The sequence below is a fragment of the Dactylosporangium sp. NPDC051485 genome (assembly GCF_040682015.1).
In the GTDB taxonomy this organism is placed as follows: Bacteria; Actinomycetota; Actinomycetes; order Mycobacteriales; family Micromonosporaceae; genus Dactylosporangium.
In genome coordinates this window covers 1-56,885 of record NZ_JBFAZW010000003.1, presented here as the reverse complement: position 1 = coordinate 56,885, position 56,885 = coordinate 1, and the positions used below count along the sequence as shown (strand labels likewise).

Sequence of the window (56,885 nt, the reverse complement as noted above, 5' to 3'; positions counted from 1 at the left end):
GTGGTGCCGGGTCCCGGAGCAGCGGGCATGGGTACTCCTCGGGTCGAAACGGAACTTCGGTTCAGGACTGTATCGGAACCGGAAGTCCGGTTCAAGTTCGAAGTCTGATACAATCTCGGAGTGATCGAGATCGTTTCCCCCGACGCTCGGCCCCTTCGAGCTGACGCGCGGCGTAACCGGGAGCGAATCCTCGAGGCGGCCAACGGCGTGTTCGCCGAGGCGGGCAGCGGCATTCAGATGGATCTCGTCGCGCGGCGCGCCGGTGTCGGCGTCGGCACGGTGTACCGGCACTTTCCCGACAAGGAGCGCCTGCTCGTCGAGCTGGCGAGCTACCGGTTCCGGGCGTGCGTGCAGGAGGCCGAGCGGGCCCTGATGATCGACGATCCGTGGGCGGCCGTGGAGAGCTTCGTCCGGCAGATCGCCGACCACCGGCTGCTCGACGCCGGGCTGCGCGATGTGCTGGCCATGCTGCAGCCGGGTCGCTGCCACTGCCCGGCCGAACGGGACGAGCTGGTGGCCCGCCTCGACGAGCTCCTCGCTCGGGCGCACCGCGCCGGTGCCGTGCGGCACGACGTGCGGGGTGCTGATCTTCTCGCGCTGATCAGCGGTGCGGGCACGGCGATCGGGCAGGGCATCTACACCCGGCTCGTCGCCGACGTCCTGCTCGCCGGTCTGCGCCCCACGCCGGCCGAGGACGCCGCGTTTCCCGGCGTGGGGGCGGACGCCGCCGGGGACCCGGTTGGCGATTCCCCGGACCGGCCGGTCGCGGTGGCCGGTCACCGTTAGCCACCCGCGGATCCCTACGATCGTGCCGGGGGTTGGCCGCGCCGTCGTACGCCGGTCGCGTGCCGGCGCACGACGGCGCTCGCGCTACCGAACCCGGAATGTCGCCATCATCGCCATGTCCTCGTGCTCGAGGTTGTGGCAGTGCAGGAGGAACCGGCCGGGGTAGTCGGTGAACCGCACCAGCACCGAGACCTTCTCGGCACCGTTGACGAACACCGTGTCCTTCAACCCGGCGTCGTACGGCCCCGGCGGCCCGCCGCCCCGCGACAGCACCCGGAAGCTCGACAGGTGGACGTGGACCGGGTGGTGGTAGTCGGACGTGAACGTCCAGATCTCGGCGGTGCCGAGGGTGGTGTCGAAGACCGGTGCGGTGGGGTCGAAGTACTGCCCGTTGATCGTCCAGCCGTACATGGTGCCGCGGTGGAAGTCGAAGGCGCGGTGGACCGTGACCGACGACGGGTCCACCGGCTCGACGACGGCGAGTGTGTCCGGCACCGCGCTGTCGTCGCGGGCCGAGGCCGTCACGCGGAAGGCCATGACCGACGCGGTCGGCCCGCTGCCCGCGAGGTTGACCAGCTCCACGAGCTGGCCCGGCTTGACGCCGGAGAAGTCCACGACCACGTCGAAGCGTTCGGCCGGCGCGACCGTCAGGCTGTCGTGCCGGACCGGCGTGGCCAGGAGGCCACCGTCGCTGCCGATCTGCACGATCGGCAGCGGGCCGTTCGGCGCACGCAGGGCGAGATCGTAGACCCGGGCGTTGGAGGCGTTGAGGATGCGCAGCCGGTACCGCACGGCGGTGACCTCGTGCACCGGCCACGGCACGCCGTTGACGAGGGTGACGTCGCCCAGCACGCCCTGCGTGTATGGCTCCTGCACGCCCGGCGTGTGGATCAGGTCGGGATCCAGCGCCGGATAGGACAGCGAGCCGTCCGCCGCGAACGCCCGGTCGACGATCATCAGGGGGAGCTCGCGGTCTGCGCCGGGCAGCGGCAGCCGCTCCTCCTCGTCGTCGCGCACGAGGTGGAAGCCGGCGAGGCCCCTCCAGACGCTGGGACCGGTGAAGTCCATCCGGTGGTCGTGGTACCAGAGCGTCGCCGCGGGCTGCTCCATCGGGTAGGTGTAGTCCCGGGTCAGCGTGGTGACGACCGCGCCGGGGTCGTGCGCGCCGTGGTGCGCCGATCCCGACGGCGATCCCAACGGCGCAGGGACGGACGGCGCCGGGACCGGCGGGGCGCCGGACCCGGGCAGCACCAGATCCGTCGGGTAGCCGTCGCTCTCCGCCGGGGTGTGACCGCCGTGCAGGTGCACCACCGTCGGTACCGGAAGCTCGTTGCGGTGCCGGACCACCGTCGGCCGGCCGCGACGCGAGACGATCGTGGGCCCGGGGAACCGGCCGTCGTATCCCCAGATCTGGGTCCGCAGGCCGGGGACGATCTCCTGGGTCGCGACCTTCTGCGTGATCTCGTAGCGGTCCCGCGGCCCGTCGACGGTGGGCGTCAGCACGGGCGGTACCACGAGCGGCAGCCGGTAGCGGGCCGGCAGCGGGATCTCGCTCTTGAGCTGCTGCAGCCCGCTGACGAGCGGGTTCTCCTGGAAGGGGCCGTCGGGGCCGGTAGCGCCGCGCTGCTGCCAGGCGCGTACGCCCAGGCCCGCGCCGCCGGCCAGGACCAGCCCGCCGAGCCCACCGAGCACGGCCCGGCGGGTGACCGAGCGGTTCACCACGGCGCTACGCCGGTGCGCCGGTCAGTGTCACCTGGAACGACTTCGTTTTGTTGCCTTTCAGGTCGTACAACTCCGAGGTGCCGGTCGCGGTCACCTTGTCCTTCTTGAAATCCGCGGTTTGTTGTCCGCGAATGGTCCCGATGATGTTCTCCTTGGTGCTGTCGGCCAGCGGAATCGTGACCTGGAACGTCACCTTGTTGTCCCGGGAGATCTGCCAGAATCCCGTCCCGGGTAGGGTGTTGCTGCCTTCCTGGAGCACCGTGCCGTCGTTGTGGAACGTGATTTTCGCGGTGCCGCTCGACGGCAGCGTGGTCTGCACCTGCATCTGCCAGGCGCCGACCGGAGACGGCGGGTCGTCACTCGAACACGCGCTCGGCAGCACCGCGACGGCGCTGGCCAGCGCCACCGTAACCAGGGCGTTGCGGTACCGGGTCCGCCGGCGATCCGGCATAATTAAGTGCATCGATGGCCTTTCTCGATGTCGGGGAACTCAGGCGCGGGTCGCCAGCCATCGTGATCGTCGCCCCTGGACCGTCACTAGAGCGCCGATAGAGCCGCGGTGGAGGATGGCTCGAGAAACGTGTGGCGGGCCGAATAGGCCGGTCGTCCTTATTGACGCTCGTATTGGGAATGTGTTTGGCTGCCGGCGGCGCCGACCGCACCGACATGTTCGCGGGGCGCCCTTTCTGCTGTGCAGCAATCGCCTGACGGACGGTGTCTCTAGCGTGACCGAAAACATCACCGCCCAATCCCGGGCGGCCGACGCGAACGGGGAGGTGTCTGCGGCGCGGGCAACAACCGCGACGCGCCCCGACGACGATCTCGACCGATACCTCGACCTGCCGGTCACCTCCGGCTTGCGGGTGGGGCGGTGGTGCGCGGTGGCGGTCGTGGGTGTACTGCTCGCCATGGCCGGACACGCGCTGGTCACCAACCCCGCCTGGGACTGGCCGACGGTCGGCGCCTACCTGTTCTCGCAGACGATCGTCAGCGCCGTGTGGCTCACCCTGCAGCTCACCGCGATCTCGCTGGTGCTCGGCTTCGCGCTGGGCACCGTGCTGGCGCTCATGCGGATGTCCGGCACGGTCCTGCTGTCCGGTCCCGCCTGGGCGTACGTCTGGTTCTTCCGCTCCGTGCCGCTCATCCTTCAGCTGCTGTTCTGGTACAACCTCGCCCTGCTCTACAAGGAGCTGTCGATCGGCGTGCCGTTCGGCCCGTCGTTCGTGCGGTTCGGCACGATGGACCTCATCGGCCCCACCGCGGCCGCGGTGCTGGGACTGTCGCTGCACCAGGCGGCGTACGCCGGGGAGATCGTTCGCGGCGGCCTGCTGTCGGTCGACCGGTTCCAGCTGGAGGCGGCGGAGGCGCTGGGCCTGCCGCGGTGGACCCAACTGCGCCGGATCGTGTTCCCGCAGGCGATGCGGGCCATCATCCCGAACGCCGGCAACGAGCTCATCGGCCTGGTCAAGGGGACCTCGGTGGTGTACATCATGGCGCTGCCGGAGCTGTTCTACCAGGTGCAGGTGATCTACAACCGCAACGGGCGGGTGGTGGCGCTGCTCCTGGTGGCCGGGGTGTGGTACCTGATCATCACCACCGTCCTGTCGATCCTGCAGCACTTCGTCGAGCGGCACTACGGGCGCGGCGTGGCCCGCCGGACGCCGGCCGGCCCCCTGGAGGTGCTGCGGAGCCTGGTCCCCGTCGGGGTGTCCGCCCGCGGCCGCCGGAACTGGTCCGACCGCGGGGACGGAGAGGCCGCCCGATGAGCGGCCTCATGATCCGCGCCCGTGACATCCACAAGCGGTTCGGCGCGCTCCAGGTGCTGCGCGGGGTGGACCTGGAGGTGGCGGCCGGCACCGTGACCGTCATCATCGGGCCGTCCGGTTCGGGCAAGTCCACACTGCTGCGGGTGTTGAACCACCTGGAGCGGCCGGACCGCGGGCTCGTCCATGTCGACGGTGAGCTCGTCGGATATCGGCGCCTCGGCAACCGGCTGCGCGAGCTGCGCCACCGCGAGGTGCGCAGGCAGCGCACCAACATCGGGTTCGTTTTCCAGAACTTCCACCTGTTCCCCCACCTGACCGTGCTGCAGAACGTGATGATCGCGCCGCTGACGGCCCAGCGCCGGCCCGAGCCCGAGGCCCGCCGGACCGCGTTGGAGCTGCTGGGCCAGGTGGGGTTGAGGGACAAGCTGCAGGCGTACCCCCGACAGCTGTCCGGCGGGCAGCAGCAACGCGTCGCCATCGCCCGCGCGCTGGCGCTGCGGCCGAAGGTGGTGCTGTTCGACGAGCCCACGTCCGCCCTCGATCCCGAGCTCGTGGGCGAGGTGCTGGAGACGATCCGGAACCTGGCCGGATCCGGTACGACGATGGTCCTCGTCAGCCACGAGATGGCGTTCGCCCGCGAGGTGGCCGACACCGTCGTCTTCCTCGACGAAGGGCGCGTGGTCGAGCAGGGGCCGCCCGAGGCCGTACTCACGCGGCCTGAGCACCCGCGCACGCGCGCCTTCCTCAGCAAGGTCCTCTGACGCCGCGACCGCGCGTCGGTCGACGGCATCAACAACATCACCGAAGGGGAGCTATGTCTCTACCGTTACGTCACGCGCGTGCGCTCCTGGTGGCCGGATGCCTGACGCTCGCGCTCAGCACCACCGCCTGCGCGGACCCGAAGGACCCGACCCCGACCCCGGCCGCAAGTGGCGCCTCGGTGGCCGCCGGCAACCACACCGACCGCGTCCGGGCCCAGAAGGTCGACTCCGTGGCCGCCCGGGTGCCCGCGCCGGTGCGGGACCGCGGCGAGCTTCGGGTGGTGACCATCAGCAACGGGGTGCCGCCGCTCGCGTTCATGGCCGACGACAACAAGACGGTTTCCGGTGCCGAGATCGACATCGCCCAGCTCGTCGCCGACGTCCTGGGACTGCGGATCGCCGTCGAGCAGTCGTCGTGGGAGAACCTGTTCCTCGCCGTGAAGTCGGGCAAGTACGACGCGGCCTTCTCCAACATCACCGTGACCGCACAGCGCGGTCAGCTCTACGACTTCGCGACGTACCGCACGGACAGCCTCGCCTGGGAGGTCGCCGCCGACAGTAAGGTGACCGCCATCCAGAAGCCGGCGGACATCGCCGGCCTCACCGTCGGTGTGGGATCCGGGTCGACCCAGGAGAAGATCCTGCTCGACTGGGTATCGCAGGTGAAGACCGCGGGGCTGCCCGAGGCGAAGATCCAGTATTACCAGAGCCAGGCGGACTACTGGCTGGCGCTCAAGTCCGGCCGGATCCAGGCGTTCTTCGGCCCGCACTCGCTGTCGGCCTACCACGTCCTCGTGGCGAAGGAGACCAAGCTCGTCGGGGTGTACGAGGGAACGTCACGCGGCCACATCGGCGCGATGACGACCAAGGGCAGCGGACTGGCCGACGCGATCGCGGCAGCGCTGAACGAGCTGATCGCCAACGGCAAGTACGCCGAAGTGCTCAAGCGGTGGGGTCTGGAGCACGAGGCGGTGTCGAAGTCCGAGGCGAACCTCTTCCCGAGCGCCTCACCTTCCAGCTGAACACACTGAAGCGGTCGCGCTCACCGGCTGGGGTTTCGGGGACGCGGCCGCGTACCTCACTGCGACGACCGCCGCGCCCGCCGTGACGCTACGGTCCCTGTCCGCGAGGACAGGGACCGTTTGTCACGTCAGCGGGGACGCCGTTCGCCCGCGGTCACGGCGAAGGGCAGGCGATTCTCCGGCGGCGCCAGCGGACACGTGGCGAAGGCGGTGAACGCCGCGGGCGGGTTGGTCGCCCGGTTGAAGTCCACCACCACGTCCGTCGACCCGACGGGAGCCGGGATGACGAGCGCGCGCGAGCCGGCGTTCGTGCTGACACCGCTCGTCGCATCGGTGAACAGCACGACCAGGTTGGGGCCGCCGGCGAAGGCCAGCAGCTCGACCGGGTGGGAGGCCACGACGCAGCGGACGGTGCCGAGCGCGGTGGCCGGGTGCGCCAGACCGGCGACGACCGCCAGGACGGTGGTGTCCCGCGGGGCGTCGAACGGCACGAAGGTCCCGTCGAGCTGCCACGCTGGATCGAAGTCGTAGGTGGGCACGCCGGTGAACCCGAGGCGTGTCGGCGACTGCGGATCACGCACCCGCACCGCCCAGCCGATGTTGTGCCGCATCAACTCGATCCTCCGGTCCGCGACGGTCCACGGTCTCGAGGCGTCCACGATCCGGCTCTCCCCGACGACCGGCTCCCCGTCGCGGGTCAACCCGTCGGCAGCCGTGGCCGAGAGCGTGACCGCGCCGGCGGTGGCCGACCAGGTGCCGGGGGTTTCCGGGAAGCGTCGCGGTGTGTCGTCGAGCCAGTGCAGCGCCACCGGACTGAGCCAGCCGTAGGGCTCCTGGAGGCTGCGGTCACGCTCGGCACGCCACTGCTGCCACCGCACGAACGCCGTGTCGACCTGGGGCGCGCGCTCGTCAGGCGCGCAGGAGACGGGCACCGGGCCATCCTGATCAATGGGACTCACGTGGGTCGTACCTTTCCCGTGTTGCCATGGGGCGCCGAAGGGTCGTCTCACTGTTCCAGGCTCCGCCATATTCCGGCTCGAATCCGGGTCGACGTGCTCGCGCTCCCCGTGACGCGTGACGGCCGCGCCCGGTGGTCCGGGCGCGGCCGTCGTCTGCTGGTGCTCTTCGGTGAGCGCTACTTGCGCACGTAGAGACGGATGTCGTCGACCGAGGCGTCGCCCTCGCCGACATTCGTGTACGGCTGGCCGATCACGAAGTAGTCGGGGTATTCAGAGCCGGCCGGCCACATGTTGTTCCACGTGCGGCTGCCGTAGGGGCCGCGGACCGTCGCGGAGCTGTTGAAGCGGCCGTCGTACTCGTCGCCGGGCACGTTGTAGTGGAAGATCGGCACGTTCTGGGAGATCGTGCCGTTGTCGTTGCGGTCCGTGTCGATGAAGTTGCGGTGGTAGCGGTACGTCGTCTGGCCGACGTGCTTGAAGTTGCCACTGGCCTCGATCGCGTAGCCGGTCTCGTCGCGCTCGATCGCGAACTGGTAGTCCTGGAACGGCATCAGCTCGGGGATCATCTCGGCGGCCGAGATCTGGTTGCCGGCGACCGGCAGTTCGTCGCAGTCGGAGACGAACGTCTGCCGCTGGCTCTGGGGGCCGTTGAAGAACAGCATGTTGACGGTCGTGCGGTTGCTCTCGTTCCACGGGTAGTACTCGCCCGTGGCGGAGTTGCAGACCCTCTGGCGGGTGCTGTCGCGGCTCGGTGCCGGGCTGAACTGGTCGATCAGCACCTTGCGATGCCGGTGGTAGCTGCCGAGGTTGCGCGGCATCGGCTTGAAATCGACGATCGACAACATGTGGAACGAGTTGTAGGAGTGCTGGCTGCCGTTGACGGCCGTGTCCGTCTCGCACGGATCGGACGGCACGATCGGGTCATTCGTCGACAGCGGCCACGGGAAGAACGTCTTGCAGACGTCGGTCTTGTAGCCGTTGAACTTGCCGTCGTAGGACAGCGAGCCGTTGCGCTCGCCGCCGTAGTTGAGCGTCTTGAGCTTGAACTCGATCCGGTAGTAGCGCGGCAGCGGCTCGGTGGAACGGATGAGCGCGCCGCCGGTGTGCTTGGGCGTGGAGATCGCCCCGACTCTGCCCGCACCGGCAACCGTTGCGTTGGTGATCGACGGGCGGTCCGCGACATTGTTGAAGCTGTCGTCGACGCGGCCGCCGCTGTCACGCGCCGACAGTGACGACGTCAGCCAGCCGTTGTGCCCGAACTGGGTCTCCTTGCGCATGGTCTTGAACGTGCCCATCGCGGCGTCGAAGTTCGGCCCCCAGCGCAGCCGGTACTCGTCGCCGTTGTCGTCGTTGAGGTCGTCGATGGGGTCGCTGTAGTCGTCGACGAACCACTCACCGCCCTCAGGGATCGGCTTGCCGAAGTTCTCGACGTACTTGAGCTGCCAGCCCGGGCGCCCGGTGGCATCGCCGGCCCCCGGGTCCTTGCCTGCGCCGACCGCGGGCGCCGCGCCGACCAGCGAACCGAGCAGCGCCGCGACGGCGAGCGTCGTGGTCGCACGCCTGATGCGTTGTGCCTTGAGGGATCTCATGAGCGGTGGACTTCCTCTCTGCCCGAGTGCCTCGGGCACCCTCTAGCACCGTTCACTATGATGAACGGCGATCAAGAATGTGTATATCTACTAGACCGGCGGACCTCACGGATGTCAAGGCTTGCGTGCGAAAGCCCAGCCCCTGGGCGGCTCACGTTGGGTCTGGCCAGGACGAACGATCGAATCGATGGCATGCCGCCGTGGACTGGCGAGTGCCGGATTCGTCGACCCGTTCGAGTAGCTCGATCGACCGGTCGAGCCACCCGGGCCGCGCGCGTCCGGCCGGGTGCGTGCGTGGCCACGGGCGCCACGTGGCGTCGAAGAGGCCGGTGCGCGGCGTTCTGAAACCTCGCTGTAACGCTCTTGACATCGATCAAGCAGCGTTGCAGAGTTGATCGCATCCTTCGCATATTCCGAATTGGATTCGAGTAACTCGAATGAAGAGTGGTAGGAAGTCCCACAGTGTCGCGAAGGCGTTCGAGCTGATCAACGTCATCGCCGAGCAAGGGCCGGAGGGTGTCGGTTTGCAAGAGCTGGCTGCCCGGGCTGAAGTCGTGGCGAGCACGGCGCACCGCTACCTGACGTCGCTGATCGAGCTTGGCATCGTGGAGCGCGACGCCACCGGCACCGGCAGGTACCGTCTCGGGATCGGCCTTGTCACCTTGGCCGGCCGATACCTCGAAGAGGATGTGCTGCGCAAGGCCGCACATCCCTACCTCGTCAAGCTCGCCGAAATCAGCGGGGAGACCGCTCACCTCGGAGTGCCGCTGGGCGGGCGGCTGGTGTACGTCGACAAAGTCGAAAGCGCCAAGTCGGTCCGTCTGGTGTCGCACATCGGCAGCCAAGCCCCGATGCACTGCACCTCTATGGGCAAGGCCCTGCTCTCCCTCGCGAGCCCCGACGAGCAGCGAAAGTTCGTCGCGGGGCCGCTCGAGCGCCACACGCCGAAGACGCTGGTCGGCGCCGACCTGCTCGCCGAGCTGGAGCTCGTCCGGTCGCAGGGCTTCGCCCTGGACGACGAGGCGAACGAGGAAGGCGTGCGCTGCATCGGCGTTCCACTCGTGAACAAAGCCGGGACCGCGGTCGGCGCCATCAGTATTTCCGCGCCGGCCAACCGGTTCAGCGTCGAGGACTGCCGCCGGCTTGCTCCCTCAGCTATTGCGTACGCGGCCGAGATCAGCGCTCGGATCGGCTACGCGGGTAGTCCCTTCACCGTCTCAGCGGGATAGCAGCAACGTGGCCGGACCGAACACGAAAAGGAACGAATCGATGTCAGAGAGCCCTTCCTGGATCGACGTCAGCAACCCTGGCACCGGCGAACTGCTCGGCCAGGTGCCTGACCTGTCCGAGGAACAGGTCATTGCGGTCGTTGCGAATGCCGGGACCGGACAGCGCGCGGTCGCCGCGATGCCCGCCCACGCCCGAGCGGAACTCCTGCTCGACGTCGCGAGCCGGATCGAAGCCGCCCGGGATGACCTCGCCCGCCTGCTCGCGGCCGAGAACGGCAAACCGCTGGCGCAGACGCAGGGAGAGGTCGATGCGGCCATCCGCATCTTCCGCGGCTGTGCCGCCGAAGCGACCAGGATCTTCGGCCGGCAGATCCCGCTGGACGCCGTACCGGGTCTTGAGGCTCACCTCGCGGTCACCGTCCGCGAGCCGCTCGGCGTCGTCGCCGCGATCGTCCCCTTCAACTACCCCGTCGAGCTGTACGCGCACAAGGCCGCGGCAGCCATCGCGGCCGGCAACGCCGTGGTCGTCCAGCCGCCGGCGCGCTGCCCGCTGTCCCTCGTACGGATCGACGAGATGTTCGCGGCGGCCGGCGCACCGCGCTATGCGCACCAGCTCGTCACCGGCGGTGTGCGCGTCTCGCAGCTGCTGGCCGAGCTTCCCGGGATCGCTGCCGTGAGCCTGACCGGCAGCACAACGGCGGGACGGGAGATCGCCCGCCGCGGCGCCGCCACCTTCAAGAAGGTACTGCTGGAGCTCGGCGGCAACGACGCGCTGATCGTCTGCGACGACGCCGATGTGGACAAGGCTGCCGAGGCGGTGGTACTCGGCCGCCTCGCCCGCGGCAACGGCCAGATCTGCTGCGCGGTCAAGCGGGTGTACGTCCACGAGGCAGTCCACGACCGCTTCGTGGACTCGCTCCTCGCCCAGACCGCCAAGCTCTCGGTCGGCGACCAGCTCCTGCCCTCGACGGACGTCGGGCCGTTGATCGCGCAGAGCGCGGCGGTCGCTGTCGAGGCCGCGGTCGGCCGACTGGTTGCGGACGGCGCCACGCTCGCCGCGGGCGGGTCGCGTGACGGCGCCTTCTTCACCCCCACGGTCCTCGTCGACGTCCCCGCGCAGAGCCCGGCGCTCGCGGAGGAGATCTTCGGCCCTGTGGCGCCGGTCGCCCGCTTCTCCGACGTCGCCGACGCGGTCCGGATGGCCAACGAGTCCCCGTACGGACTGCAGGCGGCGGTCTTCACCAGCGACATCACCCGCGCCTTCCAGGTCGCCAAGCGGCTCGACGTCGGCGGCGTCGTCATCAACGGCTCCACCGCGCTGCGCGCGGAGAACCTGCCCTTCGGCGGTACCAAGGAGACCGGTGGCTACCGCGAAGGGATCCACGAGACCGTCACCGACCTGACCCGGCAGAAGACGATGGTCGTGATGGGGGCGTTCACGTGACGCTCGAGGTGCGTGCCGTCCGCAAGGCGTACGGCAGCGTCGAAGTGCTCCACGGGGTGGATCTCGCCGGTAGCGGCGGCGACGTGGTCGCCGTCGTCGGGGCCAACGGCGCCGGCAAGTCCACCCTCATCAAGATCCTTTCCGGGGCCGAGTCGCTGGATTCCGGCGAGCTGTGGCTGGACGGCCAGCGGCTGGCCCTCCGTAGCCCGCACGACGCCCAGGCCGCCGGTATCCGGACGGTCTACCAGGAGCTCACGCTGATCTCCGGGCTCTCGGTGACCGAGAACCTGCTGCTGGGCCGGATGCCCCGCAGGGCCGGCCTGATCGACTGGACCGAGGCACACCGCCGGGCAAGAGGGCTGCTCGACGAGGCCGGGTTCAGCGGTATCGACCCGGCCACCCTGGCAGGTGACCTGACGGTCGCCCGCCAGCAGATGGTCGAGATCGCCAAGGCGTTGGCGTCGGAGCCGCGCGTGCTCGTCCTCGACGAACCGTCGGCGGTGCTTGCCGGCAGCGACCTCGACGCGCTCTTCGCCCTCATCCGCCGGCTGCAGGAGCGCAACGTCCTGATCATCTACGTCTCGCACCGGCTCGCCGAGGTGACCGAGCTGGCGACATCGATCGTCGTGATCCGCGACGGCACGGTCGTCAAGACGACGGAACCGGCCCGCACAAGCGAAGACGAACTCATCACGCTCATGGCGGGCCGCAAGCTCGAGCGCATCTACCCGGACGCGCGACCGGAGCCGGGCGGGGAACTGCTGGCGGTGCGGGGGCTGAGCCGGCCCGGCGAGTTCGAGGACGTGAGCTTCACGCTCCGCGCCGGCGAGATCGTCGGCATGTTCGGGCTGGTCGGCGCCGGCCGTAGCGAGCTCGCCCGGTGCCTGTTCGGCGACACCCGCGTCGCTTCGGGGACAGTGTGCCTCGACGGCGCGCCGGTCCGCTTCGACCGGCCCGCGGCCGCGATCTCGGCCGGGCTGGCGCTCGTGACCGAGGACCGCAAGCGCACCGGGATGGTCGCGTCGATGAGCGTGCGGGACAACATCGCGCTGGCCACCCTGCAAGCGCGAAAGCGTGGCCCGCTGATCGACAGGCGCCGCCAGAAGGCGACCGTCAACGACATGATCGCCAAGTTCGACATCCGCCCCGGTGACTGCGCCGCGCTGCCGATCGCCACGCTCAGCGGCGGGAACCAGCAGAAGAGCATCCTCGCCAAGTGGCTGCTGGCCGGGCCACGCGTGCTCATCCTCGATGAGCCGACCCGTGGCGTCGACATGGCAACCCGGGTGGACATCTACCGGACCATCGACACGCTGGCCCGGTCCGGGCATGCCGTACTGCTCATCTCCTCGGATCTGGCCGAGGTGATCGGTGCGACGGACCGAGTCCTCGTCATGCGCAACGGGCGGATATCCGGCGAGATCCGATCTGACGTAGCGACCGAGGACCAGGTCCTCGGCTATTCGATTCGAGAGGCAGCATGACGTCGAGGCGCTTGACCAAGCCCGCCGAGGCGACGGCCACATCGTCGTCCCGGGGCCTGCGTTTCATTGGTGGTCGTCCCATCACCCCAATGGGCGTATTGGTCTTCCTGCTGGTGGTCCTGGTCGCCGTCATGGCGCTGTCGACCGACGGCTTCCTGTCCGAGCGCAACCTCACCAACCTGCTCAAGCAGATGGTGACCACCGGGCTTCTGGCCTTCGGCATGCTCGTCGTCATCCTCACCGGCGGGATCGACCTCTCGGTCGGATCGGTGGTGGCGTTCACCGGCATTGTGAGCGCCGGACTCATCGCCGACCTGCCGATTCCCGTCGCCATGGCGGTCGCGATCGCCGCCGGCATAGGTTTCGGCCTCATCAACGGCATGCTCATCGCCGGCTTCAACCTCGCACCGTTCGTGGTGACACTCGCGGCGCTGACGACGATCCGAGGCCTCGCGTTCGTCTACTCCGAAGTACCGATCGCCCCCAGTGACCCGGGATTCTTCAGCTTGGGCACGGCGATGCTGGGTCCGATCCCGCTGACCACAGTGATCATGTTCGCGGTCTTCATCGCGGGCGGCATCTTCTTGAGCCAGACGCCGGCCGGCCGCGCGATCTATGCGATCGGCGGGAACGCCGAGACTGTCCGGCTCGCCGGGATCAGCGTACGCAAGCACGTCGTCCTCGCATACGGGATCAGCGGTGCCTGCGCCGGGCTGGCCGGAGTGATCCTCGCCAGCCGGGTCGGGATCGCCCAGCCGAGCGTCGGCGTTGCCTTCGAACTCGACGCCATCGCCGCCTGCGTGATCGGCGGTGCCAGCCTGGCCGGTGGACGCGGCTCGGTGAAAGCGGCGTTCGGCGGAGTCGTCGTGCTCGCACTCATCAACAACCTGCTCAACCTGCACGGGGTGCAGAGCTACTGGCAGCAGGTCCTCAAGGGATTGATCATCGTGGCGGTCATCCTCGTCCAGCGGCGCTCCCAGCGTCGCCGGGCCTGAGTCCGCATCACGGCCAACACATTTAGGAGAAGGAATGCGACTCGGCAACATCGGCGCCCTGTTGTTAGTGGGAACCCTGGGCCTCGGGCTCGCGGCGTGTAGTTCGGACAACGACGGCAGCAGCGGCGACGGCAAGAGCAAGAGCCGCACTGTCGGCGTCGCCAACTTCACCCTCGGCGGCCCGTACTTCAACGGCATGGACCGGGCGATCAAGGCGCAGGCGGAGGGGAAGGGCGTCAAGGTCATCAGCACCGACGCCAACGGCGACGCCGCGAAGCTCGCCGCCAACGTCGAGGACCTGATCAGCCGGAAAGTCGATGCGGTGATCATCTCCGGTGGCCCGCTCGAGTCGGCGCCCGCTGCCCTCAACTCACTGAAGGCGGCCAAGATCCCGGTGATCCTCGTCGACCGCAAGTTCCAGACCGGCGAGTACACCAGCTGGATCGGCCCGGACAACCAGCGGATCGGGGTGCAGGACGGCGAGTTCCTCGCCCAGCAGCTGCCCCAGGGCGGCAAGGTCGCCATCATCAAGGGCGGCCCGGCCGACAACAGCATCGGTCTGGCCCGTACCAACGGCCTGAAGTCCGCGCTCGGCAAGGATTCGAAGTTCACGCTCGTCGAGGCGCCCGACTTCGGCAACTGGGGCTCCGACGGCGGGCTGTCCGTGACGGAGAGCCTGCTCGCCTCGCACAAGGATCTGAAGGCCGTGTTCTGCGAGAACGACGCGATGTGCCTCGGCGCCCAGCGCGCCATCGCCAACGCGAACCTGAGCAGCCAGATCATCATCGCCGGTGTCGACGGCCAGCTCGAGGCGCTGCAGGAGATCGCCAAGGGCGGGAACTACGTCGTCACCGGGCTGAACAGCGCCGACCAGATCGGCCGCCTCGGGCTCGACCGGGCGATCGAGGTGCTCGACGGCAAGAGCGTGGAGAAGGACACGGTTGTCGACTCTCCGCAGATCACCAAGAAGAACGCGCAGGAGTTCATCGACAAGAGCAAGTCCTGAGCCGGGCACGGTGACCGGCGCAGCAGTCACTGCGCCGGTCACCGTGCGGCGTCTGCACGCGACGAGTCGGCAGCAGGCGCCTGAAATCCGAGGTTGCACAACCACTGGCAGCGTAGCCAGCAAGTAAGGAGATGCAGTGTATAGAAGACGGAGACTGAGGGCGCGCCTCGCCGGCCTGGTCATCGGAGCCGTAGCCATTTCGGCAGTGGGCGTCCCGGCAAACGCAGGCGCGGCGGTGAGTTACGCTACGGCCTCGGGCGCGCAGGGCAAGAACGAGTCGCAGGGGAACCGGGCACGCCTCCTCGTAACCGGCGTACGGGCCCTCGACACCAAGTCGTTCGAGATCACCTTCAACAACGACCTCACCGAGCAGATCCGTCAGTTCGTCACCGGAAACCCGAGCTACCTCACGGAGTACATCCGGGTCTCGGGCGGGACGGCGGGGCAACCGGACGGGGCGCTCGACGGCGGCCCGCTCAACAGGATCAGCGGCACCCGTCTCTTCGTGGTCGACGGGGACACGAGCTCGCTGCGCGTGCTGCTGGGCGCGGGTGCGAGCCTGGGCGATTCGCGCTACCAGCTCTGGTTCGACGGCAAGGGTCGCGACCTGGCCGACGATCTGCTCATCGCGGGCGCCAACGGCTCGACCCTGCGCGGGACCACGACCACCCCGCGGGACCTGCGCGGCACGACCCGGCCGGCGGAGAAGGCCTCGATCGCCTCGGCGACGGCCACCGACTCACGTTCGGTCCGCATCGCCTTCACGAACCCGGTCTACGCCGGCATGCCCGCTTCGCGGTACACCGGCACCGGCATCACGGTCACCCGTCCGGACGGCACCACGGTCCGTCCGGCGTACGTCCAGAAGGTGGGCGGCACCAACACCGCCTGGGACCTGACGTTCTCCGAGGATCTCGGCGCGGGATCGCACGCGGTCACGATCAACGGAGCGCAGCACGCGTTGACCACGTCGATCGGCAACCTGGCGAACACGGACGTCGTGTCCGCGTCATTCGAAGGCGCAACCAAGCAGCGTAGCGCGCCGCGGGTCACCGACATCACGGTCAGCGACGAGCGGGAGACGATCGTCGTCTCCTTCGACCGCAAGATCGCCGCGGTCAACGGCGGGAACGAGAACGTACCGCTGGCCGAGACGCCAGGCGGCACCGGCGGCACGACACTCACCCGTAGCCAGCTGCTCGCCGCGGTCGATCTGTCGGGCGTGCTCGAAGGTGCCGGGGACGGCGCCGCGACGCTCGCGCAGAACCTGGAGAAGGTGGCGGCATACGCCCCGGACCTGCACACGCTCGTCATCAAGGTCGAGAAGGGCACCCGGCTGAAGGCGGGCACGCACGGCTCGGTCACCGTCCAGGCGGGTGCCGTCACCGATCTGGCCGGCGTCGGCAACGCCCGCGCGACGGTCGACTTCAAGGTGCCGAACTCCAAGCCGCAGAAGACCTCGTATGACCCGAACGCCGCTGAGTACCTCCGCGTCGACCGGGACGCGAGCGTGACCTTCCGGCACAACGCGTTCGAGTTCACCAACGCGCCGAGTGACCTCTCGGTCCGGCGGGAAAACGTCGAGAACCGGCTGGTGAACGAGAAGATCGACGCGATCCGGGTCGAGAACAAGTACATCGAGGCGACGTTCGTCCCAGGCTACGGCGGCCGCCTGCTGTCGTTGATCTACAAGCCGACGGGGAACGATCTGCTGTACACCAACCCGACCGGCACGCCGTACGGCTTCAACAACAACCCGGTCGGGCGCCCCGGCACCAGCCCCTTCTACCACAACTGGCTCATGGTCTGGGGCGGCATCTTCCCGACGCTGACCGAGGCGGAGCACGGCAAGTACTGGTTCCTGCCGTGGGACTACTCGATCAGCGAGACCGCCGACGCGGTCTCGATCACGATGACCAACAAGGACACCGCCCACTACGCCGACCGGCCGTCGCGTTACGTGTACGGCCCGACCAAGCTCGAGACGGCGGTGACCTACACGGTCGGCAAGACGACGCCGAGCGTGGACATGTCGGTCGCGATCCACAACCCCGGCACCCAGACCGTCTCGTACGAGTACTGGACCTGCACCACGCTCGCGCCGGGTGCCGCTTCCAACCAGGGCTCGCCGACGATGGAGATCGTCTCGCCGGTCAGTGTCATTCAACGCGATTCCGCGTACACCTGGATGGCGAATGTGGAGAAGCCGGCCAACCCGGCGACGCCGAACGACCGCTACCTGGTCCTCGACAAGCTCAACAAGATGGTCAACTGGCGTGGTGACGGCATCGCGTACGGCCAGGGCCTGGCGCAGAACCCGCAGGGCAACTGGTGGGGCGTCATCAACCAGGAGAACGGCGAGGGTGTCGTGCGGGTCGGCGACAACAAGGTGACGCCGGGCATGAAGTTCTGGGAGTGGGGCTTCAACTCCTCGTTCGACACGAACATCTACCGCAACGGCAGCTCGGCGCGTCCGTACATCGAGCTCTGGGCGGGCACCTCGGACCGGTTCTTCCAGGCGGCGAAGATCGCCCCGGGCGCCACCACCTCGTGGACGGAGACCTTCCTGCCGACGATGGACCTGGCCGGCGTCACCAACGCGACCAAGGCTGGTGCCGCCGAGGTGGCCTTCCAGCGTGCCGAGGGCAAACTGACGGTCCGCGGTGACGTTTTCGCCACGCACATCGGCGAGAACCTGCGGGTGGAACTCGTAGACAAGGCGACGGGCCGAACCCTCGCCGGCAAGTCGTTCACCGCGACCGCAGACCAGTCCGCCGACCTCTCCGCGGAGGTGGCCGACGGTGCGACGGTCCAGCTCGTGCTGACCGACCGGGCCGGCAACGTGCTGCTGCAGGCCGAGAAGTCGGCGGTAGGCGCGTAACGTCGCAGTCAGGCAGATGCAGTGTTGGGGCGGCGTCCACGGGGCGCCGCCCCAACACCGTGCCGGGCCGCAGTCACAACCCGGTGAATACGCAGAGCACGATCCGAACCCGAGGTTGCACAACCCAAGAAATGGAGCAGGCAATGCGCGCCGCCAACGATACCGGGTCGGCCCGGGCGCGCGCGGTCGACATAGTTTCCCGCTGCGCGGGACCGGTCGACCACCCGCCGGCAGGAGCTGGCCGCCTCAGGCCGTGGACAGCAGGGCACCCGCGGCCTTGACCTGGTCGACGGCCCGGCGCAGCGCGGCCACGATCTGTTCCTCGCTGTCCGCGCCGAGCCGGGCCACCGGCACGGACAGGCTGATCGCGTCGGTCGCCGGTGACTGCAACGGCACGGCCATCGCGAAGCAGACGATGCCTTCGGTGTTCTCCTCGCGATCCACGGCGTAGCCGCGCGCCCGGACGGTGCTGAGCTCGGCGCGCAGCGCGTCCCGGGTGGTGATGGTGTGCGCGGTCAGAGCCTGCAGCGGCCAGGCCTGGAGTTCGTTGAGGGCGTCGTCGGGGCGGTCGGCGAGCAGTACCTTGCCCAGCGCGGTGGCGTGGGCCGGCAGCTTCCGGCCGATCGCGCTATAGAGCCGCAAGGGGTGTACCGACTCGCGTTTGGCCAGATAGACGACGTGCGCGCCGTCGAGGCGGCCGAGGTGGACCGTTTCCCCGAACTGCTGCGACAGGTCGTCGAGCACCCCGCCCAACAGGCCCACGGTGTCGTCCGTGATGAGGTAGGCGGCGCCGACCTGAAGCGCGCGGACGCCCAGCCCGAATCGGGTTCCGGTGTCGTCGCTTTCCACCCAGCCGCGTTTGGCCATCGTCCGAAGAATGCCGTGCAGACTGCTCTTCGGGATGTCCAGGGCGCGGGACAGGTCGACCAAAGAACGCCGGTGGGGCGAGGCGGCCAGCGCCTCAAGTACGTCCAACGTCCGGCTGGCGGACTTCACCGGTTGGAACGGTTCGGGTGACGGCATGACGGTTACCTTAGATGATTGATGCCTTGAAGATTCACTGGTCATAGGCGCCGTCGGTCCCGTTGTGCCAGATCACGGCGGTCAGGGCGAGGAGTCGCTGCGCGACGCGGACGAGACCCCGGCGAGGGTGCATCCCCGGGGTTGACACCGTGACCAACACCGATATAGTCATGTATGTGACTGATGTTCAGTATCATGAACAGGTGAGTGTTGCGTCCGCCATCGGCACGAGCCGCCTCCTCCCGGTCGTCGTACTCGACGACGCCCGCGATGCGGATCCACTCGCCGCCGCCCTCGTCCAGGGCGGCCTGCACAGCGTCGAGGTGACCTTCCGAACCGACGCCGCGGTCGACGCCATCCGCGTCATGTCCGGGCACCCGGAGGTGCTCGTCGGCGCGGGCACCGTGCTGACCCCGGCCCAGGTCGACCAGGCCGTCGAGGCCGGCGCGCGGTTCATCGTCAGCCCCGGTTTCGGGCCCGCCGTCGTACGGCACTGCCAGCAGCTCGGTGTCCCGGTATTCCCCGGAGCGGCCACCGCCACCGAGATCCAGATGGCGCTCGATGCGGGCCTGGACACGGTCAAGTTCTTCCCGGCCGAGCAGCTCGGCGGCATCGGCATGATCAAGTCGCTCGCCGCACCGTTCCGCTCGCTGCGGTTCATCCCGACCGGCGGAGTCAACACCCACAACCTCGCCGACTACCTCTCCCATCCCGCGGTCCTGGCGGTCGGCGGCACCTGGATGGTCGCCCCCGACCTGATCGCCGCCCGACGCTGGGACGAGGTCACAGCCCGTACCGCGGCGGCCGTTGCCGCCGCCCGTCCCACAGGGGAGGCGTGACCGATGGTCCAGATCCGTCCTGCCAGCGAGTGCCGATACGACCTGGTGTCGCTCGGCGAAATCATGCTGCGCCTCGACCCGGGCGAGCGCCGAGTTCGCACGGCTCGAAGCTTCCAGGTTTGGGAAGGCGGCGGCGAGTACAACGTGGCCCGCGGCCTGCGCCGCTGTTTCGGCCTGCGCACCGCCGTCGTCACGGCCTTGGCCGACAACGAGGTGGGCCGACTGATCGAGGACCTGGTCCTGCAGGGCGGCGTTGACACGTCACTGGTGCAATGGGTGCCCTACGACGGGACCGGGCGCGCCGTCCGCAACGGGCTCAACTTCACCGAGCGGGGGTTCGGCGTACGCGGCGCCGTCGGCACCTCCGACCGCGGCCACACTGCCGCCAGCCAACTGCGCCCCGACGACGTCGACTGGGACCACCTCTTCGGCACGCTCGGGGTGCGCTGGCTGCACACCGGAGGCATCTACGCCGCGCTGTCCGAGACCACCCCGGACACCATGGAGGCGGCCATGGCAGCCGCGTCTCGGCACGGCACCGTCATCTCGTACGACCTCAACTACCGCCCCAGCCTCTGGAAGGCGCTCGGCGGGCAGCGCCGCGCGCAGGAGGTCAACCGCCGATTGGCCCGCTACGTCGACGTGATGATCGGCAACGAAGAGGACTTCACCGCCTCGCTGGGCTTCGAGGTGCCCGGCACCGACGCCTCGCTGTCCCACCTGGAGGTCGACAACTTCAAGCGGATGATCGAGGCGGTCACGAACGAGTACGACAACTTCGCGGTCGTGGCCACCACCCTGCGTACCGTCCACACGGCCACGGTCAACGACTGGGGCGCGATCGCCTGGTCCGCCGATACCGGCTTCGCCGAAGCGACCCACCGGCCCGGACTGGAAATCCTCGACCGCGTCGGCGGCGGCGACAGCTTCGCCTCAGGACTGATCTACGGACTGCTGGAAACGGATGGCCTCGCCACCGCGGTGGAATACGGAGCCGCGCACGGCGCCCTCGCGATGACCACGCCCGGTGACACCTCAATGGCCAGCCTGAAGGAAGTCGAGGCCCTCGTGCGCGGCGCCGGCGCCCGCGTCCAACGGTGACGACCTCGTCACCCGAGCGGGCGTGCTGTTCGTTGTAGACGCATACCCGGGCAGGCGGGTGTCCGGCCACCCGGTTGATCAGGCGACCGATCCACGCCGGGCGGTACGGTGGGGTATGACCAGCGAATCCCTGGCGGCTCGACAGCGTCGACGCGAGCAACTGCGCGACTTTCTGCGTACCCGCCGGGCACGGCTCACCCCCGGTGACGTCGGCATGGCGGCGGTAGGCCGGCGCCGGACGCCGGGCCTGCGGCGTGAGGAGGTCGCCGTCCTGGCCGGGGTCGGCGTGTCCTGGTACACCTGGCTCGAACAGGGCCGCGACATCAACGTCTCGGCCGAGGTGCTCGACGCGATCGGCCGGACGCTGCGGCTGACCGAGCCGGAGCGTGCGCACCTATATGTGCTGGCCGGGCTCAACCCGCCCCGGGCCGGCGGGGCGCACGGTGCCAGCGTTACCCCGGAGCTGCGACACCTGCTCGACGCGTGGACGCCACGCCCCGGGGTGCTGCGGGACCGGTACTGGAATCTGCTCGCGGTCAACGAGGCGGCGCGGACGGTGTTCGGTTACGCCGACACCGACCACAACTGCCTGATCACGTTCTTCACCAATGCCCGATACCGTGGCATGCACGTCCATTGGGCGTCGGTTGCGCCGTCTGTCGTCGCCGCCTTCCGCGCCGACGCGGCACATTTTCCCGACGATCCGGAGTACGGCCGGGTGGTCGACGATCTCCGCGCGGCCAGCCCCGAGTTCAGCGAGCTGTGGGCCCGGCACGAGGTGGGCGTCCCGGTCCAGGTGGTGAAGGCGGTGCACCACCCCGAGGCCGGCGATCTGTTCTTCGACACGACGACCCTGGCAGTGGTCGACCGCCCGGACTGGTATCTGGAACTGTCCAACCCACGGCCCGCCACCGGAACCGGCGAACGGCTCGAACGACTGGCCCGCGTCCGGCTCGCCGCCTCGGCCTGATCGTCCGGCGAACCTGGTGGTGCCACTACCCGGATACCCGAGCCCTGTTCGTGTCAGGCGCCCAGCGACACGCTGGATCCCATGACCCACAGATTTTCCCGATTCGATGACAAGATCGCGCTCATCACCGGCGGTACGAGCGGCATGGGACTGGCCACCGCACGGAGGTTGCTGGCCGAAGGCGCACAGGTGGTCATCACAGGGCGGGACAAGACCCGGCTGGACGCCGCGGTCGCAGATCTGGACAGCGGCGACCGCGTCGTGGCCGTACGCGGAGACGTGGCGAACCTCACCGACCTCGATGCGCTGACCGCCGCGATCCGGGACCGGTACGGACGGCTGGATGTGCTTTTCGCCAACGCGGGCGTCGCCTCGTTCCAGCCGAACGGTGACATCACCGAGGCCGAGTTCGACCGCCTCGTGGACATCAACTTCAAGGGAGTCTTCTTCACCATCCAGAAGTCCCTCCCGCTACTCTCCGAACACGCGGCGATCGTGATCAACGCGTCCTGGACGGTGCACCGCGGCCTGCCCTGGGGCTCCCTCTACGCGGCGACCAAGGCGGCGGTGCACAACCTGGCGCACACCCTCGCGGCTGAACTGGGACCCAGGGGAGTACGGGTCAACTCCGTCAGCCCCGGCTATATCGCGACCCCGATGTTCCACGACGCCATCCCGGTCGAGGCGCAGCCCGGCGTCATCGCTCAGGTGGTCGCCGGTCGGTTCGGGACCTCCGAGGATGTCGCCGACGCGGTCGCCTTCCTCGCCTCCAGTGAAGCGTCCTACGTCAACGGACAGGATCTGATCATCGACGGCGGCCTGGTCTCCGCCATCCCGGGACCGACCGGGTAGCCACGGCTGCGGACGTGTGGGTGCGCCGATGTTGAGCCTGCCGGCCCGCGTCGGTGAGACCGACGCGGGCTGTGGGGCCTGTCTCCCGAGGCCGGGTACTCCGGAGCGAAGCCAGCGTGCCGAGCAGGATGAGGGCTGCCGCGATGAGCGCGCCCGTGCCGTAGGCCCATGCAGGGGTCGAGTTGTCCAGGACGACTCCGATCAGGGCGGAGGCGGCCGCCGCGCCCGCATTCACGGCGGTGTTGACCCAGGTGTGTGCCTCCATGCGCGTCTCGTCGCCGGTCAGGGCGTCGGCGACGAGGTAGCCGGACACCATCGCGGGGGCGAGCGCGAGCCCGGCGACGATGAGGCCGAGTGCGAGCAGGGCGACGGAGGGCAGTGCGGCGAGGGCGGCGCTGGCCGTGGTCATCGCGGCCGCCAGGCCGAGCAGGCGCGTGCGTGCCGATGAGCGCCAGGTGCGCGCGCCGTAGGCGAGGCCGCCGATGCCGCTGCCGAGCGCGAGAGCGCCGAGCAGGAGTCCGGCGAGCGTGTCGTCGGGGGCCACCTGTGCGGGGACGATGACGCCGATACTTCCCACCACGATGCCGGTCGAAGCCGTCAGGATGAGGGCGGGCACGAAACCCCGAACACCGAGCAACCGTGGTCGGGCCGCGCGCTGCGACGTGGGCGACGCACCCGGCGGCGGGCTGGTCGCCTTCGCGGTCATGAGGAAGCAGCCGACAAGCGCGAGCACGGCAGAGGTCACGAGGCCCGCCTGCGGGGCGGTAAGCGCCATGATGAGCCCGGCGACGACCGGCCCGAGGGTGTAGACAACCTCCTCGCTGACGGCATCCAGACTGTAGGCGCGAGCGACCTGGCCGGGGTCGGCGACCAGGAGCCTCCACCGCATCCGCATCGCCGCGCCCACGGGCGGAGCCGACAACCCTGCCGCCGCCGCGCAGGCGACCAGGACGAACTCCGTTGCTCCCAACGTGGCGCTCACGACAAGGGCGGCAACTCCAGTCACGTAGCCGAGCGCCAAGAGGCGAAGGCCGAACCGCTGCCCCCTGCGGTCCACGAGCCGGGCGCGCAACGGTGCGGCGATGACATTGGCGAGGCCCAGCGCTCCGCTCGCGAGCCCCGCCACCGCATACGAACCGGTGACGTGGGCGACCAGGACGACACAACTGAGTGTGACCGTGGCAAAGGACATGCGCCCCAGCGCCGAGGGGAGGAACACACGCCATGCGCCCGATGCGGCCAGGACAGCGAGGTAGGAGCGACCCATCACGGCTCCCTGACGCGGAACACCGCGAGCGAGGCCGCCAAGCGCACGCTGCCGTCGCCCGGCGGGCGCGCTCCGTCGTGCAGCAGTTTCCCCAACTCCCGTGCGAGTTCTACGGCGCGCTCGGCGGTGCCGGCGTCGACCCAACCTTCGAAGTCGGTGAAGACGGGCACCGATCCCGGGGCCGCATCGAGCGCACGCCGCGCCAGTTCCTGCCCCATGCCCTGCGCGAGCAGGCGGAAGTCCGTGTCCGTTCGCAAACGCTCACCGGATGCCGGGTTGTGACGGTACAACTTCGCCACCCCGCCCCGGATTCGCTCCTCTCCGGCCAACTCGACCAGACCGGCCTCGCGGAGCTTGCGCAGGTGAAAACTGACGTTCGCCGCGTTCTCGCCGAGGCGCCGGGCGATCTGCGATGCACTGAGCTGTTCGCCCGACAGCAGCGACAAGATCCGGAGCCGCAACGGATGGGCCACCGCGCGCAGGCCGAGCCCTTCACCATCAAACATATGTTTAAGGGTAGTCGATCGCGAGTTATGTACTTCGGGATACATAACCTGCTAGGTTGATGCGCATGGCCAGGCCGCGCATGTTCGATGAGACCGCTGTGCTCGATGCTGCCGCCGCACAGTTCCGGGTGCATGGCTTCGCCGACACCTCGACCGAGCGGTTGTGCGAGGCGGCCGGGGTTCGGCGCAGCAGCCTGTACAACACCTTCACCTCCAAGGACGAGCTGTTCGTGCGTGCCTTGGGGCGGTATACGGACTCGATCCGCGAACGCCAGACCGCGGTCCTCGCCGACTGCGACGTGGCCGGCGGTGACCGCATCCGCGCGCTCCTCGACCTGGTGATCGCCGAGGAGCGGGACGCTCGGAGCGAAGGCCGCGCAGCCGGTTGCATGGTCGTGCTCACCTTCATGAACCCCGACCTGCGCGAACGAGACGAACGGATCGCCCGCATTCTCGAGCACGACCTGCGCGAACGTCTCGCGCTTCTCGCGGGCGCCATCCGGGCCGGGCGCCTGGACGGCAGCATCGCGCCAGATGCCGACCCCGAACGCGGAGCGCTGGTCGTCACCACCGTCATCTCCGGCCTGCGGGTGACCGCGCAGGCCGGTATCGATACCGACACGCTCCGCCAGATCGCACTCGACGGCCTGCGCTCGCTGCTGACCTGATCGAACTCGCCGCAACGGCGGGTTCCGCATGCGCTCATTTTGGATAACAAAGTACAGAAAGGTTGGTCTGTTGACCACCACCACGTCCATCCCGGCGAGAGCGGTCCCGCTCGCGGTGTACGTCCTGGCCGCCGGCGTCTTCGCGATGGTGACCAGCGAGTTCGCCGTCTCCGGTCTCATGCCTCAGCTCGCCGAGGGACTCGGCGTGGGCATCGAACGGATCGGGTACCTCGTGACGATCTTCGCCCTCGCGATGGCCATTGGCGGCCCGATCCTGACGGCGGCCCTGCTTCGCGTCCCGCCGACGAGGGCGCTCATGCTCGTCTTCGCCGTGTTCCTGGCCGGCAACGTCCTCGCCGCGCTGGCCACGAGCTACCCGACCATGGCGATCGCCCGGATCGTCAGCGGGACTGCCTCGCAGGCCTTCTTCGGTATCTCCGTGTCGATGAGTGTCCGTCTGGTCGATGAACGGACGAGGGGCCGTGCGGTCGCGGTGGTGATGAACGGGCTGATGCTCGGCACGCTGCTCGGCCTGCCCCTGGCGACCTTCATCGGCGGCCGGCTCGGATGGCCATCGGCGTTCTGGGCGATCGCCCTGATCACGCTGGTCGCCGCCGCCCTGACGCTCGCAGTCGTGCGCAGCCCTGACACACCAGCCGACCCCGGTACCCCGGCCGAGGCGGTGACCGGCTCGGAGCTCGCGGTGCTGCGCCGCCCGCAGTTCCTGTTCGCGCTCCTGTCCAGCACCCTCATCATCGGAGCGACGTTCTCGGCGTTCAGCTTCTTCACCCCGATCCTCACGCACGTCAGCGGGTTCGCCGAAGGCACCGTGCCCCTGCTGCTGCTCGCCTATGGCGCCGCGACCCTGGTCGGCAACGTCATCGTGGGGCGACTCGCGGATCGGCACACCATTTCCACACTGCTGGTCGGAACCGGTCTCAACATGCTCTTCCTGACCGGGTTCGCGCTCTTCACTGACGATCCACCGCTGGCGTTGGCGTTCATGGTGGGTATCGGCCTGGTGGGGGTGACGATGAATCCCGCGATGGCCGTCCGTGTGCAGCGCGCCGGGAGCACCACACCGCTGGTGAACACCATGCACGGCTCGTTCATCACCCTCGGGGTCACGATCGGCTCGGCCGCCGGGTCCGCGCTGATCCCTGAGTTCGGACTCCGCGCCCCGATCGTCCTCGGGATCGGACTGGCGATCCTGGCCCTCCTCGCAATTCTGCCCGCACTCGAAAACCCCCACCTACGCAACGGCGACCGCACCGAACACTCCGAATCCCAACGGAACCAAGCGCGTTGACATCGCTCACCAGCAACCCCGGCCGGCGCACAACACGCTGAAAGGCAGAACACTCATGCTTCATCCACTGTCTCCGACATTCACGTTGCCTCGCGCATCCCGGACGCACCGTGGCGGGCCTGACCGCACTGCAGGCCGTCGCGGCTGCATCAAGGTGGTCCTCGAGCCTTGATCTCCGCAGGACCGAAGGGCTGACCGGGGCGCGGTCACGCGACCAGGCGTAGCCAGGCGGCCGCGAGGGCGGCGTGACCGGGTGGCGTCGGGTGCACGCCGTCGGCGACGGCCTCCACCGCGAGGCGACCCGGACCGTGACTGCGCCCGCGCGATCCACCTGCTCAACCTCGGGTCCGGGATGACTGCCACTGCGGTCGTATCCTGCGACGATGCGTCCCAGGTTGATAAACGAGGTGCGGTTGGAAGGACTTCAGCACGTCCTCCCGGCAGCAGGCTTGGGCTGGGTAGTCACCGAGCCGGCCACCGAGACCGTCAGCCTGCTCGACCACGATCTGCAACTGGTGCGGCGAGTCTCGCTACCACTCGCCGTCCCTCGCCTGAACGTCAGCGCGACAAGCCGGTTCGTCGCGATCGCCGACAGCCACGAACTCGTCGTGCTCGATAGCGCCGGGGACATCTGCTGGCGACGCCCTTGGCGCCGGTTCGGAGCCGATCCGGCCGACACTGATGTCCCGTTTCACCTCGATACCGACGGCATCCTTTGGATCCGCGTGGCCACCACCCGGGAACTCGTGGCTCTTGACGCCGCAACCGGCGTGGAGATCCATCGCGTGACGGTGGTCGGTCCGGACGCCGCCTGGTTCCTGCACCGACCAGCCGACGCCTCCACGGGTCTGGGGCTTCTTCATCCGGACCCCTCGCGCAGCGCCCTGATCAGTCTGAACAACGGTCGCATAGCGCTACGACCACTGCGCGGCCCTGATCTCGCAGACTTCAGCCCAGAGGGATCGCGCTACCTCACCATGAGTATCGACGGTTTCCTCTCCGTGCGGGAGCTCGCCACCGAGACCGTGCTGGCGGAGCGACACCTCGACGACCTCCCGGACTTGCCATCCCGGATTCGTTTCGCCGACTGGTGCTTCGAGTATCCGGCGCTGTTCCTGACCGACGAAGTCCTCTTGGTCACGCTCAGCCCTCGGGACTACTCGGACGACGACGAGCACCTTCTGCTCTCAGCACGAAGTCTTCGGTACCGCTCCCGAACTCACTACCCGACCCTGCGATGGCCCGGCTCGATCGTCAGCGCGGAAAGGTCTGGCCGCTGGCTCACTCGCGATCACGAGGAAAGCACGCTACGGCTCTGGCAGATCGGCGACGTTACGCCGCCACCCGCGAGCCCGCAGCCAACATCAACGCCGCTTGACGATGAGCCCATACCGGGCCAGATCGCACTCTTCTGATCAGCGGCGTCGCGGCCGCCCCTAATCTCCGACGCTGCCGGCCGCGTTTCAGGCCACACTTCGCGCGGCTACCGCGCCTCGGCTGGCTGTTCGCCGAGGGATACAGTCGCCAGGGACTCGAACCCTGAACCTACGGATTAAGGGCGGCGAGACGGAGCGACGTGCGCGCCGGCACCCAGGACATCGCTTCGACGTCGCCTGGCCGGGTGAAGACGAGCACGGATTCGTCGAGGCGATGCCATACGAGCCGGCCGGAGTGATCTTCATCTGCCTCGCCGGCGGCGAGCAGCAATTCCTGGCCTCCCACCCGGAGAGTCACCTCGGCGAGCAGGTCACCATCCAGGTAGGCCGACACCTCTTGGACCTGACCCGTGGGCAACTCGGGCAGGTCCCGCATCCGGTACCCGGCGCCCGGCTCCTCGGCGGGCCAGTTGCCGGAGGTGCCGATCGCCAGCCCGAACGCATCGTTGTCCTGGTACGTGGTGACGACCACCGGTGAGTCGTTGGCGAGCGTCATGCGCAGTGTGAGCAGTTGCAGGCACGGTACGTCCGGGCCGCCGAACTCAACGTGCGTGTCGGCGCCGCGAACGGCCATCTCGATGCCCTGCCAGGAGCCGAGAACATGGCCTTGCAGCGCAAGGAACGCTGACGCCTGCCGCTGCACCCAATCGCCGATCATCGCCATAGTGTGCTCGGCGGGCCACAACCTTGCTGACACCGCTTCCTCCGGCACGATGACACCTGCGGCAAGGTCGGCAGCATCCCTGGCCACGTCTGCCCGACGTACGGCGGCCGGTCGATCAACCACCTCACGAAGCGATCCCCAGCCCGTGCAGCAGGGCGGTGTCGTCGGTGAAGCGCTCGTACGACATCGGTCTTTCGGTGTCCGGCGTGCGGCCGTGACCCTGCTGGTCGAAGACGACGACCGGGCGCCGAGGTGCGAAGGCGCCGCCCCGCTGCCGCATCGAGTCGGCGCCGAGGAACGGGCCGGGGATGAGCGGCAGCGGTGGCGCCGTGGCGGCCGTCGGGTCGTCGTGGACCTCGTGGTGCAGGCGGAGCCCGTCGACCGGGAGGTGTCCGCTGCGCGAAGCCGTCATGCGCTACTCCTCGGCCAGCAGCCGGGCGGTCGGTAGCCGGCGCAGCGATCGTACCGGCAGGATCGCCGCCGCCACCGCCAGCAATGCGCCAGCGAGCGCGGCGGCGGCGGCGACCGCGTACGAGATGGCGGTCAGCTCGGAGCTCAGCAGGGCGGCGGTGCCGAGCGCGACGCCCACGCCGGTCGTCGCGCCGAGGACGCCGATGGCGAGCGCCTCATAGGCGGCCAGCCGGCCCAGCGGGGCATCCGCCCAGCCGACGGCGCCGAGCAGCGCGAACTCGGCGGCCCGCTCGCGGATGTTGACGTAGAGCACGTCGGCGACCGTGGCCGCGCCGAGCAGGGTGGTGAGGACCGCCGCGATGTAGTCCGTGCTCTGGACCTGCACGGTGATCGCATCGCCGAGGACGGTGCCGGAGACGCTGCCCCGGAAGGTCAGGTTGATGATCACCAGGAGGGTCAGCGAGGCGATGCCGAGGGCGAGGCTCACCGCGCCGAGGACGGTTCGGCCGGGCGCGCGCAGCACGTTGCCCATCGCCAGGCCCGAGACGCGGCGGGGTACTCGGCGGCGGCGGACCAGTACGACCGCCGGGCGAACCGCCGCTCCCGGGTCGGCCCGCGTCGCCCGCCAGGCCGGTGGCAGCGCCGCCAGCCCGCTCAGCAGCAGCGCGGCCGGGATCGCGAGCAGGGCGTAGTCGGCGCCGAGGGACACGCCGAGCAGGCGGGACAGCGCCAGCGCCAGGATGGTGCCGAGCAGGCCGGCGACCGCGCCGACGGTCACCGACTCGCCGGTGACGAGCGCGAACAGCCGCCAGCGGGCCCAGCCGAGGCAGGCCAGCACGCCGAGCTCGGTGGCCCGGGTCCGCACCGCCGCGCTGGCCGCGTTGCCGACCGCGAGCGCGCACGCGATGAGCACCAGGATCGCCAGCACCAGCGACTTGCGGTCCAGTGCCGACACGATCGTCGTGGCGACCCCCAGCCGCAGCCAGTTCTCCCGGACCGCCAGCGCGGGGCGGCCGAACTGGCCGGCCGGCAGCTGCTCGGCCACGCCGGCCGCCGACGAGCCGCCGACGAGGTCGACCCGCAGGCCGGTGGCCAGGTGGATCTGGTCGGCGATGGCCCGCACCCGCTCCTGGGAAAAGGCGTCGATGCCCACGTCGCCGGCGACCCGGACCCGCACCATCGAGATCGGCGCGTCCTTGTTCACCCCGTGCTCGGCGTCGACGTTGGTGTACGGGTCGCGCTGGAGCTTGGGCAGGGCCGACAGCGTGGTGAGCAGGTGCGGGCGCTGCCCGAGCGGCCCGGCGAAATCGGTCGTCGGCTGGAGCGCCCGGTCGCCCAGGGCCTGCCGCGCCGCCGGGTCGGCCCCGGTCGCCTCGGCGCCCGCGTAGAGGTCGAAGGGCATCCGCGACAGCTCCGGCCCGAGCTGGACCTTGGCCGGGTCGAAGACGCCGACGCCCCGCAGGAACGTCCGCGCCGCCTTCGACTCGTCGATGCCGTGCCGGACGATGGCCCGGACCGGGTCGTCGGCGAGGCCCATCGGCAGCGGCGGCTGATAGCCGTGGGGGAGCTTGCCCCACTCGGCGCCGCCGTAGGGCACCACGTCGGCGCCGCGGCCGGGGCCCGAGAGCGTCATTGCGCTGGTCGTCCACCACTCGCGGACGTCGGAGGTGCCCACGTACGGCACATACCCGCTGCGGTCGGCGACCGGGTGCGCGATCGCGTCGAGGAGGGCCGGGTACACGTCCTGGGCCGTGTAGGCGCGCGAGGCCAGCGGGGTGGCGGGCATGGTCTCGTAGTAGGGCACGGCGTTGTCGAGCCGCATCCCGGCGGCGGTCTGCTCGGCCGCGTCGCCGCCGAGGCGCTCGATCTCGACGCGCAGCTGCTGGTCGAGGTCGAGGCGGCCGGAGGCGAGGACCGGGATGCCGGCGGACTGGTCGGACTCGGGGAGGTAGGCCCCGGAGGTCACCGCCCCGTCGAGGCCGTCGAGTTTCGCCTCCTGCGCGGGGTCGACGGCGGCCAGGAGCAGCGGGATCGGGAAGAGCACCTCGACCTGGGCCCGCTTGACCGCGTTGGCGCTCGACGCCGGGTCGTGCGACCAGCAGTTCGCCTCCGCGCGGTCGTCCGGCGCGAGGGGCTTGACGTTGTCGAAGTAGCCGGTCTGGTGCTCGCATACGGTGATGACGCCGTTCGGGCCGTGCTCGTGGATCTCGGGCGGCTTCGGCAATCCGTTTATGTACATCTTGCCCTCGACCAGTGGTTCGCCGGGCACGTACTCCAGGTTGTTCGGGGTGACGTAGAGGTACTTCGACCCGTCGGGGATGCTGCTCAGCCCGCGGTCGCCGACGTAGGTCGGCCGCAGCTTCAGCACCTGGCGCCCGCCCTGGCCGGCGTACTCGGTGAGATCGACCGTGATCACCGCGGTCTGCATCACGTAGCCCGCCATCGCGACCGGCGCCGCCACCGACACGCCCTGGATGTCGAGGATCCGCCGCCACTGCGCCTCGCTGATCCCGCCGTAGGTCGAGCTGACCCGGTCGGTGCTGATCAGCCCGTCCTCGGTGGTGGCGGCAGGCGGGCGGACCAGGATGTCGTACATCGGCCGGAAGTTCTCCCGGACCGTGCCGTTGACCCGCACCTGCGAGCCGCGCGAGGCCGACGCCAGCAGCGCGAAGCTCGCCACGGCGATGGCGACGGCGGCGATCGTGGCGACCAGCCGACCGCGCCGGAAGCGCAGCTGCGCGCGGATGAGCGAAATCAACGGACCCTCCTGAGGGGAGCGAAACGGTAACGAATCGTTAGCACGGTTACGCAGACTCCAACCAACCGCCGGTACTCGGCCGGTGGACAGCGGAGGGAACCTTCATGGTCAACAAGCTCAGGGCGGCCGGTGACCGGATGCTCGGCGCGCTGGTGCCGAAGAAGACGGCGCAGGCGTACACCTGCTGGTTCATCACCAGCGCGCCGGTGTGCAACGGCGGCCCCGAGAAGTGCTGCAACTACCCCGAGAACAACAACGTCACGTACTGCTGGTGCCTCTGACCGCATAGCGGGCGCGCCCCGGGCCGGCCTCCGGTTCCGGGGCGCGTTCATGCCAGCCGTCCGGCCATCACGCCGACCACGTCGGCGACCGTGGCGAAGCCCCAGTGCCGCGAGTCCGCGCTGGCCCACGGATGGTCGCCGAGCACGACGACCCGGCCCGCCGGCACCCGGTCGCCCGCCTGTCCGCCGACCGCGGCCAGCACCGAGTCCGGCACCGGATCCCCGGCGAGGGCCGCGACCCGCTTGACGATCAGGTCGCCGCCGAGGTCGGGCTGGCCGGCGACGGGGTGCAGCACCACGACCCGCCCGATGCGCAGCCGCCGGATCCGCAGGACCAGCAGGCGGCTGCCGGGCCGCAGCGCCGGCTCCATGCTCGGGCCGGCGACGGTGACGACGAGCAGCAGCCGGCGTAGCGCCAACAGGGCCCCGGCCACGAGAGTGGCCGCCGCGATTCCCCACGCCACCGCCGTCACCTGGCCGCCAGCCGGCCGTCGAGCAGGTCGACCACCCGCTCGCACTGGGCCGCGATGGCGGCGTCGTGCGTGCTCAGCACGATCGTGACGTGGTGCCGCTCGCGCAGGCCGAGCAGCAGGTCGAGGATCGCGCGGCCGGTGTGCGAGTCGAGGTTGCCGGTCGGCTCGTCGGCCAGCAGCAGGCGCGGGCGGGTGATGAGCGCGCGGGCGATCGCCACCCGCTGCTGCTGCCCGCCCGACAGCCGGGACGGTAGCGCGCTCTCCCGGCCGGCCAGCCCGACCGCGTCGAGCAGCTCGCGGGCCCGTTCGGCACGGTCGAAGCCCAGGTTGCGGTAGGGCAGCACCGGCACGAGCACGTTGTCCAGCGCGGTCAGGGCCGGCAGCAGGTGGAAGCGCTGGAAGACGAAGCCGACCCCGCGCCGGTAGGCGGCCAGCTGGGCGCGGCTCGCGGCGGTCAGCTCGCGGCCGTCGACCGCGATCGAGCCCGAGTCGGCCCGCTCGATCGCCCCGATCAGGTGCAGCAGCGTCGACTTGCCGGAGCCCGACGGCCCGGTGAGCGCCGTCAGGCTGCCCGGCTCCAGCGTGAGGCTCACCCCGTCGACGGCGGCGAGGCGCTCCCCGTTGCCGAGGGGGAACGACTTCACCACGTCGCTGAGGACGACGCCCGCCCCGTCCGCGGCCGGCGTCACGACGGGTACCCGATCGAGGCGGCCAGGCGGCGCAGGCGGCCGCAGGGCTCGACGCCGAGCTCGCGGCTGAGGATCGTTCGACAGCGCTCGTACGAGGCGATTGCCTCCATCGGCCGCTCCATTCGGATGAGTGCCAGCATGTGCAGTTCCCGCAGACGGTCGCGGAAGGGGTGTTCGTCCAGCAGCGGGCCGAGCTGGTCCAGCGCCTCCCGGTGCCGGCCCAGCACGAGCTCGATCTCGGCCCGGTCCTCGGCCGCGGCGAGCCGGCGGTCGGCGAGACGGGCCGCCGCGGCCTGGATCGCCGGCGCGGCGACGTCGGCGAAGGCGGGCCCGCGCCACAGCGCCAGCGCGGCGGTGAGCAGCCGCAGCGCCCCCGCCGGGTCCCGGGGCGCCCGGGCGGCGGCGTCGGACACCAGCCGGTCGAAGGCGTCGAGGTCGGTCCGCTGCACCGGCCCGCGCAGCAGGTAGCCCGGGGCCCGGGTGACCAGGACGTCGGCCGGGCGCGCGCAGCCGGCCTCGGCGAGGGCCTTGCGCAGGGCGGAGACGTGCCCCTGGACCTTGGTGATCGCGGTCGTCGGCGGGTCCTCGGGCCAGAGCACGTCGACGAGATGCTCGACGGTGAGCAGGCGGCCCTCGGCGAGCAGGAGGGCGGCGAGCACAGCGCGCTGCTTCGGGCCGCCCAGCGCGACGGGGCGGCCGCCGACGGTGGCCTCCAGCGGGCCGAGCACCTCGATCCGGATATCGGTCATGTCTCTCCCCGTTGCGTCGTGGCGGCGTCCGCGAAGCCCTCGGCCTGCAGCCGGAACAGCTCCGCATAGATGCCGTCGGCGCCCATGAGCGCGTGGTGGTCGCCCTGCTCGGCCACCCGGCCGCCGTCGAGCACCACGATGTGGTCGGCCCGGCGCAGCGTGTTGAGCCGGTGCGAGATGAGCAGGCTGGTCCGCCCGGCCCGCAGCTCCTGCAGAGTCCGGTGCACCTCCGCCTCGGCCCGCGCGTCCAGGCCCGACGACGGCTCGTCGAGGATGAGCAGGTCGGCATCGGTGCGGATGAGCGCGCGGGCGATCGCGACCCGCTGCCACTGCCCGCCGGAGAGCAGGACGCCGGCCGCGTCGGGCTGCCCGGGCCGCTCCAGGAAGGTGCGGCTGAGCATCGTGCGGTAGCCGTCGGGCAGCGCGGCCAGCGTCTCGTGCACGCCCGCCCGGCCGGCCGCGGCGGGCACGGCGGTCGGGTCGGCGGCCGCGCGGCTCAGCGCGCCGAGGGCGATGTTGTCGCCGGCGGACAGGTCGTAGGAGACGAAGTCCTGGAAGACGGTGGCGATCCGGGCCCGCAGCTCGGCGACGTCGAGCTCGGCGAGGTCGACGCCGTCCCAGGTGATCCGGCCGCGGGTCGGCTCGTAGAGGCGGCACAGGAGCTTGACGATCGTGGACTTGCCGGCGCCGTTGAGCCCGACCAGGGCCGTCGAGCGTCCGGGCGACAGGGTGAGGGTCAGGTCGTGGAGGACAAACGGCTGATCTTCGGCATAGCGGAACCACACGTGCTCGAACCGGATGCCGTCCCCTCGCCCCGGCGATTGCGGCGGCGCGATCGCCGGCGGGTGCTCGGTTGGTGTCGTCCTGTTCGGCGGCAGTACCGCCAGATAGTGCTCGAACAGCACCAGCGCGGAGTCGGCCATCGCGATCTGGGCGACCGTGCTCGCCACCGTCGCCTGCACGGCCCCCAGTGCGGCGACGAGCACGGCCAGGTCGCCGATGCGTCCGTCACCGGCGGCGAGGCGGGTGACGGTGATCGCCAGTACCACCGCCGAAACCGCCGCCGTGAGCAGCGACAACGCGCCGTCGACGCGTGCGGTCGCGAGGTCGACCCGGCGCTCCGCCCGCTGGATGTCGCCCAGCTCGGTCAGCATGCGGCCGCGGAAGTACTGCCCCAGGCCGAACAGCCGGATCTCCTTCGCGGTCCGCAGATCCAGCAGCATCCCGGCATAGAACGCCTGGCGTCGCAGGCGGGGGCTGTTGCCGGCGGTGGTGTCGGCCCGCATCCGGCTCAGCCGCAGCTGGGCCGCGAGCGTCGGCCCGACCGAGGCGGCGACCAGGGCGGCGGCGAGCGGCGACAGCGCGATCAGCGAGGCGACGAATCCGGTCAGCGTGATCGTCGCCTGCACGATCGCGAGCAGTGAACCCGTGAGCAGCACCGGCCCCGACTGGCTGGACTGGCGGGCGAGCTGGACCCGGTCGTGGAAGGCCGGGTTCTCCAGCTCCGCCAGCCCGGGCGGGCGGACCACGGCCGCGAACAGCTCGGCCTGGGTGTGCAGGGCGACCTTGCGGGTGACGTCCTGGTCGAGGTACCGGGCCAGGTGCTGGAGCACGGCCCCCGCCGCGCCGGTGACGCCGAGGGCGGTGGCTTGCAGGGCGAGGCGGGTGGTACCGCCGGCCTCGGCCAGCCCGTCGATCAGCGTCTTCGTGAGCCAGGCGGCGGCCACCGGCACCAGCCCGGTCACGATCGCGACGAGCAGCCGCAGCCAGGCCGCGAACGGCGCGGCGCGATGGTATGTGCGCAGCGCCCCGGCGAGCGCCGACCCGCGCCGGCGCAGGGTCCGCCGGCTCATCGGGCGACGAGGCGCAGGCAGTCTTCGAAGGTGCCCTTGGCGGCGACCCGCCCATCGGGGTCGACGAGCGCGTAGCTCGGCGTCGCCTTGGCCCCGAAGGCGCTGACGACGGCCCCGCCCGGCGCCTCGGCGATGACCGTCCCGACCTGGCCGAGCACCTCGGCGAGCCCGTTGGGATCGGTGCCGCCGTTCATCGTCAGCACCGGTACCGCGACGATCCCCGCCGCCGCCAGCCGCTCCTGCCGCCCCGCGAGCTCGGCCGCCTCCTGCGTGCAGGGCCGGCACGTGGTGGAGAAGAAGCCGACGAGGGTACGCCGGCCGATGAGGCGCGGCTCCGCCAGCGGCACCTCGGCCCCGACCGCGATGTCGATCACCTCTGGCGGCGGCCCGGCGGCCGCGGCGCGCTCCTCGTAGGTCCGCAGCCGCCGGATGACCGCGGTGGTAAGCATCAGATCAAGCACGACAAGCACGGTGAGCACGATGACGGCAGCCCCGATAATCGACACCTTCGCACCCTTCTAGTTGATTAGCGCGGCCAGGTCATCGAGCCGCGCCACCGTTCCTACCCCGACCGCCGCCACCAGCCCGCACAGCGCCGTCTCGGCCATGCCGACCCCATGTGCGGGCCCGAGCCCGAGCGCCCCGACGGCGGCGGCGAGCAGGACGATATTTCGCCCGACATGCCGGGGCGCCACGGCATCGGCGCCGGATCCGAAGCAGTGACAGGCCAGTCCGGGCCGCTTGCGCAGTCCGCGAATCAGCACGAGGGTGAACGCCACCAGCAGCCCGGCCGCCAATGCCGTCCCCACCCAGGTGGGCGCCAGCTGCAGTCCGGCGGCGAGGATCTCCAGCCCGATGGTCCCGACCGCGACGACCACCCGGAAGCGGACGGGCACCCCGCCGAGGTCATGCACCGCGGCGACAAATCCGGCGAACGCCTCCCGGCCCCACACCTTCGCGCCAGCGGAGATCACGAATACCCCGGCGATGAACATGTGCAGGCAGAGCGCCACGTAACCCACCCGGTCGCCTCCGTCCCGCGCCATGCGCAGGCCGCTGTCGATCTCCCGGGCCCCCGCTCCGTGTCCCGAACCCTCCATTGATTTCCGTCTTATGTCAAGACTCAAAAAATCGAGCCTTACCTATCCCTGGCATTTCGGACAGTGGTCATCGCCAGTCCTTGGTCACCGCCTTCTGACCGACGGCCCGGGGCGCGGACCGGAGATGGTCCGCGCCCCGGATCACCGGCCGCCGTGGTGGATCTCGATCCGGCGGAACAGTGGCAGCAGCGACACGCACAGCATCGCCAGCGCGGCCACCGTACCGCCGCAGAGCGCGACCGCCGCCGTTCCGAACGCGGCGGCGAGGACCGGCGCGGACATCTGGCCGAGCGGGAAGGACACGAACGACCAGAACTCATCGTGGGCGCCGACGCGGGAGAGCAGCCGCTCGTCGATGTGGGTGTAGTTGACGGTCTGCCAGACGACGGTGAAGAACTCCGCGGCCACGCCGGCCAGGAACGCCGCCCCGGCCAGCCAGGGCAGGCCCGCGCCGGCGCCCAGCAGGATGAGCGGGAGGGCGGCCAGCGTCATCGCGGTCAGCGCCGGCCGCATCGGCCGGCGCATCAGCGGCACCTTCACCAGCACCACGCTGGCGAGCAGGGCGCCGATCCCTTGAGCGCTCAGCACCAGGCCCCAGCCCGTGGCGCCGATCGTGCGGAAGGCGATGACCGGGCCGAGGACCTGCCAGACGCCCCGGTTGGTGGCGTTGAAGATGGCGAAGGCCAGTGTCACCGACCAGAACCACGGCTGCGACGCGAAGTACTTCCACCCCTCCCGCAGGTCGCTGAGCATGGTCGGGCCGGCGCCGGCTCGCCGCGGCGGATCGGGCATCGCGATCCGGGCGAAACAGGCGGCGGCCAGCAGGAACGACCGGCGTCCGCGGCGATCGCCCAGCCGCCGCCGACGGAGGCGGTCAGGAGGCCGGCGCTGGTCGGACCGATGATCCGGGTGAGGTTGCCGGCGGAGGAGAGCAGTGAGCTGGCCTGCTGCAGGCCGCGCCCGGCGGCCAGGTTGGACACGATGCCGCGCAGCACGGGCGTGGTCAGCCCCTGGAACGTGCCGTTGGCGACCGCGAACGGCAGCAGCAGCGCCGGGTGCTGATGGGTGATCAGCAGGGCCGCGACGCCGGCCTGGGCGAGACCGGCGCCGAGGCTGGCCAGACACAGCACGGTGGAGCGGCGGTAGCGGTCGGCGATGCCGCCGCCGAGCAGCATGGTGGCCACCGACGCCGCCATCGCGGTGCTGGTGACCGCGGACACCCACACGGCGCTGCCGGTCGATGCCAGAACGCCGAACGCCAGCGCGACCTGCGACATGGAGCTGCCGGCCAGAGAGATCGTGCGCCCGGCGAAGAACCATCGGAAGGGGGCCGAGCGCAGCGGCCGGGAACCGTCGTGGCCAGCACCGGCAACCGATTGTTCATCATGTGCGGCCGGCTCGGTTTCCCGGTGACCGGATGCTGCGGTTCTGGGCACGTGTTGCCACAATGCCAGTACCAACGGGATGTTTCAACTACGCGCGAAGCGCGGATGCTTGCGCAATCGAGACGAGACGATGTCAAGGCGCACGCCGACCCGGCCGGCCAAGGCGGTGCCGGCGAGCGTCGAGCCGAACTGCCTGGTCAGGTCGCTGCCGGGGGCCGCCCGTGCCGTAATTCGTCGTCCAACACCGCCGCGGATAAACTCCTCTGCGCGGCAGCGGGCGGGATTTGTGCACCATTTCGAGTGGCGCCGCGATATGCGTGGTGGCGCCGGCAATTGTGTCGCCGCAGCAATATGATCATCAATAGCGGTGGTCGTCTGTCGTGATGGCGGCGAGATTGGGCCGGGCGGTTGACCGCCCGGCCCAACTGTTCGCAACGCGATGTGACCGGGTCATAGCCCGCGGGACGGCGGCCGCCGGTCGGAGCCGGTTCCCGCTAGGAGATCCTGCGGCGGAACGTGGTCATGGCGAAGGCGTACGCGACGACGAGGATGCCGGCGCACCAGGCGAGCGCGCCCCAGATGTCGGTGCCGATGGGCTGCTCGGTGAACAGGGCGCGGATCGCGTTGACGATGAGCGTCACCGGCTGGTGCTCGGCGAACCAGCGCACCGGTCCGGGCATGGTGGCGGTCGGCACGAAGGCGGAGCTGATGAACGGCAGGAAGATGAGCGGGTAGGAGAACGCGCTCGCGCCGTCCACGGACTTCGCGGTGAGGCCGGGGATGACGGCGAGCCAGGTGAGGGCGAGGGTGAACAGGATCAGGATGCCGGTGACGGCGAGCCAGGCGGCCACGCCCGCCGAGGAGCGGAAGCCGATGAGCAGGGCGACGAGCATGACGACCACGATCGAGATGAGGTTGGCGACCACCGAGGTCAGGACGTGGGCCCACAGCACGGACGGGCGGGCGATCGGCATGGACTGGAACCGCTCGAAGATGCCGCTCTTCGTGTCCAGGAAGAGCCGGTACGCGGTGTAGGAGATGCCCGAGGCGATCGTGATGAGCAGGATGCCGGGCAGCATGTAGTCCACATAGGACGCCGCGCCGGTGTTGATCGCGCCGCCGAACACGTAGACGAACAGCAGCATGAAGCCGATCGGCATGACCGCGGTGGTGATGATGGTGTCGAGGCTGCGGGTGATGTGGCGCAGGGACCGGCGGGTCAGCACGGCCGTGTCGGCCAGGAAGTGGCTGGTCATCGGGTTTCCTTCTGGTCGGTACCGCGTGCGCCGACGACGGCGAGGAAGACGTCCTCGAGGGTGGGTTGCTTCTCGACGTACTCGACCTTGGCCGGCGGGAGGAGTTGCTTGAGCTCGGCGAGGGTGCCGTTGACGATGATGCGGCCCTCGTGGAGGATCGCGATGCGGTCGGCGAGCTGTTCGGCCTCGTCGAGGTACTGGGTGGTGAGCAGCACCGTCGTGCCCCGGCCGGCGAGTTCCTTGACGGATTGCCAGACCTCGATGCGGCCCTGGGGGTCGAGCCCGGTCGTCGGCTCGTCGAGGAAGATGACCGGAGGGTTCCCGGCCAGGCTCATCGCGATGTCGAGGCGGCGCCGCATGCCGCCGGAGTAGGTGGCCACCTTCCGTCCGGCCGCATCGGTCAGGGAGAACCGCGCGAGCAGGTCGTCGGCGATCTGGTCCGGTTTCTTGAGGTGCCGCAGCTGGGCGACGAGGATGAGGTTCTCGCGGCCGGTGAGGATGTCGTCGACGGCGGCGAACTGGCCGGTGAGGCTGATGGACTCGCGCACGTCTGCCGGTCGCTCGGCGACGTCGAACCCGTTGACGCGGGCGGTGCCCGCGTCGGGCTTGAGCAGCGTGGCCAGGATCTTCACGACCGTGGTCTTCCCGGCCCCGTTGGAGCCGAGCAGGGCGAAGATGCTGCCCTTGGCCACGTCGAAGTCCACACCGTGCAGCACGTGCACGGTGCCGTACGCCTTCTGCAGGCCTTGCACCTGAATCATGTCGAGGTTTCCCTTCGGGGGGTCGTGGCACGACGGACGGTGACGTTGCCGTAGTTGGTGTGCAGGTGGAGCTCGACCGTGCGGTCGCTCTCGGCGGCCGCCGGGTCGGGGGTGAGTTCGTTGCGGACCCGGCCGTTGGCCGAGCTGGCGTCGATCCAGGCCGCGATGCCGGCCGGGACGCCGACGTCGATGTCGGCGTGGCCGTTGTCGAGCCGCATCGTGCCGCCGCCGACTTCCCGGATGCGGATGGGTCCGTGGGCGCTGCGCGCGGTCACGTCGCCGAGGGCCCGGTCGATGGTGAGCGCCCCGGACGTGGTGACCTCCACGTCCCCGGCGGCGGTGCCCAGCTCCAGGCTGCCGTGCGAGGCGCGCAGCCGGGCGTGGCCGTGCACATCGGTGATGCGCACCGCGCCGTGGCCGCCGGTGAGGTCGAGCCGGCCGGTCACCTCGGCGATGTCGGTACTGCCGTACTGCGCGTCGAGGACGAGGCCGGCGACGGTGTCGGCGGTGACGCTGCCGTATTTGGCCACGATCCGGGAATCCCCGAGGACGCCGCGGGTCCGCACCGAGCCATACGCGTTCTCGATGTTGATCCGCGACCCGGTCGGGACCTCGCAGCGGACGTCGACCGAGTCGCCCTTGCTGAACAGGTTGAGCCGGCGCGGGACCTTGACCCGGACCCGGCCGTTGTCGAACGTGACCGTGGCGTCGCGGGCGAGTGACTCGTCGCCGTTGCGTCCGGGTGTGCTCGGCACGATCTCGACGACGGCGTCGGGCCGGTCCGAGGCGACGATGTCGACGAACGCGACACCGGCGGTGATGTCCAGGTCGATCGGACCGGACACGTCGTAACTGGGCATGGTTGGCCTCCACATGGGCATGCCGGATCGGTCCCGCCACGCGACGGGACTGCGCAACTGTTTGTGTGCTTGGGTTTAGCGGGCCCAGCCGGTGAAGCGCTCGCCCTGGCTGGTCTTGCGCGTCGTGGCGGGACGGGCGGCGGGCTCCAGGGCGGCGGCGATCGCGCGGACGAACCACGTGTTCACCGACACCCCCTCCTCGGCCGCGGCGCGCTCGGCCCGGGCCTTGAGCCGGTCCGGCAGCCGCAGCGTGGTCCGGGAGGTCACCGTGTCGTCGGCCGGCTCGGCGGCCGCCGGTGTGGTCGGACCGGCCACTTCCGGCTCTGGCTGCGGGGTCTCGGGGCGGGTCACCACCAGGTGCGGATCGCGGCCCCGCAGCATGATGTCGACCGATCCCGGTGCGATCTGCCGCGTGATCTCACTGGAGACGTCGCTCAGGACCCCGAGCAGCGTGAGCCGCACCGCGGCGTCGAGAGCGGCGTTGAGCTGCTCGGCGGCGGCCCGGGTGGTGTCGTCACCGTGCTCTGCCGTCGCCGCGAGCTGCGTCTGGAGTTCGGTGACGTACCGGTCGAGGTTCATGACACCAAGGTAGCACCGTCATGGTGTCATCTCAAGCCTGAATGACACCATGTGACACCACTGCACGGTCCGGTGGTGTCACGGCTGGGCCGGCATCAATGCAGCATCAAGAAACCGGTAGCCGGCGTATGGATTCCATCAAGGCATCTGGGCAGCGCAAACCGCCGGGTCTTCACTGGCATCGGGCCGGATGGAAGGCCCTGGATGCGAGTGCCGAAGCAGGTGCGCTCATGCGTGGGATGTGGTCCGCGCCGACCGGCATGACGCTGGCCGGCGGTGCCGCCGCGGTCGTGGCCACGGCCGCGGTCACCGCCGCGGTGTTCGCGCCGCCGGAGCAGGTGGCACGGCTCGTCGCGATGGCGGCATGCGTGGCCGGTGCCGGGGTGCTCGGCGGGAACCTGCCCGCCGCGCTCGCCACCGGCTCGATCGCCTGGACCGTGCTCAACGGGTTTCTCGTGAACCGGCTCGGGGTGCTCACGTGGCACGGCTCGGCGGACGCGGTCCGGCTCGGCGTGCTGCTCGCCGCGGCCACGACCGGCTGGCTGGCCGCATGGGCGCGGCCGGCGCTGCGGCAGCGGCGGGACGTGGTGCGGATGCGCGTCTGGCTCGACGGCGACGGGTTCGCGTCGTCGGTACATGCACACAAGGAGGCGAGCCCCAGTGGCTGACGTGTGGTTCCTGCTGCTGACGATCGCGGCGTTCGCGGTCCTCGGCCTGGCGGTGCGGGCGGTGGAGCGGCTGTGAACGCCGAGAACCTCGCCGGCCTCGTCCTCGCGGTCGCGCTGACCGCGTTCCTGATCGCTGCCCTACTCTTCCCGGAGCGGTTCTGATGAGCCCCACCCTGGCGGGCGTGCTGTTCATCGCCTCGCTGATCGTCGTCCTGGTGCTGCTGTACCGCCCCTTCGGCGACTACATGTACCGGGCGATCACCGCGACCCGGCACCTGCGCGCGGAGAAGGTGCTCTACCGCGCGACCGGGGTGAACCCGGATGGCGAGCAGTCCTGGGGCGTGTATGCCCGCAGCGTGCTGGCCTTCTCGGCGGTGTCGATCCTGTTCCTGTACCTGTTCCAGCGCTTCCAGAACCACCTGTGGCTCAGTCTCGGCTTCGACCCGGTGAAGCCGGACCAGGCGTGGAACACCGCCGTGAGCTTCGTGACGAACACGAACTGGCAGTCGTACTCGGGCGAGGCCACGATGGGCCACCTCGTGCAGATGTCGGGGCTGGCGGTGCAGAACTTCGTCTCCGCGGCGGTCGGCGTCTGCGTGGCGGTGGCCCTGGTGCGCGGGTTCGCCCGGTCGAAGACGGACCAGCTCGGCAACTTCTGGGTCGACCTGGTCCGCGTCAGCGTGCGCATCCTGCTGCCGGTCGCGGTGCTGGGCGCCCTCGTGCTCATCGCCGGCGGCGCGGTGCAGAACTTGTCCGGCGGTACCGACGTGACGACGCTGGCCGGCGTCTCGCAGCACGTCACCGGCGGGCCGGTCGCGTCGCAGGAGGTGATCAAGGAGCTCGGTACCAACGGCGGCGGCTTCTACAACGCCAACAGTGCGCATCCGTTCGAGAACCCGACGGGCTGGACGAACTGGTTCGAGATCTTCCTGATCCTGCTCATCCCGTTCTGCCTCCCGCGCGTGTTCGGCCGGATGGTCGGCGACAAGCGGCAGGGCCTGGCGATCGCCGGCATCATGGCGATCCTGGCCATCGGCAGCGTCATCGCGCTCAACGCGTTGCAGCTGCACCACGGCGGCACCGTGCCGGCCGCGGCAGGGGCGGCGACCGAGGGCACCGAGACCCGCTTCGGGGTGCCGCAGTCGGCGACGTTCGCCGCGGCCACGACCCTGACGTCGACGGGCGCGGTGAACTCGTTCCACGACTCCTACACCGCGCTCGGCGGCATGGTCACGATGCTGAACATGATGCTGGGCGAGGTCGCGCCCGGCGGTACCGGTTCGGGCCTCTACGGCATGCTGATCCTGGCGGTCATCACGGTCTTCGTGGCCGGGCTCATGGTCGGGCGTACCCCCGAATATCTGGGGAAGAAGATCGGCGCGCGGGAGATGAAGTTCGCGTCGCTGTACATCCTCACGACCCCGGCGCTGGTGCTCATCGGCACCGCGACCGCCATGAGCTCGGAGCCGGCGCGCAGCTCCATGGCCAACCCGGGCGCCCACGGCCTGTCCGAGGTGCTGTACGCCTTCACGTCGGCGTCGAACAACAACGGTTCGGCGTTCGCCGGCATCAGCGTCAACACGACCTTCTACAACACGGCGCTCGGCCTGTGCATGCTGCTGGGCCGGTTCCTGCCCATCATCTTCGTGCTCGGCCTGGCCGGCTCCCTCGCCAAGCAGCAGCCCGTGCCCGAGTCCACCGGCACCCTGCGCACCCATCAGCCGCTCTTCGTCGGCATGGTGGTGGCCGTCACGGTCATCGTCGTGCTGCTCACCTACCTGCCGGCCGTCGCGCTCGGCCCGCTCGCGGAAGGAATCCGATGACCACCCCGACGCCGCGCAGGATCGCCGGCGGTCTGCTGGACCCGGCACAGTTGTGGAAGTCCACCCCGGACGCGCTGCGCAAACTCAACCCGGCCACGCTGTGGCGCAACCCGGTCATGTTCATCGTGGAGATCGGCTCGGTCTTCACCACGATCCTCGCCGTGCTGCATCCGTCCGGGTTCGCCTGGGCGATCACGGTGTGGCTGTGGCTGACCGTGCTCTTCGCCAACCTGGCCGAGGCGGTCGCCGAGGGCCGCGGCAAGGCCCAGGCCGACACCTTGCGCCGCGCCAAGCAGGACACCATGGCGTACCTCCAGGGCGGGCGCACGATCGCCGCGAGCGACCTGCAGCAGGGCGATGTCGTGGTCGTCGAGGCCGGGCAGATCATCCCGGGCGACGGTGACGTCATCGAGGGCATCGCCTCCGTCGACGAGTCGGCCATCACCGGCGAGTCCGCGCCCGTGATCCGCGAGTCCGGCGGCGACCGCAGCGCCGTCACCGGTGGCACCAAGGTGCTCTCCGACCGGATCGTCGTGAAGATCACCCAGAAGCCGGGGGAGTCCTTCATCGACCGGATGATCGCGCTCGTCGAGGGCGCGAACCGGCAGAAGACACCGAACGAGATTGCTCTGAACATCCTGCTCGCGTCGCTGACGATCATCTTCCTGCTCGCCGTGGCCACGCTGCAGCCCCTCGCGATCTACTCGAAGGCGGTGCAGGCGTTCGCGCCCGACAGTGCCGCGCTCAACGCCGACGGCGTGACCGGCATCGTGCTGGTCTCGCTGCTGGTCTGCCTCATCCCGACCACTATCGGGGCGCTGCTGTCCGCGATCGGCATCGCCGGCATGGACCGGCTCGTGCAGCGCAACGTCCTGGCGATGTCCGGCCGCGCGGTCGAGGCGGCCGGGGACGTGAACACGCTGCTGCTGGACAAGACGGGCACGATCACGCTGGGCAACCGGCAGGCGGGCGACCTGCTGCCCGTCGACGGAGTGACGGTGCACGAGCTCGCCGAGGCCGCGCAGCTGTCCTCCCTCGCCGACGAGACCCCCGAGGGCCGTTCCATCGTGGTGTACGCCAAGGAGCACCACGGGCTGCGCGAGCGGGACGTGACCGGGGCCGTGTGGGTGCCCTTCACCGCCCAGACCCGTATGTCCGGTGTGGACGTGGAAGGCCGCGAGGTCCGTAAGGGCGCGGCGACGGCGGTCATGAAGTGGGTGCGGGAGAACGGCGGCCGGCCGACCGAGGAAGTCGGGTCCATTGTGGACGCGGTGTCCTCCTCGGGCGGCACCCCGCTGGTGGTAGCCGAGCACGTGGGCGGTCAACCGGCGCGGACCCTGGGCGTCGTACATCTCAAGGACGTGGTGAAGCAGGGCATGCGGGAGCGGTTCGACGAGATGCGCCGGATGGGCATCCGCACCGTGATGATCACCGGCGACAACCCGCTCACGGCCAAGGCGATCGCGGAGGAGGCCGGCGTCGACGACTTCCTGGCCGAGGCCACGCCCGAGGACAAGATGGCCCTCATCAAGCAGGAGCAGACCGGCGGCAAGCTCGTCGCGATGACCGGCGACGGCACCAACGACGCCCCCGCCCTGGCGCAGGCCGACGTCGGGGTGGCGATGAACACCGGAACTTCGGCCGCGAAAGAGGCCGGCAACATGGTCGACCTGGACTCCGACCCGACGAAGCTCATCGAGATCGTCGAGATCGGCAAGCAGCTGCTCATCACCCGCGGGGCGCTGACCACGTTCTCCATCGCCAACGACATCGCCAAGTACTTCGCGATCATCCCGGCCATGTTCGCCGCCCTGTACCCCGGCCTCGACGCACTCAACATCATGCGGCTGCACTCACCGCAGTCGGCAATCCTGGCCGCGGTCATCTTCAACGCCCTCGTCATCATCGCGCTGATCCCCCTCGCCCTGCGCGGCGTGCGCTACCGGCCCGGCTCCGCCGCCGCGATGCTGCGCCGCAACCTGCTCCTCTATGGCGTCGGCGGCGTCATCGTGCCCTTCATCGGCATCAAGCTCATCGACCTCATCATCATGAACATCCCGGGGATCTCCTGATGCGCCTGCCAGCCTGGCTCGCCCAGCACCTCGCCGCCCTGCGCGCCCTGGTCGCGCTGACCATCGTGCTCGGCCTCGCCTACCCACTGTTCATGGTCGCCGTCGCCCGCATCCCGGGCCTGGCCGGCCACGCCGACGGCTCCCTCGTCACCAGGGACGGCAAACCCGTCGGCAGCGCCCTGATCGGCCAGTCCTTCACCGACGCGCAGGGCAACCCGCTGCGGCAGTACTTCCAGTCCCGCCCCTCCGCCGCCGGCAACGGCTACGACCCGACGTCGACCTCGGCGAGCAACCTCGGTCCCGAGAACGTCGTGGACACCCCAGGCAAGCCGAGCCTGCTCACGCAGGTCTGCGGCCGCAGCAAGAGCGTCGGGGAGCTCGAGGGCGTCGACGGCTCCCGGCCCTTCTGCACCCCGGGCGGCGTCGGCGCGGTCCTCGCCGTCTACCACCGCGACGGCGCCACCGGCCCGGTGACCCGCGCGGTCAGCCTCAACGAGGCCTGCCCGGCGACGCCGTTCGTCACCACCTGGCAGGGCGTCACCGTCGAGTGCGCCAAGCCCGGCGAGGACTACACCCGCGGCGTCACCACCCCGTTGCGCGGCAACGCCCCCGACGACCCGGCGGTCCCGGCCGACGCGGTCACCGCCAGCGGCAGCGGCCTCGACCCGCACATCAGCGTCGCCTACGCGAACCTGCAGATCAAGCGGATCGCCGCCGCCCGTCACCGGCCAGCGGCGGACGTGCGCAAACTGGTCGAGGAGCACACTGAAGGCCGTACGCTCGGATTCATCGGGGAACCGGCCGTGAACGTGCTCGAGCTCAACCTCGCCCTGGATCGGAGCTGACATGACGGCGCGCGGGACGCTGCGCGTGTACCTGGGCGCAGCCCCGGGCGTCGGTAAGACGTACAAGATGCTGGAGGAGGGGCGGCGCCGGCTCGACCGCGGCACCGACGTCGTCGTCGGGTTCGTCGAGACGCACGGCCGCCCCTTCACCGAGGCCATGCTGGACGGCCTCGAGGTCCTGCCGCGCCGGGACATGACGTACCGCGGGGCGGCCTTCACCGAGCTCGACCTCGACGCCGTCCTGGCCCGCCGGCCGGAGGTCGCCCTGATCGACGAGCTGGCGCACACGAACATCCCGGGCAGCCCGCACGCGAAGCGGTGGCAGGACATCGAGCGGCTCCTCGACGCCGGCATCGACGTCCTCACCACCGTCAACGTGCAGCATCTCGAGTCGCTCAACGACGTGGTGGAGTCCATCACGGGGGTACCGCAGCGCGAAACCGTCCCCGACGCGATCGTGCGCCGGGCCGAGCAGATCGAGCTCGTCGACATGACCCCGGAGGCGCTGCGCCGCCGGATGGCCCACGGCAACATCTACAAGCCCGAGAAGATCGACGCCGCCCTGGGCAACTACTTCCGCGTCGGCAACCTCACCGCCCTGCGCGAGCTCGCCCTGCTCTGGCTCGCCAACAAGGTCGACGACCAGCTGGATCGCTACCGGGCCGAGCACAACATCGACAAGACGTGGGAGACGCGCGAGCGGGTGGTCGTCGCCCTCACCGGCGGCCCAGAGGGCGACACACTCATCCGCCGCGCCGCCCGCATCGCCGCCCGCACCAAGGGCGCCGGCCTCATGGCCGTCCACGTCGTGCGCGGCGACGGCCTGGCCGGGGCGAACCCGGCCAACCTCACCCGCCAGCGGCTGCTCGTGGAGTCCCTCGGCGGGACGTACCACCAGGTCCTCGGCTCCGACGTCCCCGGCGCGCTGCTCGACTTCGCCCGCGGCGTCAACGCCACCCAACTCGTCCTCGGGGCCAGCCGCCGCGGCCGCCTCGCCCAGGTCCTGTCGCCCGGCGTCGGCGTCACCACCACCGCCGAATCCGGCCCCATCGACGTCCACCTCGTCACCCACGAACAGGCCCGCCAGGGCCGGCTGCGCCTGACGCGCCCCGTCGGCGGCCTGACCCTGCGCCGGCGGTTGCTGGGCGTCGCCGTCGCCGTCGCCGGGCTGCCGCTGCTGACCCTCGGCCTCGGGACCATCCACGAGGACATGTCCCTGCCCAGCGACATCCTCGCCTACCTCGTGCTCGCCGTCGGCGCCGCGCTCGTGGGCGGCCTCCTGCCGGCGCTGATCTGCGCCGTGGGCGGGTTCCTGCTGCTGAACTGGTTTTTCACGCCGCCGTTGTACCGGTTCACAGTGGCCGAACACGAGAACCTCTTCGCGCTCGTCGCCTTCGTCGGCGTCGCCGTCGCCGTCGCCACCGTCGTCGACGGCGCCGCCCGCCGGGCCCGCGACGCCGCCCGCGCCTCGGCCGAGGCCCAGACCCTCGCAACCCTCGCCGGCAGCGTCCTGCACGGCGACAACCCGCTGGACGCGCTGCTGGAACGGGTCCGCGAGTCCTTCGGCCTCACCAGTGTCACGCTGCTGGAGCGCGACGCCGAGCACGCCCCGTGGCGCATCGCGGCGACGGTCGGCGGACAGCCGTGCACCACACCGTCGGACGGGGAGAGCGAGGTTCCCATCGACGACGACGCCGCCCTGGTGTTGCGCGGGCACCCGCTGCAGGCCGCCGACCGGCGCCTTGTCGAGGCGTTCGCCGCCCACGCCGCGATCGCGCTGCGCCAGCGCCGCCTCGGCGAGCAGGCGGCCGCGGCCGGCAGCCTCGCCGAGGTCGACAAGCTGCGCACCGCCCTGCTCTCCGCGGTCAGCCACGACCTGCGCACGCCGCTCGCCTCCGCCAAGGCCGCGGTCGGCAGCCTGCGCAGCCCCGACGTCCACTTCTCGCCCGAGGACACCGAGGAACTGCTCGCCACCGCCGAGGAGTCCCTGGACAAGCTCACCCGGCTCGTGGAGAACCTTCTGGACATGTCCCGCCTGCAGGCCGGCGCCCTTGCCATGACCCTGCAGGCGGTCAGCGTCGCCGAGGCGGTGCCCCGGGCCATCGACGACCTGGGGCCGCTCGGCGCCGGCGTGCGCGTCAGCGTTGCCGACGACCTGCCCGAAGTACACGCGGATCCTGCGCTGCTCGAACGGGTGCTCGTCAACGTCCTGGCCAATGCGGTCCGCTACAGCCCGCCCGGCAACCCACCGCTCATCGGCATCAGCGAACACGCCGGCCTGGTCGACGTCCGCGTCATCGACCACGGTCCCGGCATCCCGGCCGCCGACCGGGAGCGCGTCTTCCAGCCCTTCCAGCGCCTCGGCGACCGCGACAACGCCACCGGGGTCGGCCTCGGCCTCGCGCTGTCGCGGGGCCTGGCCGAGGCGATGGGCGGCACCCTCACCCCGGAGCCGACGCCCGGCGGCGGACTGACCATGACCCTGACCCTGCCCATCGCCGACCTCGCCGACGCCGTCCGGGCCGACCCCGCGCTCCTCACCTATCTCGACCATCCAGCCGTCGGAAAGGCGGAGCGATGAACCGCACCCGCATCCTCATCGTCGACGACGAACCGCAGCTGCTGCGCGCGCTGCGGATCAACCTGCAGGCCCGGCAGTACGACGTGGTGACCGCCGGCGACGGCACGACCGCGCTGCGCGCGGCCGCCGATCAGCACCCGGACGTCGTGGTGCTCGACCTCGGGCTGCCCGACCTCGACGGGATCGAGGTCCTGCGGACGCTGCGGGCCTGGACCCCGGTCCCGGTCGTCGTGCTGTCCGGCCGGCTCGGCAGCAGCGAGAAGGTCGCCGCGCTCGACGCCGGCGCCGACGACTACGTGACCAAGCCGTTCAGCGTGGACGAGCTCCTGGCCCGGCTGCGCGCGGTGTCGCGCCGCCGCGCCGGACCCGAGCCGGCCCTCTCGGCGGTGCGCGTCGGAGACTACGACGTCGACCTCGCCGCGCACGACGTGCGCCACGCCGACGACCCGGCTCGGCGCCTGCACCTGACCCGCACCGAATGGCGCCTGCTGGAGCTGCTGCTGCGTAACCCGGGCCGGCTGGTCGGGCACCGGGAGCTGCTCGCGCACGTGTGGGGTCCCACGTACGTCGAGGAGAACCACTACCTCCGCCAGTACATGGCCCAGCTGCGGCGCAAGCTCGAGTCCGACCCGGCCCGGCCCCGGCACCTGCTGACCGAGCCGGCCATGGGGTACCGCTTCCAGCCCTGAGGGCCCTCACCAGCCGGGCGTCGGCCGTCTCGTCGAGCAGCAGCTGGGCGGTGGGGGACAGGCGAGCGCGGCACGGCACGGTGGAACGCAGCGGTCCGCACCGCCGGGGCGGCGCCGGCGACGGCGTTAAGAATTCGTCAAGACCCTTGCCCCGGGCCACGCGCGTGCAGATCATCGGTCGACCGAGGGCACCGGCCCGCGGCTACCGGGAGAGAAGGCCACCGTGACCAGCACCACGCAGCCGGCCGGGCACGGTACGGCGGCCCGCGACACCGCGCGGCTCGCGCTCGTGGTCGGCGCGCTCGGCGTCGTCTTCGGCGACATCGGCACCAGTCCGATCTACACCCTGCAGACCGTGTTCGCCCCCACCGACCCGCACCCCGTCCCGGTCAGCCCCGACAACGTCTTCGGCGTCGTGTCGCTGGTCTTCTGGTCCGTGATGATCATCGTGACCGTGACCTACGTGCTGCTGGCGATGCGGGCCGACAACGACGGCGAGGGTGGCATCATGGCCCTCATCACCCTGCTGCGCCGACGCAGCGGGCGGCAGGGCCGGCGCGCCGCGGCCGCACTCGCGGCGCTGGGCATCTTCGGTGCCGCGCTGTTCCTCGGGGACAGCATGATCACCCCGGCGATCTCGGTGTTGTCCGCGGTCGAGGGTCTCAAGACGGTCGAGCCGTCGCTGGCCGGTGCGGTCGTGCCGATCACCGCCGTGATCATCCTCATCCTCTTCCTGGTGCAGCGGCGCGGCACTGCCGCAGTCGGGCGGGTCTTCGGCCCGGTGATGATCCTGTGGTTCGTCGTCATCGGTGCCTGCGGGATCGCCGGAATCACGCGGTACCCCGAAATCCTCAAGGCGCTCTCGCCGACCTATGCGATCGGCTTCCTGGCCGGGCACTTCGGTGCCGCGTTCTTCTCCCTGGCCGCGGTCGTGCTCGCGGTCACCGGCGCCGAGGCGCTCTACGCCGACATGGGCCACTTCGGCCGCCGCTCGATCACCCGTGCCTGGCTGTGGCTGGTCTTCCCCGCCTGCGTGCTGAGCTATCTCGGGCAGGGTGCCCTCATCCTCAAGGACCCCGCCAACATCGAGGGCCCGTTCTTCCTGCTCGTGCCCGGCTGGGGGCGCCTGCCGCTGGTCGTGCTGGCCACCGCCGCCACCGTCATCGCCGCCCAGGCGGTGATCACCGGTGCGTACTCCGTCGCCGCGCAGGCGGCCGAGCTGGGCTACCTGCCGCGGCTGCGGGTCGCGCACACCTCGGAGTCGCAGATCGGCCAGATCTACGTGCCGTGGATCAACTGGCTGCTGCTCGTCTCGGTCCTCACCCTGGTGTTCGCGTTCCGCAGTTCCGTGGCGCTGGCGTTCGCGTTCGGTATGGCGGTCACCGGCACGATCACCATCACCACGCTGCTGTTCTTCTACATCGCCGCCCGCAGGTGGCGCATTCCGCGCTGGCTGCTCATCGCCGCCGCGGCCGCGTTGCTGGCCGTGGACCTGCTGTTCGTGGCGGCCAACCTCACCAAGTTCGTGCACGGCGCCTGGCTGCCGCTGCTCATCGGCCTCACCGCGTTCACCGTCATGACGACCTGGCAGCAAGGCCGCCGCATCGTCACCGCCGAGCGGCAGCAGGAGGAAGGGTCGCTGCGCGAGTTCGTCGATGAGCTGCGGGCCGACCGTTTCCGGCTCGCGCGAGTGCCCGGCACGGCAATCTTCCTCAACCGCGGCAAGGACACGACGCCGCTGGCGATGCGCGCCAACGTGGAGCACAACCACGTCCGGCACGAGCACGTGCTCATCCTGGCACTGCAGACCGAGCCCGTCCCACGCGTCCCGCCGGCCGACCGGATCACCGTCGACAATCTCGGCTACGGAGACGACGGCATCATCCACGTCACCATCCGGTTCGGGTACATGGACACCCCGGACGTCCCGGCTGCCCTGCGCCTGCTCGACCCGGCCACGACGGAAGGCCCGCTCCAGCTGGACACGGCGTCCTACTTCCTGTCGAAGATCGACCTGCGCCGTGGCGACCGGCCGACGATGCCCGGCTGGCGCAAACGCCTGTTCATCGCCACCTCATACATCACCGCCGACGCCGCCGAGCACTTCGGCCTGCCCCGCGACCGCACCGTCATCATGGGCTCCCACATCGAGGTGTAACCGGGGATCGCGGCGGCTTCGAAGAGCCGGCAACGGCAGGGGAGTGCATTCCTGCGGAATCGCGGGCACTGGATGCTGTGGATGGTGGCGGCGACCTCGCCCACCGAGTCGCCGTGCTCGCTCTGGTCACCCGATACCTGGACACCCAACTCGATGCCCGCTCGGATTTCGCCCCGACCGTGTGCCCACCACGGCTGTGGGCACCGATCCGGTCCGGTCCGGCCCTTGGTGGTCATCGCCGCAGGCCGCCGCCTCGACTGGACATCCGAATGTCCAGTCGAGGCGCGAAGCCGGGCGCCGCCGAGTCTATCCCCCCATCCTCGGCGGCGCCCGGGGTCGTCAGCCGCTACGCCGAGATGCTGTACGCCTCGCCGTACACGTGCCAGTTCAGCGGCGGGTCGAGGTTGAAGTTGCGGTTGTTGAGGAACACCCGCTGCTCCGTGTCGACCCGGCTGGTTTCGCTGTGCGCCGGCTCGGTCTTCATCTCCGCGACCCGCGCGTCGAGGAAGGCGTTGAGGTAGGTCGCCTCGTCACCGCCCTGCGCCGGGGTCGACGCCTGGGCCATGGCGGTCGCACGGATGCTGCCCAAGCCGCCGGAGCCGTGCATGACGAGCGCGTCGTAGTAGATGAACTGGCCCAGCGCGCCGAGGCCGTCGGCCTTGGCCTGGTTGACGGCGGGGTTGAAGTACACCCGGTCCCGCTCGTCGTCCTGGGCCTCGGTGAACTGCGGGTCGGCCGCCGCGGTCTTCCAGTCGTTGGTGAAGTCCGGGTCGAGCCCGTCATGCGAGGCGCTGCCGTTGACGCTGCGCAGCGCCGGCAGGTACTTCGCCAGCACGTTGCCCGGCACCCGCTGGGTGTAGAGCTCGACGAGATCGAGCAGGTCACCGGTGCCGGAGCAGAAGCCGATGATCCCGGCCGTGTACCCGCGGCCGTCGGCGATGTCCTCGATGTACTTGTACTGCGCCCTCCAGTCCAGCGAGGAGTTCTCCGCCGAGGACACCAACTGCATGGCGATGTCCTTCTTGTGCGGTTCGGACAGGTCCCCGCGGGGCGAGGCCGCCCGGCGGCTGATGCCGCTGGTGGCCGTGGCCGCCTCGGCGCTGTTCACGACGAGGGCGGTTGTCATGGTGCTGGCGGCGAGCAGGGCCGCGGCACCCAGGCTGACCAGCCTGAGGGAGTGTTTCACGAGCGCCTCCGAAATTAATTGATAGGCAACCTGACTGACAGATAGTCGGATCGGATCGCCTTCGATGTCAAGGGTGAGGACGGTGGCCGCCCTTCTGGATCATGGCTGTCGGGCGCTCGCCTGATGCCGGCGGTGCCATTGTGACCAGCGCAAACGATGGGCGAGGTCGCGCATCGGCGATCAGGCGGCGGATCTCGTTGACGGTCAGGTCGATCAGGTCGGCGGCGTGGGTGCCCTCAAGGGCGACGATCCATTCCATAGCCAGGCGCGGATGGGTGTGGGTGCAGGCGGTGGCGCTCGATGTCGAGCTGGAGGCTGACGCCATCACCAGGGTGAGGCGGCCGGGGACGGCGACCGCCCGGCCTGTGAGCGGCGGCGTGTCCGCCCTGGAGGGCGTTGACAGCTCGCGTGATCGCCCTTACCTTTCTCGCAACTGTTAGTCAGTCTGCCTATCAATTGGAGGCGTCCGTGGTTCTCGGTGGCCCCTCCAAGCTGCTCAAGGCGCTCAACGAGGCCGCCGCGCTCGGGCACCTCTTCGAGCATGGCGAACTCACCCGGGCCGAGCTGCGTGGCTTGACCGGGCTGTCCAAGCCCACCGTTTCGGAGGCGATCCGGCGGCTCACCGAGGCCGGGCTCGTGGCCGGGGTCGGGTGCAAGACCGGGCGGCGGGGGCCGAACGCCGAGGTGTACGCGGTGCGTGCCGACGCCGCGTATGCGGTGGCGATGTCGGTGCGCGGCCCGGCGCCGGCGCTGACCGCCGCCCTGTACGACCTGCGCGGCGTCCAGCGGGCCCGGCTCGAGGTGCCCGTGGACTTCACGCGAACCGACCCGGTGAGCGTGGTCGACGAGACGGTGGCCGCGTTGTGCGAGGTGGCCGGGGTGAGCCGCGAGCCGGTCGCGCACGTCCAGCTCGCCGTGGCCGGCGCGTTCGACCCGCGCGACCGGGTGATCCACCACGTCGACGTGCCCGGGTGGAGCCGGCCGGGGCTGGTCGACGATCTCGGCGCGCGGCTGGGCACGGCGGTCGGCGTCGACAACGACGTCAACCTGGCCGCGCTCGCCGAGCGGGCGCACGGGGCGGCGCAGGAGGCCGACGCGTTCGTGCTGCTATGGATCGGCGACAGCGGCCTGGGCCTGGCGATCGACCTCGGCGGCTCGGTCGGCGCGGAGCCCCATCAGGTCAGGCCGGCGAGGTCGTTGCTGCGCGGCGCCCGCGGTGGCGCCGGCGAGATCGGCTATATCCCCGTCGGTGACGGTGATTTCCATGATCTTGTCGGTCCTGACGCGGTCCGGGCGCTTGCCGCGCGGTACGACCCCCGGGGCGAACTGCTCAAGGAGTTCGCGGGTCGGATCGTGCTCGGTCTCGCGGCCGTGGTCGCGGTTCTCGACCCGCCGCTGGTCGTCATCGGTGGTGAGGTCGCCCGGGCCTACGGTGCACCGCTCGGTGACGCTGTCGCCAAGACCATGTCCGACGCCGCGCCGCTGGAGACGGTGATCGCGGTCAGCACCGTCGACGGCGACGCGCCCCTGCTGGGTGCGGGCGACGCGGCGGTGACAGCGGTGCGCGAGACCCTGCTCGCCGCGCTGCGTCAACCCACCCCCTGAATGGTCAACCCACCCCCTAGAAGGAGTTCCCCTTGCGTCGTCTCGTTGTGCTCGTCGCGGCCGTCGCGTTGACGGCCGCGTGCACTCCGGCGCCGAAGGACAAGCCGATCGCCGACCCCGGCGCGGACGTGTCCGGCACCGTGGAGTTCTGGCATTTCCTCACTGGCCGGGAGGCGGAGGCGATCAACGCGGTCGTCAAGGACTTCCAGGTCAGCCACCCGAAGATCAACGTCGTGGTCAAGTCCGGCCAGGACGATTCGAAGATGACTCAGGCGATCGGCGGTGGGCAGGGTCCGGATGTCGGGCTGTCGTACTCCACTGACATCGTCGGGAAGTTCTGCTCGTCCGGTGCGTGGCTTGACCTGGCGCCGTACATTGCCCGGGACAAGGTGTCGATGGACGGCTTCCCGGCCACTGTCAAGCAGTACACGGAGTTCAAGGGCAAGCGCTGTGCGATGCCGGTTCTCGCCGATGCCTATGGCCTGTACTACAACAAGAGGATGTTCGCCGAGGCGGGCATCTCCGGGCCGCCGAAGACCCTGGAGGAGTTCGCGGAGGACGCGAAGAAGCTCACGAAGCGTTCGGCGGATGGCACCATCACGACGGCTGGGTTCTTGCCGCTGTTTGGCTTCTACGAGAATGCCCCGTCGCATTTCGGGCCGATGGTCGGGGCGCAGTGGCTCAAGTCCGATGGCTCGTCGGCGATCGGCGGCGATCCGGGCTGGCCGCAGTTGCTGCAGTGGCAGAAGTCTCTTGTGGACTGGTTCGGGTACGACAAGCTGGAGGCGTTCCGGGCTGGGCTCGGCGATGAGTATTCCGACGCGAATGCCTTTCAGAAGGGGCAGGTGGCGATGGCGATTGACGGGGAGTACCGCATCGCGTTCGCCAAGGATCAGGCGCCCGGCCTCGACTTCGGGGTGGCGCCGATGCCGGCGTCCACATCGGACCGCTACGGCGCCGGGTACGTCACGGGCAACGTCATCGGCATCTCCAAGACCGCCAAGAACCCCGAGGCGGCGTGGGAGCTGATCAGGTACCTCACCACGGACACCAAGGCGATCGTCAAGCTGGCCAACAGTCTGAAGAACATCCCGTCCACAAAGGACGCCCTCGCTTCGCCGGATCTCAAGCTCGACGGCGAGTTCAAGACGTTCGTGGACATCTTCAACAACCCGAAGACCACGACCACGCCGCCGTCCTCGGCCGGCCCGGCGTACCAGGAGACGTTCCAGACGTTCTGTGGCAGCTGGCAGAGCGGCAAGGTCGGTGACCTTGCCGGAGGCCTCACCGGGGTCGACAAGCAGATCAACTCGCTGCTGCAGCTGGGCGGCTAGGGATGCCGCAGAAGCTGCGCCACCGGCTGACCGTCGCCTCGTTCATGGCGCCGGCGGCGGTCGGCATCGTGGTGTTCTTCGTGTACCCGTTGCTGTCCGCAACCTACTTCTCGTTCACGAAGTTCGACCTGCTGACCCCCCCAGAGTGGGTGGGCCTGCGCAACTACCAGCACTTGTTCGACGACACGTTCCTCGCCACGGCGGCGCAGAACACCCTGTGGTTCGTGATCGTCATGGTGCCGGCCCGGATGCTCGGCGGACTGGCCAGCGCCCTGCTGCTGACGAGGCTGCAGCGCGGCAGCAGCGTGTACCGAACGATCTTCTACCTGCCCGCCCTGGCGCCCCCGGTCGCCGCGACGCTGGCCTTCGTGTACCTGCTCAAGCCCGGTGTCGGCCCGGTGAACACGGCGCTGTCGCATCTGGGTGTCCAGGGGCCGTTGTGGTTCAACTCCCCGGACTGGTCGAAGCCCTCGCTGGTGCTGCTCGCGTT

Annotated in this window: 54 protein-coding genes (1 of these 54 running past the window's edge); 29 read left to right on the top strand and 25 right to left on the bottom strand. The window is 70.1% G+C overall.

The window, feature by feature from the left end; all coding sequences use genetic code 11:
* Positions 1 to 29, bottom strand: the beginning of a protein-coding gene (locus AB0M46_RS02240; RefSeq protein ID WP_363332391.1) for an MFS transporter. The gene continues 1,513 nt to the left of window position 1, outside the view; the window shows 29 of its 1,542 coding nt (coding positions 1-29); the start codon lies at positions 27 to 29; its stop codon lies beyond the left edge, outside the window.
* A 91-nt stretch (positions 30 to 120) separates the two neighbouring features.
* On the opposite strand from AB0M46_RS02240, the gene AB0M46_RS02235 reads away from it, so the two are divergent.
* On the top strand, positions 121 to 786 hold the full coding sequence (locus AB0M46_RS02235) for a TetR/AcrR family transcriptional regulator (protein WP_363332389.1): 666 nt from the start codon (positions 121 to 123) through the stop codon (positions 784 to 786).
* Positions 787 to 870: 84 nt separating this feature from the next.
* Here the strand turns inward: AB0M46_RS02235 and AB0M46_RS02230 are convergent, their stop codons facing one another.
* Both AB0M46_RS02230 and AB0M46_RS02225 read right to left on the bottom strand, forming a co-directional pair.
* Positions 871 to 2,508 (bottom strand): multicopper oxidase domain-containing protein, encoded by a 1,638-nt coding sequence (locus AB0M46_RS02230; protein WP_363332388.1) that lies wholly within the window; start codon positions 2,506 to 2,508, stop codon positions 871 to 873.
* Positions 2,509 to 2,512: 4 nt separating this feature from the next.
* Complete coding sequence (locus tag AB0M46_RS02225; RefSeq protein ID WP_363332387.1) at positions 2,513 to 2,914, bottom strand: hypothetical protein; 402 nt, start codon at positions 2,912 to 2,914, stop codon at positions 2,513 to 2,515.
* A gap of 319 nt (positions 2,915 to 3,233) precedes the next feature.
* Between AB0M46_RS02225 and AB0M46_RS02220 the strand changes: the two genes are divergently transcribed.
* The 3 genes from AB0M46_RS02220 (at position 3,234) to AB0M46_RS02210 (ending at position 6,057) form a co-directional block, all read left to right on the top strand.
* Positions 3,234 to 4,274, top strand: a complete 1,041-nt coding sequence (locus tag AB0M46_RS02220) for an amino acid ABC transporter permease (RefSeq protein WP_363332386.1) — start codon at positions 3,234 to 3,236, stop codon at positions 4,272 to 4,274.
* Positions 4,271 to 5,035 (top strand): amino acid ABC transporter ATP-binding protein, encoded by a 765-nt coding sequence (locus AB0M46_RS02215; protein WP_363332385.1) that lies wholly within the window; start codon positions 4,271 to 4,273, stop codon positions 5,033 to 5,035. Before AB0M46_RS02220 ends, AB0M46_RS02215 begins: the two co-directional genes overlap by 4 nt.
* Positions 5,036 to 5,124: 89 nt before the next feature.
* Positions 5,125 to 6,057: an ABC transporter substrate-binding protein gene (locus AB0M46_RS02210; protein ID WP_363332384.1), complete on the top strand. Its 933-nt coding sequence runs from the start codon at positions 5,125 to 5,127 to the stop codon at positions 6,055 to 6,057.
* A gap of 128 nt (positions 6,058 to 6,185) precedes the next feature.
* Here the strand turns inward: AB0M46_RS02210 and AB0M46_RS02205 are convergent, their stop codons facing one another.
* Positions 6,186 to 7,016: a DUF1684 domain-containing protein gene (locus AB0M46_RS02205; protein WP_363332383.1), complete on the bottom strand. Its 831-nt coding sequence runs from the start codon at positions 7,014 to 7,016 to the stop codon at positions 6,186 to 6,188.
* 176 nt (positions 7,017 to 7,192) lie between these two features.
* The gene (locus AB0M46_RS02200; protein WP_363332382.1) at positions 7,193 to 8,605 is read right to left on the bottom strand and encodes a hypothetical protein; all 1,413 of its coding nucleotides are present in this window, start codon (positions 8,603 to 8,605) and stop codon (positions 7,193 to 7,195) included.
* A gap of 437 nt (positions 8,606 to 9,042) precedes the next feature.
* On the opposite strand from AB0M46_RS02200, the gene AB0M46_RS02195 reads away from it, so the two are divergent.
* From AB0M46_RS02195 to AB0M46_RS02170, 6 genes are all read left to right on the top strand, one after another.
* Positions 9,043 to 9,834, top strand: coding sequence for an IclR family transcriptional regulator (locus AB0M46_RS02195; protein WP_363332380.1), 792 nt, complete (start codon positions 9,043 to 9,045; stop codon positions 9,832 to 9,834).
* Between the two features lie 40 nt (positions 9,835 to 9,874).
* Positions 9,875 to 11,278 carry an aldehyde dehydrogenase family protein gene (locus AB0M46_RS02190; protein ID WP_363332379.1) on the top strand — a complete coding sequence of 468 codons (1,404 nt, stop codon included), beginning with the start codon at positions 9,875 to 9,877 and terminating at the stop codon, positions 11,276 to 11,278.
* Positions 11,275 to 12,762, top strand: a complete 1,488-nt coding sequence (locus tag AB0M46_RS02185) for a sugar ABC transporter ATP-binding protein (protein WP_363332378.1) — start codon at positions 11,275 to 11,277, stop codon at positions 12,760 to 12,762. Before AB0M46_RS02190 ends, AB0M46_RS02185 begins: the two co-directional genes overlap by 4 nt.
* Positions 12,763 to 12,773: 11 nt before the next feature.
* A complete protein-coding gene (locus AB0M46_RS02180) occupies positions 12,774 to 13,757 on the top strand; it encodes an ABC transporter permease (RefSeq protein ID WP_363332377.1) in 984 nt (327 codons plus the stop codon).
* Positions 13,758 to 13,791: 34 nt separating this feature from the next.
* Positions 13,792 to 14,763, top strand: coding sequence for a substrate-binding domain-containing protein (locus tag AB0M46_RS02175; protein ID WP_363332375.1), 972 nt, complete (start codon positions 13,792 to 13,794; stop codon positions 14,761 to 14,763).
* Between the two features lie 235 nt (positions 14,764 to 14,998).
* Positions 14,999 to 17,644 (top strand): DUF5107 domain-containing protein, encoded by a 2,646-nt coding sequence (locus tag AB0M46_RS02170; protein WP_363332374.1) that lies wholly within the window; start codon positions 14,999 to 15,001, stop codon positions 17,642 to 17,644.
* Between the two features lie 246 nt (positions 17,645 to 17,890).
* On the opposite strand, the gene AB0M46_RS02165 is transcribed toward AB0M46_RS02170, so the two are convergent.
* Positions 17,891 to 18,667 (bottom strand): IclR family transcriptional regulator, encoded by a 777-nt coding sequence (locus AB0M46_RS02165; RefSeq protein ID WP_363332373.1) that lies wholly within the window; start codon positions 18,665 to 18,667, stop codon positions 17,891 to 17,893.
* A 203-nt stretch (positions 18,668 to 18,870) separates the two neighbouring features.
* On the opposite strand from AB0M46_RS02165, the gene eda reads away from it, so the two are divergent.
* The 4 genes from eda to AB0M46_RS02145 all read left to right on the top strand — a co-directional run bounded on the left by eda (position 18,871) and on the right by AB0M46_RS02145 (position 22,429).
* Positions 18,871 to 19,506: a bifunctional 4-hydroxy-2-oxoglutarate aldolase/2-dehydro-3-deoxy-phosphogluconate aldolase gene (gene eda / locus AB0M46_RS02160; protein ID WP_363332372.1), complete on the top strand. Its 636-nt coding sequence runs from the start codon at positions 18,871 to 18,873 to the stop codon at positions 19,504 to 19,506.
* A 3-nt stretch (positions 19,507 to 19,509) separates the two neighbouring features.
* Positions 19,510 to 20,607 carry a sugar kinase gene (locus AB0M46_RS02155; RefSeq protein ID WP_363332371.1) on the top strand — a complete coding sequence of 366 codons (1,098 nt, stop codon included), beginning with the start codon at positions 19,510 to 19,512 and terminating at the stop codon, positions 20,605 to 20,607.
* 115 nt (positions 20,608 to 20,722) lie between these two features.
* Positions 20,723 to 21,577 (top strand): helix-turn-helix transcriptional regulator, encoded by an 855-nt coding sequence (locus tag AB0M46_RS02150; RefSeq protein WP_363332370.1) that lies wholly within the window; start codon positions 20,723 to 20,725, stop codon positions 21,575 to 21,577.
* Between the two features lie 81 nt (positions 21,578 to 21,658).
* Complete coding sequence (locus AB0M46_RS02145) at positions 21,659 to 22,429, top strand: glucose 1-dehydrogenase (protein ID WP_363332369.1); 771 nt, start codon at positions 21,659 to 21,661, stop codon at positions 22,427 to 22,429.
* On the opposite strand, the gene AB0M46_RS02140 is transcribed toward AB0M46_RS02145, so the two are convergent.
* Complete coding sequence (locus AB0M46_RS02140; RefSeq protein WP_363332368.1) at positions 22,383 to 23,696, bottom strand: MFS transporter; 1,314 nt, start codon at positions 23,694 to 23,696, stop codon at positions 22,383 to 22,385. The genes AB0M46_RS02145 and AB0M46_RS02140 overlap by 47 nt on opposite strands.
* Positions 23,696 to 24,202, bottom strand: a complete 507-nt coding sequence (locus AB0M46_RS02135; protein ID WP_363332367.1) for a helix-turn-helix domain-containing protein — start codon at positions 24,200 to 24,202, stop codon at positions 23,696 to 23,698. The genes AB0M46_RS02140 and AB0M46_RS02135 overlap by 1 nt, the downstream gene beginning before the upstream one ends.
* A 65-nt stretch (positions 24,203 to 24,267) precedes the next feature.
* On the opposite strand from AB0M46_RS02135, the gene AB0M46_RS02130 reads away from it, so the two are divergent.
* From AB0M46_RS02130 to AB0M46_RS02120, 3 genes are all read left to right on the top strand, one after another.
* The gene (locus tag AB0M46_RS02130) at positions 24,268 to 24,870 is read left to right on the top strand and encodes a TetR/AcrR family transcriptional regulator (protein WP_363332366.1); all 603 of its coding nucleotides are present in this window, start codon (positions 24,268 to 24,270) and stop codon (positions 24,868 to 24,870) included.
* A 70-nt stretch (positions 24,871 to 24,940) separates the two neighbouring features.
* A complete protein-coding gene (locus AB0M46_RS02125; protein ID WP_363332365.1) occupies positions 24,941 to 26,179 on the top strand; it encodes an MFS transporter in 1,239 nt (412 codons plus the stop codon).
* Positions 26,180 to 26,562: 383 nt separating this feature from the next.
* Positions 26,563 to 27,594 carry a hypothetical protein gene (locus tag AB0M46_RS02120; protein WP_363332364.1) on the top strand — a complete coding sequence of 344 codons (1,032 nt, stop codon included), beginning with the start codon at positions 26,563 to 26,565 and terminating at the stop codon, positions 27,592 to 27,594.
* 130 nt (positions 27,595 to 27,724) lie between these two features.
* Here the strand turns inward: AB0M46_RS02120 and AB0M46_RS02115 are convergent, their stop codons facing one another.
* From AB0M46_RS02115 to AB0M46_RS02105, 3 genes are all read right to left on the bottom strand, one after another.
* Positions 27,725 to 28,273 (bottom strand): hypothetical protein, encoded by a 549-nt coding sequence (locus AB0M46_RS02115; protein ID WP_363332363.1) that lies wholly within the window; start codon positions 28,271 to 28,273, stop codon positions 27,725 to 27,727.
* A 130-nt stretch (positions 28,274 to 28,403) separates the two neighbouring features.
* Positions 28,404 to 28,691, bottom strand: coding sequence for a hypothetical protein (locus AB0M46_RS02110; RefSeq protein WP_363332362.1), 288 nt, complete (start codon positions 28,689 to 28,691; stop codon positions 28,404 to 28,406).
* Positions 28,692 to 28,694: 3 nt separating this feature from the next.
* On the bottom strand, positions 28,695 to 31,448 hold the full coding sequence (locus AB0M46_RS02105; RefSeq protein WP_363332361.1) for an FtsX-like permease family protein: 2,754 nt from the start codon (positions 31,446 to 31,448) through the stop codon (positions 28,695 to 28,697).
* A 104-nt stretch (positions 31,449 to 31,552) separates the two neighbouring features.
* On the opposite strand from AB0M46_RS02105, the gene AB0M46_RS02100 reads away from it, so the two are divergent.
* Positions 31,553 to 31,729 carry a hypothetical protein gene (locus AB0M46_RS02100; protein WP_363332359.1) on the top strand — a complete coding sequence of 59 codons (177 nt, stop codon included), beginning with the start codon at positions 31,553 to 31,555 and terminating at the stop codon, positions 31,727 to 31,729.
* A 47-nt stretch (positions 31,730 to 31,776) separates the two neighbouring features.
* Here the strand turns inward: AB0M46_RS02100 and AB0M46_RS02095 are convergent, their stop codons facing one another.
* From AB0M46_RS02095 to AB0M46_RS02040, 12 genes are all read right to left on the bottom strand, one after another.
* Positions 31,777 to 32,193, bottom strand: a complete 417-nt coding sequence (locus AB0M46_RS02095; protein ID WP_363332358.1) for a S26 family signal peptidase — start codon at positions 32,191 to 32,193, stop codon at positions 31,777 to 31,779.
* A gap of 5 nt (positions 32,194 to 32,198) precedes the next feature.
* Positions 32,199 to 32,768 carry an ABC transporter ATP-binding protein gene (locus AB0M46_RS02090; protein WP_363332515.1) on the bottom strand — a complete coding sequence of 190 codons (570 nt, stop codon included), beginning with the start codon at positions 32,766 to 32,768 and terminating at the stop codon, positions 32,199 to 32,201.
* 119 nt (positions 32,769 to 32,887) lie between these two features.
* Complete coding sequence (locus tag AB0M46_RS02085; RefSeq protein ID WP_363332356.1) at positions 32,888 to 33,640, bottom strand: BTAD domain-containing putative transcriptional regulator; 753 nt, start codon at positions 33,638 to 33,640, stop codon at positions 32,888 to 32,890.
* The gene (locus tag AB0M46_RS02080) at positions 33,637 to 35,493 is read right to left on the bottom strand and encodes an ABC transporter ATP-binding protein (protein WP_363332355.1); all 1,857 of its coding nucleotides are present in this window, start codon (positions 35,491 to 35,493) and stop codon (positions 33,637 to 33,639) included. Before AB0M46_RS02080 ends, AB0M46_RS02085 begins: the two co-directional genes overlap by 4 nt.
* A complete protein-coding gene (locus AB0M46_RS02075; protein WP_363332354.1) occupies positions 35,490 to 35,999 on the bottom strand; it encodes a redoxin family protein in 510 nt (169 codons plus the stop codon). Before AB0M46_RS02075 ends, AB0M46_RS02080 begins: the two co-directional genes overlap by 4 nt.
* A gap of 12 nt (positions 36,000 to 36,011) precedes the next feature.
* Positions 36,012 to 36,506, bottom strand: a complete 495-nt coding sequence (locus tag AB0M46_RS02070; RefSeq protein ID WP_363332353.1) for a MauE/DoxX family redox-associated membrane protein — start codon at positions 36,504 to 36,506, stop codon at positions 36,012 to 36,014.
* A 228-nt stretch (positions 36,507 to 36,734) separates the two neighbouring features.
* A complete protein-coding gene (locus AB0M46_RS02065) occupies positions 36,735 to 37,346 on the bottom strand; it encodes a hypothetical protein (protein WP_363332517.1) in 612 nt (203 codons plus the stop codon).
* On the bottom strand, positions 37,283 to 38,029 hold the full coding sequence (locus tag AB0M46_RS02060) for an MFS transporter (protein ID WP_363332352.1): 747 nt from the start codon (positions 38,027 to 38,029) through the stop codon (positions 37,283 to 37,285). Before AB0M46_RS02060 ends, AB0M46_RS02065 begins: the two co-directional genes overlap by 64 nt.
* Positions 38,030 to 38,472: 443 nt before the next feature.
* Entirely contained in the window at positions 38,473 to 39,234 is a 762-nt protein-coding gene (locus tag AB0M46_RS02055; RefSeq protein ID WP_363332351.1) for an ABC transporter permease, read from the bottom strand.
* Positions 39,231 to 39,995: an ATP-binding cassette domain-containing protein gene (locus tag AB0M46_RS02050; RefSeq protein ID WP_363332350.1), complete on the bottom strand. Its 765-nt coding sequence runs from the start codon at positions 39,993 to 39,995 to the stop codon at positions 39,231 to 39,233. Before AB0M46_RS02050 ends, AB0M46_RS02055 begins: the two co-directional genes overlap by 4 nt.
* Positions 39,992 to 40,855: a DUF4097 family beta strand repeat-containing protein gene (locus tag AB0M46_RS02045; RefSeq protein WP_363332349.1), complete on the bottom strand. Its 864-nt coding sequence runs from the start codon at positions 40,853 to 40,855 to the stop codon at positions 39,992 to 39,994. The genes AB0M46_RS02050 and AB0M46_RS02045 overlap by 4 nt, the downstream gene beginning before the upstream one ends.
* Positions 40,856 to 40,930: 75 nt before the next feature.
* Positions 40,931 to 41,434 (bottom strand): toxin-antitoxin system HicB family antitoxin, encoded by a 504-nt coding sequence (locus AB0M46_RS02040; RefSeq protein ID WP_363332348.1) that lies wholly within the window; start codon positions 41,432 to 41,434, stop codon positions 40,931 to 40,933.
* A 230-nt stretch (positions 41,435 to 41,664) separates the two neighbouring features.
* Here AB0M46_RS02040 and AB0M46_RS02035 point away from each other — a divergent pair, with 230 nt between their 5' ends.
* The 8 genes from AB0M46_RS02035 (at position 41,665) to AB0M46_RS02000 (ending at position 52,270) form a co-directional block, all read left to right on the top strand.
* Positions 41,665 to 42,102, top strand: a complete 438-nt coding sequence (locus tag AB0M46_RS02035) for a hypothetical protein (RefSeq protein ID WP_363332347.1) — start codon at positions 41,665 to 41,667, stop codon at positions 42,100 to 42,102.
* A 72-nt stretch (positions 42,103 to 42,174) separates the two neighbouring features.
* Positions 42,175 to 42,264, top strand: coding sequence for a K(+)-transporting ATPase subunit F (gene kdpF / locus AB0M46_RS02030; protein ID WP_363332346.1), 90 nt, complete (start codon positions 42,175 to 42,177; stop codon positions 42,262 to 42,264).
* Positions 42,264 to 43,925: a potassium-transporting ATPase subunit KdpA gene (gene kdpA / locus AB0M46_RS02025; RefSeq protein ID WP_363332344.1), complete on the top strand. Its 1,662-nt coding sequence runs from the start codon at positions 42,264 to 42,266 to the stop codon at positions 43,923 to 43,925. The genes kdpF and kdpA overlap by 1 nt, the downstream gene beginning before the upstream one ends.
* Positions 43,922 to 45,997 (top strand): potassium-transporting ATPase subunit KdpB, encoded by a 2,076-nt coding sequence (gene kdpB, locus AB0M46_RS02020; protein WP_363332343.1) that lies wholly within the window; start codon positions 43,922 to 43,924, stop codon positions 45,995 to 45,997. The genes kdpA and kdpB overlap by 4 nt, the downstream gene beginning before the upstream one ends.
* A complete protein-coding gene (locus AB0M46_RS02015; protein WP_363332342.1) occupies positions 45,997 to 46,842 on the top strand; it encodes a potassium-transporting ATPase subunit C in 846 nt (281 codons plus the stop codon). Before kdpB ends, AB0M46_RS02015 begins: the two co-directional genes overlap by 1 nt.
* A 1-nt stretch (position 46,843) precedes the next feature.
* The gene (locus AB0M46_RS02010; RefSeq protein WP_363332341.1) at positions 46,844 to 49,423 is read left to right on the top strand and encodes an ATP-binding protein; all 2,580 of its coding nucleotides are present in this window, start codon (positions 46,844 to 46,846) and stop codon (positions 49,421 to 49,423) included.
* Complete coding sequence (locus AB0M46_RS02005; RefSeq protein ID WP_363332340.1) at positions 49,420 to 50,112, top strand: response regulator; 693 nt, start codon at positions 49,420 to 49,422, stop codon at positions 50,110 to 50,112. Before AB0M46_RS02010 ends, AB0M46_RS02005 begins: the two co-directional genes overlap by 4 nt.
* A gap of 223 nt (positions 50,113 to 50,335) precedes the next feature.
* Complete coding sequence (locus AB0M46_RS02000; protein WP_363332339.1) at positions 50,336 to 52,270, top strand: KUP/HAK/KT family potassium transporter; 1,935 nt, start codon at positions 50,336 to 50,338, stop codon at positions 52,268 to 52,270.
* Positions 52,271 to 52,616: 346 nt separating this feature from the next.
* Here the strand turns inward: AB0M46_RS02000 and AB0M46_RS01995 are convergent, their stop codons facing one another.
* Entirely contained in the window at positions 52,617 to 53,456 is an 840-nt protein-coding gene (locus AB0M46_RS01995; RefSeq protein WP_363332338.1) for a chitosanase, read from the bottom strand.
* A 67-nt stretch (positions 53,457 to 53,523) separates the two neighbouring features.
* On the bottom strand, positions 53,524 to 53,715 hold the full coding sequence (locus tag AB0M46_RS01990; RefSeq protein ID WP_363332336.1) for a hypothetical protein: 192 nt from the start codon (positions 53,713 to 53,715) through the stop codon (positions 53,524 to 53,526).
* A gap of 209 nt (positions 53,716 to 53,924) precedes the next feature.
* On the opposite strand from AB0M46_RS01990, the gene AB0M46_RS01985 reads away from it, so the two are divergent.
* From AB0M46_RS01985 to AB0M46_RS01975, 3 genes are all read left to right on the top strand, one after another.
* Positions 53,925 to 55,061: an ROK family transcriptional regulator gene (locus AB0M46_RS01985; RefSeq protein WP_363332335.1), complete on the top strand. Its 1,137-nt coding sequence runs from the start codon at positions 53,925 to 53,927 to the stop codon at positions 55,059 to 55,061.
* A 32-nt stretch (positions 55,062 to 55,093) separates the two neighbouring features.
* Entirely contained in the window at positions 55,094 to 56,395 is a 1,302-nt protein-coding gene (locus tag AB0M46_RS01980) for an ABC transporter substrate-binding protein (protein WP_363332334.1), read from the top strand.
* A gap of 2 nt (positions 56,396 to 56,397) precedes the next feature.
* Positions 56,398 to 56,885: sugar ABC transporter permease (locus tag AB0M46_RS01975; protein ID WP_363332333.1), on the top strand; the 488-nt coding region annotated here is incomplete at its 3' end.

Bases quoted from the DNA above. Each gene is read 5' to 3' on its own strand.
- AB0M46_RS02215 (WP_363332385.1), top strand. From the start codon at position 4,271: ATGAGCGGCCTCATGATCCGCGCCCGTGACATCCACAAGCGGTTCGGC.
- AB0M46_RS02200 (WP_363332382.1), bottom strand. From the start codon at position 8,605: ATGAGATCCCTCAAGGCACAACGCATCAGGCGTGCGACCACGACGCTC.
- AB0M46_RS02195 (WP_363332380.1), top strand. From the start codon at position 9,043: ATGAAGAGTGGTAGGAAGTCCCACAGTGTCGCGAAGGCGTTCGAGCTG.
- AB0M46_RS02190 (WP_363332379.1), top strand. From the start codon at position 9,875: ATGTCAGAGAGCCCTTCCTGGATCGACGTCAGCAACCCTGGCACCGGC.
- AB0M46_RS02175 (WP_363332375.1), top strand. From the start codon at position 13,792: ATGCGACTCGGCAACATCGGCGCCCTGTTGTTAGTGGGAACCCTGGGC.
- AB0M46_RS02165 (WP_363332373.1), bottom strand. From the start codon at position 18,667: ATGCCGTCACCCGAACCGTTCCAACCGGTGAAGTCCGCCAGCCGGACG.
- AB0M46_RS02155 (WP_363332371.1), top strand. From the start codon at position 19,510: ATGGTCCAGATCCGTCCTGCCAGCGAGTGCCGATACGACCTGGTGTCG.
- AB0M46_RS02150 (WP_363332370.1), top strand. From the start codon at position 20,723: ATGACCAGCGAATCCCTGGCGGCTCGACAGCGTCGACGCGAGCAACTG.
- AB0M46_RS02145 (WP_363332369.1), top strand. From the start codon at position 21,659: ATGACCCACAGATTTTCCCGATTCGATGACAAGATCGCGCTCATCACC.
- AB0M46_RS02140 (WP_363332368.1), bottom strand. From the start codon at position 23,696: ATGGGTCGCTCCTACCTCGCTGTCCTGGCCGCATCGGGCGCATGGCGT.
- AB0M46_RS02135 (WP_363332367.1), bottom strand. From the start codon at position 24,202: ATGTTTGATGGTGAAGGGCTCGGCCTGCGCGCGGTGGCCCATCCGTTG.
- AB0M46_RS02130 (WP_363332366.1), top strand. From the start codon at position 24,268: ATGGCCAGGCCGCGCATGTTCGATGAGACCGCTGTGCTCGATGCTGCC.
- AB0M46_RS02120 (WP_363332364.1), top strand. From the start codon at position 26,563: ATGCGTCCCAGGTTGATAAACGAGGTGCGGTTGGAAGGACTTCAGCAC.
- AB0M46_RS02115 (WP_363332363.1), bottom strand. From the start codon at position 28,273: ATGATCGGCGATTGGGTGCAGCGGCAGGCGTCAGCGTTCCTTGCGCTG.
- AB0M46_RS02110 (WP_363332362.1), bottom strand. From the start codon at position 28,691: ATGACGGCTTCGCGCAGCGGACACCTCCCGGTCGACGGGCTCCGCCTG.
- AB0M46_RS02100 (WP_363332359.1), top strand. From the start codon at position 31,553: ATGGTCAACAAGCTCAGGGCGGCCGGTGACCGGATGCTCGGCGCGCTG.
- AB0M46_RS02085 (WP_363332356.1), bottom strand. From the start codon at position 33,640: ATGACCGATATCCGGATCGAGGTGCTCGGCCCGCTGGAGGCCACCGTC.
- AB0M46_RS02080 (WP_363332355.1), bottom strand. From the start codon at position 35,493: ATGAGCCGGCGGACCCTGCGCCGGCGCGGGTCGGCGCTCGCCGGGGCG.
- AB0M46_RS02065 (WP_363332517.1), bottom strand. From the start codon at position 37,346: ATGCTCAGCGACCTGCGGGAGGGGTGGAAGTACTTCGCGTCGCAGCCG.
- AB0M46_RS02055 (WP_363332351.1), bottom strand. From the start codon at position 39,234: ATGACCAGCCACTTCCTGGCCGACACGGCCGTGCTGACCCGCCGGTCC.
- AB0M46_RS02050 (WP_363332350.1), bottom strand. From the start codon at position 39,995: ATGATTCAGGTGCAAGGCCTGCAGAAGGCGTACGGCACCGTGCACGTG.
- AB0M46_RS02045 (WP_363332349.1), bottom strand. From the start codon at position 40,855: ATGCCCAGTTACGACGTGTCCGGTCCGATCGACCTGGACATCACCGCC.
- AB0M46_RS02040 (WP_363332348.1), bottom strand. From the start codon at position 41,434: ATGAACCTCGACCGGTACGTCACCGAACTCCAGACGCAGCTCGCGGCG.
- AB0M46_RS02035 (WP_363332347.1), top strand. From the start codon at position 41,665: ATGCGTGGGATGTGGTCCGCGCCGACCGGCATGACGCTGGCCGGCGGT.
- kdpA (WP_363332344.1), top strand. From the start codon at position 42,264: ATGAGCCCCACCCTGGCGGGCGTGCTGTTCATCGCCTCGCTGATCGTC.
- kdpB (WP_363332343.1), top strand. From the start codon at position 43,922: ATGACCACCCCGACGCCGCGCAGGATCGCCGGCGGTCTGCTGGACCCG.
- AB0M46_RS02015 (WP_363332342.1), top strand. From the start codon at position 45,997: ATGCGCCTGCCAGCCTGGCTCGCCCAGCACCTCGCCGCCCTGCGCGCC.
- AB0M46_RS02010 (WP_363332341.1), top strand. From the start codon at position 46,844: ATGACGGCGCGCGGGACGCTGCGCGTGTACCTGGGCGCAGCCCCGGGC.
- AB0M46_RS02005 (WP_363332340.1), top strand. From the start codon at position 49,420: ATGAACCGCACCCGCATCCTCATCGTCGACGACGAACCGCAGCTGCTG.
- AB0M46_RS01990 (WP_363332336.1), bottom strand. From the start codon at position 53,715: ATGGAATGGATCGTCGCCCTTGAGGGCACCCACGCCGCCGACCTGATC.